56 protein-coding genes and 1 pseudogene (2 of these 57 running past the window's edge) are annotated in these 57,671 nt (G+C 45.1%); 44 read left to right on the plus strand and 13 right to left on the minus strand.

Annotation, left to right across the window (positions count from 1 at the left end; translation table 11 throughout):
- The 13 genes from AAHK14_RS10220 to AAHK14_RS10280 form a co-directional block, all read left to right on the plus strand.
- Positions 1-319, plus strand: partial view of a biopolymer transporter ExbD gene (locus AAHK14_RS10220; RefSeq protein WP_065255761.1) — the 3' portion only. It extends 83 nt beyond the left edge of the window; only the last 319 of its 402 coding nucleotides appear in the window; the start codon falls outside the window, past its left edge; the stop codon is at positions 317-319.
- A gap of 125 nt (positions 320-444) precedes the next feature.
- Entirely contained in the window at positions 445-1,041 is a 597-nt protein-coding gene (locus AAHK14_RS10225; protein ID WP_065255760.1) for a 6-carboxytetrahydropterin synthase, read from the plus strand.
- Positions 1,042-1,170: 129 nt separating this feature from the next.
- Entirely contained in the window at positions 1,171-1,623 is a 453-nt protein-coding gene (tsaE, locus tag AAHK14_RS10230) for a tRNA (adenosine(37)-N6)-threonylcarbamoyltransferase complex ATPase subunit type 1 TsaE (RefSeq protein WP_227712959.1), read from the plus strand.
- Positions 1,620-2,759: a tRNA (adenosine(37)-N6)-dimethylallyltransferase MiaA gene (gene miaA, locus AAHK14_RS10235; protein WP_065255758.1), complete on the plus strand. Its 1,140-nt coding sequence runs from the start codon at positions 1,620-1,622 to the stop codon at positions 2,757-2,759. Before tsaE ends, miaA begins: the two co-directional genes overlap by 4 nt.
- Positions 2,760-2,824: 65 nt before the next feature.
- Complete coding sequence (gene hfq / locus AAHK14_RS10240; RefSeq protein ID WP_065255757.1) at positions 2,825-3,427, plus strand: RNA chaperone Hfq; 603 nt, start codon at positions 2,825-2,827, stop codon at positions 3,425-3,427.
- Positions 3,428-3,591: 164 nt separating this feature from the next.
- Positions 3,592-4,581, plus strand: a complete 990-nt coding sequence (locus AAHK14_RS10245) for a KpsF/GutQ family sugar-phosphate isomerase (protein WP_065255756.1) — start codon at positions 3,592-3,594, stop codon at positions 4,579-4,581.
- 26 nt (positions 4,582-4,607) lie between these two features.
- Complete coding sequence (locus tag AAHK14_RS10250) at positions 4,608-5,129, plus strand: HAD hydrolase family protein (protein WP_065255755.1); 522 nt, start codon at positions 4,608-4,610, stop codon at positions 5,127-5,129.
- A gap of 57 nt (positions 5,130-5,186) precedes the next feature.
- Positions 5,187-5,762 (plus strand): LPS export ABC transporter periplasmic protein LptC, encoded by a 576-nt coding sequence (gene lptC / locus AAHK14_RS10255; RefSeq protein WP_194092576.1) that lies wholly within the window; start codon positions 5,187-5,189, stop codon positions 5,760-5,762.
- A 14-nt stretch (positions 5,763-5,776) separates the two neighbouring features.
- Positions 5,777-6,307 carry a lipopolysaccharide transport periplasmic protein LptA gene (gene lptA / locus AAHK14_RS10260; protein ID WP_065255753.1) on the plus strand — a complete coding sequence of 177 codons (531 nt, stop codon included), beginning with the start codon at positions 5,777-5,779 and terminating at the stop codon, positions 6,305-6,307.
- Entirely contained in the window at positions 6,304-7,029 is a 726-nt protein-coding gene (gene lptB, locus AAHK14_RS10265) for an LPS export ABC transporter ATP-binding protein (RefSeq protein WP_194092575.1), read from the plus strand. The genes lptA and lptB overlap by 4 nt, the downstream gene beginning before the upstream one ends.
- 219 nt (positions 7,030-7,248) lie before the next feature.
- Positions 7,249-8,022, plus strand: coding sequence for a 7-cyano-7-deazaguanine synthase QueC (queC, locus tag AAHK14_RS10270; RefSeq protein WP_227713183.1), 774 nt, complete (start codon positions 7,249-7,251; stop codon positions 8,020-8,022).
- Positions 8,023-8,107: 85 nt separating this feature from the next.
- Positions 8,108-8,449 (plus strand): SMR family transporter, encoded by a 342-nt coding sequence (locus tag AAHK14_RS10275; protein WP_066891050.1) that lies wholly within the window; start codon positions 8,108-8,110, stop codon positions 8,447-8,449.
- Positions 8,450-8,494: 45 nt separating this feature from the next.
- Positions 8,495-9,082 (plus strand): TetR/AcrR family transcriptional regulator, encoded by a 588-nt coding sequence (locus tag AAHK14_RS10280; protein WP_194092574.1) that lies wholly within the window; start codon positions 8,495-8,497, stop codon positions 9,080-9,082.
- Between the two features lie 151 nt (positions 9,083-9,233).
- Here AAHK14_RS10280 and AAHK14_RS10285 read toward each other — a convergent pair whose 3' ends face one another.
- From AAHK14_RS10285 to AAHK14_RS10295, 3 genes are all read right to left on the minus strand, one after another.
- Positions 9,234-9,794, minus strand: coding sequence for a hypothetical protein (locus AAHK14_RS10285; RefSeq protein ID WP_065255747.1), 561 nt, complete (start codon positions 9,792-9,794; stop codon positions 9,234-9,236).
- 145 nt (positions 9,795-9,939) lie between these two features.
- Positions 9,940-11,253 (minus strand): NCS2 family permease, encoded by a 1,314-nt coding sequence (locus AAHK14_RS10290; protein WP_065255746.1) that lies wholly within the window; start codon positions 11,251-11,253, stop codon positions 9,940-9,942.
- 176 nt (positions 11,254-11,429) lie between these two features.
- Positions 11,430-11,576 (minus strand): hypothetical protein, encoded by a 147-nt coding sequence (locus AAHK14_RS10295; RefSeq protein WP_194092573.1) that lies wholly within the window; start codon positions 11,574-11,576, stop codon positions 11,430-11,432.
- Positions 11,577-11,647: 71 nt separating this feature from the next.
- Between AAHK14_RS10295 and AAHK14_RS10300 the strand changes: the two genes are divergently transcribed.
- From AAHK14_RS10300 to AAHK14_RS10335, 8 genes are all read left to right on the plus strand, one after another.
- Entirely contained in the window at positions 11,648-12,148 is a 501-nt protein-coding gene (locus AAHK14_RS10300) for a peroxiredoxin (RefSeq protein ID WP_065255745.1), read from the plus strand.
- Positions 12,145-13,353, plus strand: coding sequence for a glycosyltransferase (locus AAHK14_RS10305; RefSeq protein WP_065255744.1), 1,209 nt, complete (start codon positions 12,145-12,147; stop codon positions 13,351-13,353). The genes AAHK14_RS10300 and AAHK14_RS10305 overlap by 4 nt, the downstream gene beginning before the upstream one ends.
- A gap of 132 nt (positions 13,354-13,485) precedes the next feature.
- The gene (locus tag AAHK14_RS10310) at positions 13,486-14,193 is read left to right on the plus strand and encodes a hypothetical protein (protein WP_065255743.1); all 708 of its coding nucleotides are present in this window, start codon (positions 13,486-13,488) and stop codon (positions 14,191-14,193) included.
- A 180-nt stretch (positions 14,194-14,373) separates the two neighbouring features.
- A complete protein-coding gene (locus AAHK14_RS10315) occupies positions 14,374-15,003 on the plus strand; it encodes a MarC family protein (protein WP_065255742.1) in 630 nt (209 codons plus the stop codon).
- A gap of 76 nt (positions 15,004-15,079) precedes the next feature.
- On the plus strand, positions 15,080-15,805 hold the full coding sequence (locus tag AAHK14_RS10320; protein ID WP_083141350.1) for a DUF1345 domain-containing protein: 726 nt from the start codon (positions 15,080-15,082) through the stop codon (positions 15,803-15,805).
- Positions 15,806-15,914: 109 nt separating this feature from the next.
- Positions 15,915-17,735: a SurA N-terminal domain-containing protein gene (locus tag AAHK14_RS10325; RefSeq protein WP_227712957.1), complete on the plus strand. Its 1,821-nt coding sequence runs from the start codon at positions 15,915-15,917 to the stop codon at positions 17,733-17,735.
- 63 nt (positions 17,736-17,798) lie between these two features.
- Entirely contained in the window at positions 17,799-21,467 is a 3,669-nt protein-coding gene (gene mfd / locus AAHK14_RS10330) for a transcription-repair coupling factor (RefSeq protein WP_227713182.1), read from the plus strand.
- A gap of 9 nt (positions 21,468-21,476) precedes the next feature.
- Complete coding sequence (locus AAHK14_RS10335) at positions 21,477-22,076, plus strand: manganese efflux pump MntP family protein (protein WP_065255740.1); 600 nt, start codon at positions 21,477-21,479, stop codon at positions 22,074-22,076.
- Here the strand turns inward: AAHK14_RS10335 and AAHK14_RS10340 are convergent.
- Positions 22,073-22,537: an Lrp/AsnC family transcriptional regulator gene (locus tag AAHK14_RS10340; protein WP_065255739.1), complete on the minus strand. Its 465-nt coding sequence runs from the start codon at positions 22,535-22,537 to the stop codon at positions 22,073-22,075. The two genes, AAHK14_RS10335 and AAHK14_RS10340, sit on opposite strands and share 4 nt — an antisense overlap.
- Positions 22,538-22,844: 307 nt before the next feature.
- Between AAHK14_RS10340 and AAHK14_RS10345 the strand changes: the two genes are divergently transcribed.
- Both AAHK14_RS10345 and leuA read left to right on the plus strand, forming a co-directional pair.
- Complete coding sequence (locus AAHK14_RS10345) at positions 22,845-23,873, plus strand: IS110 family transposase (RefSeq protein ID WP_346818200.1); 1,029 nt, start codon at positions 22,845-22,847, stop codon at positions 23,871-23,873.
- 157 nt (positions 23,874-24,030) lie between these two features.
- Entirely contained in the window at positions 24,031-25,761 is a 1,731-nt protein-coding gene (gene leuA, locus AAHK14_RS10350) for a 2-isopropylmalate synthase (RefSeq protein ID WP_065256349.1), read from the plus strand.
- 839 nt (positions 25,762-26,600) lie between these two features.
- On the opposite strand, the gene nudC is transcribed toward leuA, so the two are convergent.
- The 4 genes from nudC to aroQ form a co-directional block, all read right to left on the minus strand.
- A complete protein-coding gene (gene nudC / locus AAHK14_RS10355) occupies positions 26,601-27,494 on the minus strand; it encodes an NAD(+) diphosphatase (protein WP_065256348.1) in 894 nt (297 codons plus the stop codon).
- Positions 27,491-29,176: a hypothetical protein gene (locus AAHK14_RS10360; RefSeq protein WP_065256347.1), complete on the minus strand. Its 1,686-nt coding sequence runs from the start codon at positions 29,174-29,176 to the stop codon at positions 27,491-27,493. The genes nudC and AAHK14_RS10360 overlap by 4 nt, the downstream gene beginning before the upstream one ends.
- 109 nt (positions 29,177-29,285) lie before the next feature.
- On the minus strand, positions 29,286-30,896 hold the full coding sequence (dnaQ, locus tag AAHK14_RS10365; protein ID WP_065256346.1) for a DNA polymerase III subunit epsilon: 1,611 nt from the start codon (positions 30,894-30,896) through the stop codon (positions 29,286-29,288).
- A complete protein-coding gene (gene aroQ / locus AAHK14_RS10370) occupies positions 30,893-31,387 on the minus strand; it encodes a type II 3-dehydroquinate dehydratase (protein ID WP_065256345.1) in 495 nt (164 codons plus the stop codon). The genes dnaQ and aroQ overlap by 4 nt, the downstream gene beginning before the upstream one ends.
- 226 nt (positions 31,388-31,613) lie before the next feature.
- Between aroQ and AAHK14_RS10375 the strand changes: the two genes are divergently transcribed.
- The 8 genes from AAHK14_RS10375 (at position 31,614) to AAHK14_RS10410 (ending at position 41,330) form a co-directional block, all read left to right on the plus strand.
- Positions 31,614-31,826 (plus strand): cold shock domain-containing protein, encoded by a 213-nt coding sequence (locus AAHK14_RS10375; RefSeq protein WP_029102179.1) that lies wholly within the window; start codon positions 31,614-31,616, stop codon positions 31,824-31,826.
- 137 nt (positions 31,827-31,963) lie between these two features.
- The gene (locus tag AAHK14_RS10380) at positions 31,964-32,371 is read left to right on the plus strand and encodes a hypothetical protein (protein ID WP_065256344.1); all 408 of its coding nucleotides are present in this window, start codon (positions 31,964-31,966) and stop codon (positions 32,369-32,371) included.
- A 129-nt stretch (positions 32,372-32,500) separates the two neighbouring features.
- Entirely contained in the window at positions 32,501-33,676 is a 1,176-nt protein-coding gene (locus tag AAHK14_RS10385; RefSeq protein WP_065256343.1) for a DEAD/DEAH box helicase, read from the plus strand.
- Positions 33,677-33,820: 144 nt separating this feature from the next.
- Positions 33,821-35,002: a radical SAM family heme chaperone HemW gene (gene hemW, locus AAHK14_RS10390; protein WP_083108378.1), complete on the plus strand. Its 1,182-nt coding sequence runs from the start codon at positions 33,821-33,823 to the stop codon at positions 35,000-35,002.
- Between the two features lie 19 nt (positions 35,003-35,021).
- Positions 35,022-35,552, plus strand: a complete 531-nt coding sequence (locus AAHK14_RS10395) for a tRNA (cytidine(34)-2'-O)-methyltransferase (RefSeq protein ID WP_065256341.1) — start codon at positions 35,022-35,024, stop codon at positions 35,550-35,552.
- 244 nt (positions 35,553-35,796) lie between these two features.
- Complete coding sequence (locus AAHK14_RS10400; protein ID WP_065256340.1) at positions 35,797-36,327, plus strand: hypothetical protein; 531 nt, start codon at positions 35,797-35,799, stop codon at positions 36,325-36,327.
- Between the two features lie 507 nt (positions 36,328-36,834).
- On the plus strand, positions 36,835-39,666 hold the full coding sequence (gene aceE / locus AAHK14_RS10405) for a pyruvate dehydrogenase (acetyl-transferring), homodimeric type (RefSeq protein ID WP_065256339.1): 2,832 nt from the start codon (positions 36,835-36,837) through the stop codon (positions 39,664-39,666).
- 11 nt (positions 39,667-39,677) lie between these two features.
- Positions 39,678-41,330: a dihydrolipoyllysine-residue acetyltransferase gene (locus AAHK14_RS10410; protein ID WP_065256338.1), complete on the plus strand. Its 1,653-nt coding sequence runs from the start codon at positions 39,678-39,680 to the stop codon at positions 41,328-41,330.
- Between the two features lie 48 nt (positions 41,331-41,378).
- On the opposite strand, the gene AAHK14_RS10415 is transcribed toward AAHK14_RS10410, so the two are convergent.
- Positions 41,379-42,083: a hypothetical protein gene (locus AAHK14_RS10415; RefSeq protein WP_065256337.1), complete on the minus strand. Its 705-nt coding sequence runs from the start codon at positions 42,081-42,083 to the stop codon at positions 41,379-41,381.
- Positions 42,084-42,219: 136 nt separating this feature from the next.
- Here AAHK14_RS10415 and AAHK14_RS10420 point away from each other — a divergent pair, with 136 nt between their 5' ends.
- The 9 genes from AAHK14_RS10420 to AAHK14_RS10460 all read left to right on the plus strand — a co-directional run bounded on the left by AAHK14_RS10420 (position 42,220) and on the right by AAHK14_RS10460 (position 48,673).
- A complete protein-coding gene (locus tag AAHK14_RS10420) occupies positions 42,220-42,849 on the plus strand; it encodes a GDSL-type esterase/lipase family protein (protein ID WP_065256336.1) in 630 nt (209 codons plus the stop codon).
- Complete coding sequence (locus tag AAHK14_RS10425; protein WP_156065157.1) at positions 42,842-43,387, plus strand: hypothetical protein; 546 nt, start codon at positions 42,842-42,844, stop codon at positions 43,385-43,387. Before AAHK14_RS10420 ends, AAHK14_RS10425 begins: the two co-directional genes overlap by 8 nt.
- A 9-nt stretch (positions 43,388-43,396) precedes the next feature.
- A complete protein-coding gene (locus AAHK14_RS10430; protein WP_065256334.1) occupies positions 43,397-43,873 on the plus strand; it encodes a hypothetical protein in 477 nt (158 codons plus the stop codon).
- A 42-nt stretch (positions 43,874-43,915) separates the two neighbouring features.
- Positions 43,916-44,434: a hypothetical protein gene (locus AAHK14_RS10435; RefSeq protein ID WP_065256333.1), complete on the plus strand. Its 519-nt coding sequence runs from the start codon at positions 43,916-43,918 to the stop codon at positions 44,432-44,434.
- 14 nt (positions 44,435-44,448) lie between these two features.
- On the plus strand, positions 44,449-45,249 hold the full coding sequence (gene yghU / locus AAHK14_RS10440; RefSeq protein WP_065256332.1) for a glutathione-dependent disulfide-bond oxidoreductase: 801 nt from the start codon (positions 44,449-44,451) through the stop codon (positions 45,247-45,249).
- 150 nt (positions 45,250-45,399) lie between these two features.
- A complete protein-coding gene (locus AAHK14_RS10445) occupies positions 45,400-45,915 on the plus strand; it encodes a hypothetical protein (RefSeq protein WP_065256331.1) in 516 nt (171 codons plus the stop codon).
- 21 nt (positions 45,916-45,936) lie between these two features.
- Positions 45,937-46,242, plus strand: a complete 306-nt coding sequence (locus AAHK14_RS10450; RefSeq protein WP_062498046.1) for a hypothetical protein — start codon at positions 45,937-45,939, stop codon at positions 46,240-46,242.
- Between the two features lie 374 nt (positions 46,243-46,616).
- A complete protein-coding gene (gene glnA / locus AAHK14_RS10455) occupies positions 46,617-48,026 on the plus strand; it encodes a type I glutamate--ammonia ligase (RefSeq protein ID WP_065256330.1) in 1,410 nt (469 codons plus the stop codon).
- 119 nt (positions 48,027-48,145) lie between these two features.
- Positions 48,146-48,673, plus strand: coding sequence for a hypothetical protein (locus AAHK14_RS10460; RefSeq protein ID WP_062498036.1), 528 nt, complete (start codon positions 48,146-48,148; stop codon positions 48,671-48,673).
- Positions 48,674-48,859: 186 nt separating this feature from the next.
- On the opposite strand, the gene AAHK14_RS10465 is transcribed toward AAHK14_RS10460, so the two are convergent.
- Entirely contained in the window at positions 48,860-49,543 is a 684-nt protein-coding gene (locus tag AAHK14_RS10465) for a carboxylesterase (protein WP_062498034.1), read from the minus strand.
- Between the two features lie 156 nt (positions 49,544-49,699).
- On the opposite strand from AAHK14_RS10465, the pseudogene AAHK14_RS10470 reads away from it, so the two are divergent.
- From AAHK14_RS10470 to AAHK14_RS10480, 3 genes and pseudogenes are all read left to right on the plus strand, one after another.
- Positions 49,700-50,570: pseudogene (locus AAHK14_RS10470) on the plus strand (neutral zinc metallopeptidase).
- Between the two features lie 191 nt (positions 50,571-50,761).
- Positions 50,762-51,673, plus strand: coding sequence for a lysine exporter LysO family protein (locus AAHK14_RS10475; protein WP_065256329.1), 912 nt, complete (start codon positions 50,762-50,764; stop codon positions 51,671-51,673).
- Between the two features lie 547 nt (positions 51,674-52,220).
- Complete coding sequence (locus AAHK14_RS10480) at positions 52,221-53,108, plus strand: LysR family transcriptional regulator (protein WP_083108390.1); 888 nt, start codon at positions 52,221-52,223, stop codon at positions 53,106-53,108.
- Positions 53,109-53,122: 14 nt separating this feature from the next.
- Here the strand turns inward: AAHK14_RS10480 and AAHK14_RS10485 are convergent, their stop codons facing one another.
- The 3 genes from AAHK14_RS10485 to AAHK14_RS10495 form a co-directional block, all read right to left on the minus strand.
- On the minus strand, positions 53,123-54,493 hold the full coding sequence (locus tag AAHK14_RS10485) for an AarF/ABC1/UbiB kinase family protein (RefSeq protein WP_065254928.1): 1,371 nt from the start codon (positions 54,491-54,493) through the stop codon (positions 53,123-53,125).
- Positions 54,494-54,778: 285 nt separating this feature from the next.
- Positions 54,779-55,936, minus strand: a complete 1,158-nt coding sequence (locus tag AAHK14_RS10490; protein WP_065254929.1) for a cupin domain-containing protein — start codon at positions 55,934-55,936, stop codon at positions 54,779-54,781.
- 188 nt (positions 55,937-56,124) lie between these two features.
- A complete protein-coding gene (locus tag AAHK14_RS10495) occupies positions 56,125-57,153 on the minus strand; it encodes an IS110 family transposase (protein ID WP_083108321.1) in 1,029 nt (342 codons plus the stop codon).
- 331 nt (positions 57,154-57,484) lie between these two features.
- Between AAHK14_RS10495 and prmB the strand changes: the two genes are divergently transcribed.
- A protein-coding gene (prmB, locus tag AAHK14_RS10500) for a 50S ribosomal protein L3 N(5)-glutamine methyltransferase (protein WP_065256663.1) crosses the window boundary here: on the plus strand, positions 57,485-57,671 show its beginning. The gene runs 935 nt beyond the window's last position; the window shows 187 of its 1,122 coding nt (coding positions 1-187); it begins with the start codon at positions 57,485-57,487; its stop codon lies off the right edge, out of view.

The raw sequence follows: 57,671 nt of genomic DNA on the forward strand, positions 1-57,671 counted from the left end.
CATGATTATCTTTTTGGTTACGGCAACGGTGCTAAACCCGACCGTACCGCTTGATTTACCAAAGACATCGGCACAGGTCAATGACATGCCCCCCGATGTGATACAGGTGAGTATCAATGACAAGGGCGAGATTTTTTGGGACGAGACCAAACTGAGCCTAGATGAGCTTTCCGCTCGTTTTGGCGAAGAAGTGGCAAAAGGTAAAGACCCACAGGTTCATCTGCGTGCTGATAAAGAAGGCAAATATGACACAGTCGCCCAAGTGCTGGCAACGGCAAGTGGGGCAGGGCTGACTAAGATTGCTTTTGTCAATGAATAAATACTTTTCAATCAATAAAGCCCTGCATTATGTGGGGTTTTATTTATTTGGGCTAAAAATGCGTATCCGTCCAAAACCCAAATTTCATGATATAATACAAAAAATTAACTACACAACATTCAAAAATGCGTATCCGTAAACTCTTTAAATTTGAAAATGCCCACATCGTCCGTAACTGCACGTCCGACCGTTGTAGTCGTTCCATTCATGGGCATAGCTACCAAGTGGAGCTGATTTTAGAAGCCCACGCCCTTGACAATGGGCAAATGGTCTATGATTTTGGGCTATTAAAGTCGCACATCAAGGACTTGATTGACAGCTTTGACCATGCCATTACCTTTTGGGATAAGGACGATAGCGATTATATCCGTGCGTGCAAGGACTTTTCGGCTCGCTGGATAAGCCTGCCTGTGTCGCCGTCTGCCGAGCAGTTTAGCCGTGTGATTTTTTATTGGGCGGACAAAGTCATGCAAAATACCACCACCCAAAATGGCGAAACAGGCGTATCTGTCTATTCGGTCATCGTCCACGAGACCGCCACAGGCTATGCTCAGTGTTTTAAAGAAGATGTGGAAAACGAACGCATGGGCAAATTGTCGCTGGATATGTTTGATTTTAGCGAACAAGTCAAAGCCGAGTGGGGCGATAGCGAGCTGTTTGATAAGCTAAAACGTGGTGAGAAATTTGTCAATCCACAGCCGTTAAGACAGGTTAAAGTATGACGGATAAGGGTGTTTATTTAAATGAACAAGAATGGGAACGAATGTTGCAAATTCTACAAAATCCGCCCGAACCCAATGAAAAAATGAAAGCTCTTTTTGAACGTGGCAAAACATTATTTGCCAATTGTGATGATACTCTTAGCGATGATGAATACCATTATTTTAAACAATGAAACCGACACCGAGCGTCTTGCCAACGCCCTTGCCAAAATCAATCCCACAGGCAGTCTGTGGCTATCGGGCGATTTGGGGGCGGGCAAGACGACCTTTACCCGTTATCTTTTGCGTGCATTAGGGCATACAGGGGCGGTAAAAAGCCCAACTTATACCCTAGTTGAGCCGTATAACATCAACGGCAAGCCCGTGTACCATGCCGACCTATATCGCCTAAATGACCCAGAAGAGCTGGATTTTATTGGCTTTTTTGAATATTTTGATGAGTCAAATTCGCTGGTTGTCATCGAATGGGCAAGTCGTGCCGAGAGCATTTTACCAAAGCCTGATATAACGATAAACATTACAAGACAAGCCGATGAGAGTAGGGCGGTTCAGATTGTTGGGATTGAGCTAGAGTTGTCATGAATTTACATTATCAATCCCTGCCTGATAACACCGTCCTATCCCTTATCGCCCCGACTGCTAGCGGTAAGACCGATTTGGCGTGCCGTCTGTATGAGACGGGGCGGTTTGAGCTGATTTCGGTGGACAGTGCGTTGATTTATCAGGACATGAACATCGGCACAGCAAAACCGACCGATGATGAGCTTGCCCGTTTTCCGCATCATCTCGTTAATATCATCAAGCCAACCGAAACTTATAATGTGGCGACTTTTGTGGCGGACGTGGAGCGACTCATTGGCGACGTTCACACACGGGGTAAGATTCCGCTACTTGTGGGCGGTACGATGATGTATTATATGGCACTACTTGACGGCTTGTCCGCCGTGCCTGACACCGACCCCGTCATTCGTGGACAGGTCATGGCGTGGCTGTCTGACAAAGGCATTGGCGAGTTGTACGCTTATCTGCAAATGCACGACCCTAAGATTTGTCAGCGTCTAAAAATATCCGACACCCAGCGTATCACAAGGGCAGTAGAAGTGCATATGCAGACAGGCACGCCCATGAGTGTTTGGCAAGATACGCCCAAAGTCGCCCCGTGCCAAAATCCGCACCAATATTGGCTAACCCTATCGGTAGAGCCTGAGCGTGCGTGGTTACATGAGCGTATCGCCAAACGCCTTGATATCATGTGGGAGCAGGGTCTGGTAGATGAAGTGATTTATCTTTTGCAAAAATACCCCGACCTAACGCCTGATATGCCGTCCATGCGGTGCGTGGGCTATCGGCAGGTATTGGAATTTTTGGCGATAACCGACCATGAGATTATGCAAATTTCCCCCATTTGGCAAGCGTTTGCTCTAAATTTACAAAAAAACAACAAAATGACTGCCGAAAATGGCAAGAATTTTGTAACAAAAGGGCAAAATATGCATGATATGGCTTGCCAAGACATGAAAAATAAGGCATTATATGCAACAAGGCAACTGGCAAAACGCCAATCAACATGGCAAAAACAACTGACCAGTTTACCCCAATTTATAAACGCCAACGAAATGAATAAAACAAAGGCCAGCATAACAAGTGACCCCCAATCACAGCAACGGATTTTTTCATTTGCAAGCATGAAAGACGCACAAAATGAGCTTTTGGCGTGATTTTTTAACGTATTTTTCCAAGCACCGCTGGTTGCTTTTTCTTGTGTTAATTTTGGAGAACAACAATGTCAAAAGGGCAAAGCCTACAAGACCCCTTCCTAAACGCTCTGCGTAAAGACCGCATTCCTGTATCTATTTTTTTGGTGAATGGTATCAAGCTACAAGGTCAGATTGAGTCATTTGACCAGTATGTCGTATTGCTTAAAAATACCGTCAGCCAAATGGTCTATAAGCACGCCATTTCTACCGTTGTCCCCACTCGCAACCCACGCACAGATGGTGCAACCCCTAGCACAGGTACGGGTTATCCGTCATCGGTGGGCGTGATGAGTGGCAATAACTATCAAGGCACAGGCTATCCTAATGCAGGCTTTGACCGTCAAGGCTTTGGCGGTGGGGCGGGCACGACCCGTCCTGTGGGTGGCTTTACTCGCACTCCGCCAAACCAAGGTTTTAGCGGTCAAGGCTTTGAACGTGGTGGCTATCCACAAGGGGGCATGGGCTTTAATCAGGGCTTTGAGCGTTCAGGTTTTGAAGAGCGTGGTTTTGATGGTAAAGGCTTTGAGAAAAATGAACGTGGTTTTGATGGCAAGGGATTTGATAATAAAGCCTTTGACAACAGCACCTTTGACCGCCAAGGGTTTGACAAAACCAATGACGATGAATGACGTCACTCGTGGTAATTAACCATGCCAAAAAGCTCACATGATGTGGGCTTTTTTATCGTAAAAGTTTTTATGATAAAAGTTATCGCAGTTTGATAAAAATTTGCCATAAAACATCGTCAAATATGGTATCATACCTATTTTATTTTATAGACTATCTGCCACTCATGAATGACCAAACCCCGAACACAGCCGACCTTGATACTGACTTTATCAGCGTGGGCTTGACCGCCATTAATACCGAACAAGAAGCATTGGCACTACTTAAAAATGAGCTTGATGAGCGTTTTGTGCAGGCGTGTCAGGCGATTTTGGCGTGTCGGGGGCGTGTCGTGGTGACAGGCATGGGCAAAAGCGGGCATATCGGGCGTAAGATAGCGGCGACATTGGCAAGCACAGGCACGCCTGCGTTTTTTATGCACCCAGGGGAAGCAGGGCATGGCGATTTGGGCATGTTGGTACAGGGCGATGTACTGATTGCCATTTCTAATTCAGGGCAGTCTGATGAGATTAAAATGCTCATCCCTGTCGTCAAACAGTTGGGCATTCCCCTAATCAGTATCAGCCGTGACCGTCGTGGGTTTTTACCCAAATCTGCCAATATCGCTTTGACCCTTGGTAATTTTGAAGAAGCCTGTCCGCTCGGATTGGCACCGACATCAAGCACGACTGCCACACTGGCATTAGGCGATGCGTTGGCGGTGGCACTGTTGCATGCTCGGGGTTTTACCAGTAATGATTTTGCCTTGTCGCACCCAGCAGGGGCATTGGGGCGTAAACTATTGACCCGTGTCAAGGATGTCATGCACACTGAGAATCTGCCCGTGGTGCGAGCCGATACCAGTCTTGATAAGGCTCTGCTTGTGATGACGGGGGGGCGACTGGGCTTGGCGGTGGTGGCTGATGAACAAGATGATGTGGTGGGTATTTTTACCGATGGCGATTTACGGCGTAAACTGGCGGATAACGTGTCGCTATCCGCCCCCATGAGTACACTCATGACCAAGCACCCTAAGCACACCACAGGCGAGATGCGAGCGTCTGATGCCCTAACGCTGATGAATGAGCATGCCATTAGTCAGTTATTGGTACTGGATAATGGTAGGCTTGCGGGTGTGATTAGCATTCATGATTTGCTAAAAGCAGGCGTAAGCTAAATTTGCAAAACAACAAAAGGAAAAACATGAGCGACTTAACCAAACGATTGCGAGCAGTCAAACTTTTTGCCATGGATGTGGATGGGATTTTGTCAGACGGACAAATCATCTATGATGCCAATGGGGTGGAGACCAAAGCCTTTTATGTCCAAGATGGTGTGGGATTAAAGGCACTAAAAGAGCAGGGTATTATCCTTGCCATCATCACAGGTAGAAGCTCGCCCATGGTGGCACGTCGTGCTGATGAGCTGGGCATTGACCATGTGGTGCAGGGGCGAGATGATAAATTTACTGCTTTATCTGCCCTTGTCGATGAGCTTGGATTGTCTATGAGTGAGTGTATGTATATGGGCGATGATTTGCCCGACTTAAAAGCTGTGCGTGAAGCGGGTGTGGGTGTGTCTGTACCAAATGGCTGTGCCCAGATACAAGCGGTGGCGGATATTATAACCATCAAAACAGGTGGGCATGGTGCGGTGCGTGAAGTGTGTGAGCAGTTATTAAAAGCAAAAGGCGTTTATGATGCTTTTATCGCCCAATATACCTAGCCTAATACGCTTAGATTGATATCAATCAGAATTGGTAATAATAAGAGACAATCACTCATGAATCTAAAAATTATTAGCGTGCTGGGTGTGATGGCACTCATGGTTGGGGTGTGGTTTTTTTATAAAGAAGACGTCAAAATTGAACCTACCGTACCATCTGCTCCTACTGTCTCCTATGAGGTAACCGAAATTAAAGCGGTGCAGACCAATCCCAAAACAGGTGAGATTGAATACACGTTAATGGCAGACAGTTTGATAAAAAATAGTGCAGGCATGGATGAGATGAGAAATGCCAAAATGGACTGGACACCCCCAAATGGGCAAAGCCATTATTTAGAAGCCAATCTTGCCATTTTGGAGCAGACCACGGGCGATTTGTTATTGCAAGAGGGTTTTGTGTTGGTACGACAAGGCGATGATACCAAACCTAAGATGACCATCAAAGGCGACTTGCTAACAGCCAATACCAAACAGTATCAAGTGGCAAGCAACAAACCCATCAGTATCACCCAAGGTGCGGATAGTTTTATAGCACAGGGCTTTACTGGGGATTTGCAGACAGGTGAATATGAATTTTACCACATTCAGATGGAATTTACTCCGCCTAAGCGTGTAGATAAATCATTATTTTAACCATTGGACAGTTTATGAGAACATCACACTTAATATCACCCAAAATGTTGCTGGCTGTGGCAGGTATTGGCATGGCATCATCCGCCCATGCACTGCCATCGGATGCCAATCAGCCCATTCGTCTGCTTGCCGATAAAGCAACATATAGTGAGCGTACAGGTGTAACCAATTATTTGGGTAATGTCATCATTGAACAAGGCACGCTTAAAATCACCGCTGACAACATTACGCTAAACTTAGATGATAAGCGTAGCATTAAAACTGCTGTGGCAACAGGTCGCCCTGCAACCATGCAACAAATCGTTACCCAAGAAAAGGGGCTTGCCAAGGGGCGAGCAAATAGGATTGATTATAATGCACTGACGGGCATCATCACGCTTACAGGCAATGCCAAACTGACCCAAGCAGGGGCGAGCTTTTCAGGTAATACCATCCGTTATAGCCTAAAACTGGGCGATGTGGAGGCTAATGCTGGCGATGGTCGCCGTGTAGAGTTGGTGTTTCCGCCGAGCGAGTCCAACAGTCAAACAGGTGTTCGCCCATGACCACACTTGCCATGCACCATTTGGGCAAACGTTATGGACAGCGTTGGGTGGTCAAAGATGTCTCCTTTGAGATAGATGAAGGACAAGTGGTGGGTATTTTAGGGCCTAACGGAGCAGGCAAGACCACAAGTTTTTATATGGTCATTGGGCTTGTGCCGATGGATAAAGGACAAATCATGTTGGGTGATATTGATTTGTCCAAAAAAGCCATGCATGAACGTGCCAAAGCAGGTGTTGGTTATCTGCCCCAAGAAAGCTCTATTTTTCGTAAACTGACCATTGAGCAAAATATTTTGGCGATATTACAAACCCGTCAAGATTTGGATAAATATGCCCAGCTGACCGAACTTGAAAAGCTCATTGGTGAGTTTCATTTAGAGCATGTGCGTCATTCGCTGGGTATGAGTGTGTCAGGTGGTGAGCGTCGTCGCTGTGAGATTGCCAGAGCGTTGGCAGCTAACCCTAAATTTATCCTGCTAGATGAGCCGTTTGCAGGAGTTGACCCTATTTCGGTGGGTGACATTAAGGATGTCATTACTGCTTTAAAGCAGCGAGGTATTGGCGTACTCATTACCGACCATAATGTGCGTGAAACCTTATCCATCTGCCAGAAGGCTTATATCGTGTCCGAAGGCAATATCATCGCCCAAGGTTCGCCCAATGACATCTTACAAAATGAGTTGGTGAAAAAGGTTTATTTGGGCAAAGATTTTATGGTGTAGACTAGGATGTCTCTACCACTGATGAGTAAAAAGATGAGCGAGATGCAAAATACCAATAAAAATCTCGTTTTCTACAACCATTGTATTTATAAAACTTTCTAAATGATGTAAAGGTTGAATACATTCTAGACTTGTTAAAAATAAAACTGCCACAATTGAAGAATTTTTTGAATTTTGTGTTAAAATTGACCGTTTGATTATTTGCATGGTTTGTATTTTATGATGACATTTTGTCCCTATGACCCCAAGAATAATGACCCCAAGAATAATGACCTTAACATTCCCCATTCTGACGATTTTGCAAGTCAAAAGGCGGTCGTTTTGTTCTCAGGAGGGCTTGACTCCACTACTTGTCTGTATTGGGCAAAGGCTGTTTTTAAAGAGGTTACCGCCATCAGTTTTTGCTACGGACAACGTCATTTAAGCGAACTTGCTTTTTCATCCGCCATTGCCCAGATGCTTGGTGTGTCGCACCGCATCATTGATATTGACATCGCTCAGCTTGGTGGCTCGGCACTGACTGACAGTAGTATTGAGGTGCCTGACCATCAAGCAGACAGCGATGCTGTGCCTGTCACGTACGTCCCTGCACGTAATACCATTTTTCTGTCTTATGCCTTGGCTGTGGCAGAAGTAACCGAAGCCTGTGCCATCATCATCGGGGTAAGTTCGGTTGATTTTTCAGGCTATCCTGACTGCCGAGATGACTATATTCGTGCCTTTGAGACCATGGCAAATCTTGCCACCGTGGCAGGGCGAGCAGGCAGACGCTTATCCATCATCGCCCCTTTGCAATATTTATCCAAAGCCCAAACTCTAAAACTTGGATTGTCGTTGGGTGTGGACTATGCCCAAACCGTGTCATGCTACCGTGCCGACAGTGATGGGAGAGCCTGTGGCGAGTGTGACAGCTGTGTGTTACGCCATCAAGGCTTTGTGCAAGCAGGCATATCCGACCCCACTCGTTATCAAGATAAGACAGGGATAAATTAAAAAAACTTGCACTTAGCTATGATTTTTTGTAAAATATAAAACCGACCAGTCGGTTTTATTCATCATAGTTAACATTGAAATCATCATGCAACTACCCACCGCTTACGCCTTGCTCGCCCTTGCCATCATCAGCGAAGTAACAGGTTCGACTTTTTTAGTAAAATCAGACGGATTTAGCAGGTTCATTCCCACTTGTATTACGCTCATCTGTTTTGCCATCGCTTTTTACCTTCTGTCTCATGTCGTCAAGGTCATTCCCCTTGGCATGACCTATGCCATTTGGTCGGGCGTGGGCATTGTCTTGACCGCCTTGATTGGCGTGTTTATCCTAAAACAGCCCTTAGACACGCCTGCGATGATTGGCATTGGTTTTATCTTGGCGGGTGTGGTGATTATGAATGTCTTTTCATCCGCCGCTACTCATTAGCTTTCAAGATTATTTTTTAAATCATTTTAACCCCAAGAGATTCTTATGAATGACTTATTTACCGCCGACATCCCTACGCCCACATCGGATGATAAAACCAACAAACGCAAAAATAACCCCGAGCTGTTACGCCACACCATTCTAGTCTGTGCCAAAAATCTCATGCTTGATGCCCCCATTGGCAATTTATCCATGCAAAAAGTGGCAGACATGGCAGGTGTGAGCAAGGGTGGGCTGTTTCATCATTTCAAATCCAAAGATGAACTCATCACCAGCGTGGTGGAGCTGTTTATTGCTCAAATTAACACCGCCATCTTAGCCGACATGGACGCCCATTCTGATAAGATGGGGGCATTTACCAAAGCCTATGTTCGGGTGATGTTTGACAATCAAGAGATTGGACTAAAAAGCGACTGGGCAGGTCTTATTAGAGCCATGACCACCAATGTGCAGATGTATGGGCTATGGAGAACTTGGCTTGCCCAAAAAATCAAAACTCATGCAGGCACCGACAGCAACCCACGTTTATCCGCCATACGCTGTGCCGTAGATGGTGCATGGCTCAATGGCATCCCCCATGATGAATTGCCTGCCATGCGGACGTATTTGCTGGCATTGGCGGATGATGTTTAGCCAAATCTTTAAAATCATGACAAGCTCAATGATGTGTGAACATAAGGGCTAAAAATAACACCATTAAAAAAAGGGCGTGATGAGCACGCCCCTACAAGCCTGTGGCAAATATCAAATTCGTTAGCCATAAAGTTAAAATCAGACAGACCCATCAACCTGCTGATACCGTCACATCATAATTGGCAAAGGCTTCGGTGAGCTTTTTGATGTCGTCATCATTGTTATGTACCAGTAGAAAAAAGGCATTTTCATGCGAGCCAAGTTCCACCAATTTTAGCCCATGCCCTGCCAATTGCTCATTAAAATAGTTAAAAAACAGCTCACGCATGGCTTCAAATCGTGCTATCTGTTTTTGTATCATGGCATCAAACATCATGTTAATGTCAGCACCATCAAAATCATCATCTTCATCATCGTCATCGCCACATATTTGGGCATAATGCTCCAAAAACTCATCTTCAATGGCAATGTCACGCTGTTTGACCAAGGCAAATTTGTCAAAATCCAAATAAGGCTCTTTCCACTCCATGTATTCCATAAATTGCCCATCGGCAGGGGTTTGATAGTTATTATCGCTATCCCAACCCAGCACAGGAAACAGCACATCCGCCACCAAATCACATTTGCCATCATAACCAATGCCATCTAGTAGCGATGTTGGTACACTTGCACACTGCTGTAATACTTCTTTGATGTCGGTCAAGTCAGACATAAATTTACTCCCAGTTAATATTTAAAAACAATTCTCATTGTAGCATGGCAAATAAAGCTTGTAAATCCATCAATGTCATTAATAACACCAACAAAAAAACCATTCACCGCATGGCAAATGGTTTTTGTTGTTACCATACTCAAATCTAAATGGCATAGCCCAACGCATAAAACGCCACCAAGGCAATGGCAATGATGACCGTACCGACATTGAGCTTTTTAAACTCGCCAGAGATGACACGACCCAGCACGAGCGAGCCAAAGCCAAGCATGATACCTGTAACGATGTTGGCGGTCAAAACAATAAACACCGCACAAATAAGTCCGCTCATCGCTCCCACAAAGTCATCAAAATCAAGTTTAGAGACGTTACTTAGCATGAGCAGTCCCACATACATAAGTGCAGGAGCGGTGGCATAGTTTGGCACCAAAAATGCCAATGGCTGAAAGAACAGCATGAGCAAGAACAGACCGCCCACGACCACTGCCGTCAGTCCCGTTTTACCACCGACTGCCGTACCTGCCGCTGACTCGATATAGACCGCTGCAGGGGCAGTACCGAACACGCCCGACATGAGCGATGACACTGAGTCTGCCGTGAGAGCTTTACCGCCATTAACGATTTGCCCGTCTTTGTCAATCAAACCTGCCTGTCCCGCCACCGCACGAATCGTCCCTGTGGCATCAAACACCGCCGTCATGACAAGGGCAAACACCGCAGGCAACACCACCGCATTTAACGCTCCCATGACATCCATCGCCCCAAACAGCGACTCATTGCCAAAGCTTGGCAGTTTAAAAATAGAACCGCCAAATTTGACATTCGGGTCAAAAATCAGCCCGATGATGGTAATGGCGATAATCACCCACAGGATACCGCCCTTGACTTGGCGTTTTTCAAGACCGACAATCGCTGCCAGACCGATGAGCGACATGATGACCCCGAAGGATGTAAACTCGCCCATCTTGACAGGCAGTCCTGCATCATTTTTGATGACAAGCCCCACGCCATTGGCAGCGATGAGTAGCAAAAATAAGCCAATGCCAATCCCTGCCCCGTGAGCGATAGAACTGGGTAGATTCTTTAAAATCCACGCCCGAATGCCTGTGACCGATATCAGCGTAAACAGCACCCCCATTAAAAAAATCGCTCCTAAGGCGACAGGAATGCTAATGCCTTGACCCAGCACCAAGCTAAACGCGGTAAATGCTGTCAAGCTAATGGCACAGCCGATTGCCATTGGTACATTGGCAAACACGCCAATCAAAATAGAGCCAAGCCCCGCCACAAGACAGGTGGCAATAAATACCGACTCGGCAGGAAAGCCAGCATCAGCAAGCATCCCCGGAACGACAATCACCGAATACACCATCGCCAAAAACGTGGTCAAGCCTGCGATGATTTCTTGGCGTACCGTTGAGCCACGCTCATTGATGTTAAAAAAAGAAAGCAAAGACATAAATCGCCTTATCTTAAATTGCCCAAAAAATTAGCGGGTAATTTTACCGTATAATTACAATTTTTACAAATATTAACGAAAATTTTTTTCATTATGTATGCTTTTTTAACATTGGTAATTTAGGCGGTTTTTGGGTAAAATAGATAGGACGTGTTGAACATTGATAACATTATTTATTAAAATGATGAAAATTTAACGCTTTTATCAATTTTTGCATGAAAAATGGCTAAATCTTGTTTTTCATCGTCAAAAACTTGTCTGATAGAATGACTATCAGCCTGCGTTTTTTCCTTGAAAAACGGGCGATTTTTCTCATTTTTCATGGCAAATACCAATATTCAGCACGCCCTAGATTGTTTTTATCATCTTTTGCCCACTTAAATTACAAAACACCATCATGAAAAACTCCCAAGAAAATATCCGCCTACCCAACTTTAATGTTCATCTGGTTCGTCAGCATGATGATGACTTTATTAATGAAGACATTAATTTGGCAGAGTATATCAGCACCTATGGTCAAGGCTTGATTTTGTATTTTTATCCCAAAGACAACACCCAAGGATGTAGCGTGCAGGCGAGTGACTTTACCGCCTTGTCCGATGAGTTTGCCAAACTTGGCTATGTGGTGCTTGGCGTGTCTCGTGACAGCGTACGCTCACATCAGAATTTTATCAGCAAAAAAGAGCTGGGTATTGGGCTTATCAGCGACCCTGATGAGACGCTGTGCCAACATTTTGATGTCATCAAAGAAAAAATGATGTATGGCAAAACCCACCTAGGCGTGGTGCGTTCAACATTCGTGTTTGACAAAACAGGGGAGATGGTCGCAAGTTTTCGCAACGTCAAAGCCAAAGAACACGCCAACGCCCTATTGGACTTTTTAAAACCCCTATGAAAGTCATGCACTTATCATCATCGTTAAAGCACGATGAATCCGAACGGGGTATTTTTGCCATCACGCACGCCCTGTCCAAAGCGGGGCATGAATCCGTGGTCATCGGCTCTGCCACCACTGATGATGAGCTTGTGCTTCGCCTGCTTCGTGATGACACCGAGTATTATCGCATTCCCATGGCAAAAAAATCGTGGCTGTCATTGGTACACGTCCTAAAACTTAGACGACTCATCAGCGAACACGAACCCGACATCGTCCACGTCCATTCTCGCACGCCTGCATGGGTGCTACATTGGGCAATCCGTCCGCTACCTGACGACAAAAAACCCAAAATCGTGGCGACCATCTATGGCTTTTATCCGTTTAACAACTACGGCAAAGCCCTGTTTTTCTCTGATGTTATCATCAGTGCGTCTCGCAGTATTGATAAATATCTCAAAGAAAAGCTCGCCATCAAAAAAGAAGAATACAACATCCAAGAATTCCCCTTTAAAATCGTCTGCGTCCGCCGTGGCGTGGACACTCGTAAATACCCCTATCGCCATCATGCGTCCGTGCATTGGCTTCATGGCGTGTTTGCCGAATATCCCGAACTTGAACACAAAAAATGGCTCGTATTCCCCACGCCTGTCGGGCATGAATACGGTCAAGACTGGCTTGTGGACATTTTGGGCAACTTACAAGAGAAATTCCCCAACATCCACGCCATCATCATGGAAGATGATTTGGCAAACGTCACCGACCAAGACGTCGCCCACGAAGAGTTCGTCCAACGCCTGCATGCCTTAGGACTAAACAGCCGTGTGACGTTCATCGGACGGCGACCCCCCGACATGAAAGAATGGCTGTCATCTGCCAACGTGGTGCTTGCCCTTGCCGAACGCCCCGAGAGTATTGGCATTACCGCCATTCAAGCGATACATCTTGGCACGCCTGTCATCGGCTGGGCAAAGGGGGCTTTTGCCGACATCCTACAAACCACCTACCCTCAAGGACTGGTCAAAGAAGAGACCGCCCTTGTCCTGTGCAAAAACATCAAATTCCACCTACAAAACAAAACTCGCCCCCCAATGACGCACGAATACACCATCGAGCAGATGACCGCTGAGACTTTGGCGGTGTATCAGTCGCTCGTGCCAGACTGTCATTTGGTTGATAAAGATAAACATGATAATCTGGTCTGTGTCAAATCCGAAAGTGCCTAAAAATCATGGGTTTGCAAGTTATTTTTATGCGGAGCGTTTACAGGCGTTTTAAAATTATTTATAATCGGTTTTGTAGATTATTTGGTTTTATAAAAATAATCTACCTTTTTATTGGTTATATAAGGCTGTTTTATGAAAAAACTAAGCAAGCTTGGCAAAATCGCCCTAACATCCGCCCTATCAGCAACCCTACTATCAGGCTGTGCAACCAGTGCATTGTTAGAAAAGGACTCAGGCGGTACTTACACCACCACCCAAAAGAAAGTACTCACCAATGATGTCGTTGTGGCATTTGGTAAGCCGTCATTAAAGCTACCCAACATCCCATCGGATGCGATCGTGATTGTCGGTCAGCGTAACAGCTATGTGTTGGTTGAAGGCGGTACTCGCTTTAACAATCTCATCACTCGCCTTGACCCACGCCACATCAATCTCACCAAAGGCTTGGACTTTTATTCTGCCAATAATGACGGCAGTTTTACTGGTGAGCTTGCCTTTAAATACACCAAGCTAAAAGCCGAAGTGACCAACGAAGAACTAAACTTCTTTTTGCAAAATGGCGTCAAAGAATGCACCAGCCACAGCGAATCACAGCTTGGGGCTCAAAGCTACTGCTTCGACATCCCCCTAAAAGGTCACACCTATCCTGCCGTGAGCAATCAGTCTAGCCTAAAAGCACTGAGCAAAGCCTACCCTGTCACCATCTACACCAACGAGCAAACCACAGCTTACCGTGAAGGGCAAAGCAACCCTGTTGAAAAACTGGTGCTGTTTCCTTTCGCCGCCGCTTTTGACGTGGTCACCTTGCCACTGCAAATCATCGGGCAAATTTTTGACTGATATTAAAGTTTATGGTTGATACATAGGACGTATTTGGCTGCGTCCTATTTTTATGCCTATCTCATGTACCATAAGTTTTTGCGGATGATTGCCCTGTGATGGCGATGATTGTCATAGGAAAAACAAAGAAGTCATGATAAAATACGCTCTTTGCCATGACAACGACATCAAGGACATCTTGTGGACACCGAACTCATCAAAATCATTCTTGCCTTTGTGGTGTTGATAAACCCATTTAGTGCTTTGGGGCTTTTTTTAAATCTAACCAAAGGCTATCCTGCCAAAGACCGCCAAAAAGTCGCCCAAATCGCCTGTTTGACGGTGTTTGTGGGCATCACTTTTTTTACCATTTTAGGCGAGAGTTTGCTAAAAGTACTGGGCATCTCGGTGGGGTCGTTTCAGGTGGCAGGCGGGGTGTTGGTGTTTTTGATTGCCATTAATATGATGAATGGCGGTGGTAATCCTGTCAAGCCCAACGAAGAAGATGTGGAAGTCAGCTCGTCTTTGACAGCATCAGCGGTGGTGCCCCTAGCCATTCCCATGATGATAGGGCCGGGGGGTATCTCAACGGTCATCATTTATTCAAGTCAGGTCAAAGGCGTGTTTCAGGTGGGCATGATTTTGGCGGCAGGGCTGTGTATCAGTGTGTTTTGTTATGCATCGCTCATGGCGGCAGGTAAAATCAGTCGCTTTTTGGGCGATACAGGGCTCAATATCCTAAGTCGTATCATGGGCATGCTACTTGCGGCGGTGGCGATTGAGATTTTGATTAATGGATTGCGAACCTTGTTTCCACAGCTGATGAGCTAACCACACTACAAAAACCAAACATGCCAAGATGGGGCTTGTGTTATAATTTTTGCCTTTTTGTTTTTTGAACGCATCCATGTCAATATTTAATATCAAAACACCCAAAAAAGGCACCTTGCTTTATAAAATCTATGACTTTTTGCGGGACAACATCAATCTTGTTATCTCGGTCATCGTCGCCATTTGTGTGTATTTTTCTTTATCCGATGTGCGTTTTCTAAAGCGGTTTGTGCCAAGCATCAACATGGAGACGGTGTATTTGCTGGCGTGGGACAGCTTTTTGGTGGCATATTTGCTACTGGCACTTAGAATGTTCATCACAACGAACTCCGAAGATATCAAAAAACGAGCCCATGAGCAGTATGAACGCAAACGCACCATGCTCATTTTGATTCTTATCACGTCTTTTATTAGCATGATTGCCATCATCAATGAGATGCGTATCAGTGCTCAGTACGAAGGCTGGCTCTCTACTTTGCATGTTTGTATCACTTTTGGTACACTGATTGTCTCATGGCTGTTTATCCACACCTTATTTGCCTTGTATTATGCTCATGGCTATTATGACACCACACATGATGACAAGTATCCGCTTGATTTTCCTTATGAAAACAACCCTGATTATTGGGATTTTTTGTATTTTGCCTTGGGCATTGGGGCGACAGGGGGTGTGCCTGACGTCTCATTTACCAGCAAAAAACTGCGTCGTGTGGGAACGTTTCATAGCGTATTGTCCTTTTTCTTTAATACGGCAGTGCTGTCGCTGGTGATGGAGATGATGGGGTCGCTGGTTTCGCCATAAAATGATTTTATGTGGTCAAATGGGCGTGAAAAGTGGTGGAGAATTTTGCCAAAATGTTGTATCATAAAGAGTTTTTATGATTTTAAAAAAGTGATGTATTATGGAACAGATGCGTAATTTTATGCAGAGTTGGGTGGGTAAGGCGGTACTTGTCATCACGCTCATTCCCATGGCATTTTTGGGCGTGCAGTCATTTAGCGGTGGCGGACAGATTGCTCCCAACCAAATCGTCAAAGTGGGCGATACCGCCATTGATACCGCAACCTTTCAGTCAGAAGTCAATAACTATCGGGCTCGCCTGCTTGAACAAGTGGATGGCAGTCTGATTAATAACAAAGCTCTAAATGATGAAGTGCTAGACAGTATGATTGACAGAGCGTTGCTAGAAAACCAAGCTCAGTTTTTTGGCATGACTGTCTCTGATGATGCCATCACTCGCCTGCTACAAGCTGACCCGACTTTCCATGATGCTAATGGTAGATTTTCTAATGACATCTTTGCTCATTATCTACAAAGCCGTGGCATGAATAAGGACATGCTCTTTGCCATGTTCCGCACGCAGTTGTCGCTACGACAGCTGACAAACAGTATTTTGGGAACGGCTGTTTATCCTGACAGCCAAATCAGTCGCTTGATAGATTTGCAAACCCAAAGCCGTGAAGCGTGGGTGGTGCGTTACAACTGGCAGGATTTTGCCAACCAAGTAACGGTCAGCCCTGCCGAGATTGAGACCTATTATAACGCCAATAAGCAGGACATGATTCAGTCGCCAAGCGTGGATTTGGCTTATGTAACTCTAAGCGATGCTGACATTAAAGTGGATGCCGTGAGTGAAGATGAGATTCGTGTAGAATATCAAGCCAGCCTACAAGGTCAAGGCGATGGCAGACAGCTGTCGCACATCTTGCTAACAGGCGATGATGCTGAGAGTCGTGCCAAAGACATCAAGGCAAAACTCGATGCAGGCGAGTCTTTTGAAGCACTTGCCAAGGCACATTCAGATGACCCCACGGGCGAGAGCGGTGGCGACATCGGAAGCTATAACCCTGCCTTTTTTGGCGACAGTAGCAGTGCTGTGGAGAATGCCATCAGTGGGCTGACGGCAGGGGGTGTGAGTGAGCCTGTGCAGACAGGGTTTGGTTATCACATCTTTAAAGTCACCAAAATGGGTGACGCTCCAAGTCTTGATAGCATGCGTGATGAGCTGACCAAACGAGCGACCGAGCGTAAGCGTGCCAATGCCATGAACGAGATGATTACCAAAATCAACACCATGGCGACCGACAGCATGGGCATTAGCGACATCGCCCAAGAGACGGGACTGACCGCCCGTAGCATTAAGGGTTACACCGAGGACAATAACACCAGCGAGCTGTCCGCTCCTGTGGTGGTATCGGCGGCCTTTGATGACTTTGCCATCAGCGACCAGTCGGTCAGCCCCAACATCACGCTCGCTGACAAAACGGTGTGGGTACAGCCGACCAACTACCAAGATGCCAGAGAGCTGACATTGGCAGAAGCGAGTGAGCAAATCAAGGCGACCCTAACCAAGCAAAAAGCCATCAAACTTGCCTTAGACACAGCCAATGCCCGTGCCAAAGAAGACCCAGCGACCCTTACCAAGTCTGCCCAGCGTTTGGGTGTGGTTACTCGCCAAAGCCCAGAGCTACTGCCTGCCGAGCGTGCCAGCCTGTTTGTGCATAATAAAGACGGCATGAGTGCATGGGTGGTAGAGACGGACGCAGGGGCGAGTGTCATGGTGGGCGATAAAGCCCAAAGCACGGCAACCGCCCAAATCTCGGATGCAGAACGTCTGTCAGCATCACAAATCATCCGTGATAATGTCGGTCAAGACCAACTCCAAGACTATTTGCACTACTTGCGTGACACCAAAGAAGTACAAATCAACGAACAAGCCATGTCGCACTAAGACAAGCACAATACCAAAAACCCATATGCCAAATATGGGTTTTTCATTAGACGAGTCATGTTAATGATAAATATCAATATCAATACCCCTACTCATAAACCCAACTTCCACACCCACTTTACCACCCAAGCGGATGCAAGTTTCGCCCTGTGGCTTGCTACCCTTGCCAAAGACGGCACGGATTTGACCTTAGTCATTTGCCAATCCCAAAGCGAACTGCAACGCCTTGCCGATGAGCTACATTTTTTTGGGGTATCCGCTCATGTGTTTGCCGATTATGAGACGCTTGTTTATGACAATCTGTCGGTACACCAAGACATCATCTCCGAGCGGATTGACCTTTTGACGCATATGCCAACAAGGGGTGTGCTACTGGTGAGCGTACAGACACTCATGCAAAAAATCACACCGCCAAGCTATCTGTTGGGGCGGTTTTTTGATTTGAATGTGGGCGATAACTTTGATATAGAGCGTGAGCGTGAACGCCTTGCCAAGGCAGGCTACAAGGCGGTGGACAACGTCTATATGGCAGGCGAATTTGCCGTGCGTGGGAGCATTGTGGATATTTTTGCGGTGGGGCAAGCCTTGCCGTTTCGTTTGGAATTATTTGATGATGAGATAGAAACGATTAAATTTTTTAATCCTGATACTCAGCGAACCGTTACCGATGAAGAGCTTGATAAGCTCAAAAAAGACGGCGTATTTGACGACAAAACCGCCCCAACGTCGCCCAAAGTGGCAAGTTTTCGCCTGTTGCCTGCCCGTGAATTTGACCTAGACGACAAAGAGACGTTCCGCCAGAATTTTGCAAGCCTTTTTCCCAATGCGTCGGCTCGCAAGGTGGAATTTTATAATGACGTTATGAATGGCATACAGCCGTCTGGGGTGGAGTATTATGCACCGCTGTTTTTTGATTTGCATGAATGGCAGACGACAGGCACGCTGTTTCATTATCTACCCAAAAATACGCTGGTTGTCTGTGATGACAATTTGTCCGCTCATCATCACAACTTTTGGGAGCAGGTAAACGCACGCTATCATTCTCGGGCGTTTGATAAGGACGTGCCGATTTTACCGCCTGATTATTTGTATTTGCCAAGCAATGAATTTTTTCAAGCCTTAAAAACTTACCCAAGAGCAGTATTCCAACAACCGTTCGTGATGAGCCTGTCGAACCATGACGGTTTTCCGCCACCCGCAGGCATGGCTCAGGGCGAACGGAAAACAGCGAATGGCAACAAAGAAAATCCGCTTTCCTTATTTCGCCAATTTACCGCCCACACCGTCCCCAATTTGCCAATCAATCATCAAAAAGACAAACCATTGGGCGAATTTTTGGACTTTGTGGGGGCGTGCGATGAGCCGATTTTATTGGTGTGTGAAAGTGCTGGTCGCCGTGAGATTATTTTGGAATTATTAAAGGGCAAACTTGACAGCGACACGGTGGCGGATTTTGGTGAGTTTTTGGCAAATTTGGATAAATTTAACCCTAACAAAACCGTTCGCCCTGAGCCTGTCGAAGGGTACGGTTTTGGCAAAATTGCCCTAACCGTTGCTCCGATAGAGCGTGGATTATGGCTAAAAAATGAGCAAAATCAAGGCTTTTGTGTCATCAGTGAAACCCAAATTTTTGGGCGAGTGGTCGCAACCACCAAACGCAAACGCCAAAATGTCTTATCGCAAGCCTTTTTGATAAAATCGGTAAGCGAGATGACCGAGGGGTCGCTTGTCGTGCATTTGTCCTATGGTATTGGGCGGTATCAAGGGCTTGTTGTGCTTGACGTGGGCGAGGGCGAGCAGGAATTTATCCATATCAAATATGCCGATGATGCCAACGTCTATGTACCGATTACCAATCTTGCTTTGATTGGGCGGTATAGTGGTACCGATAGCGAGGCGGTGCAGTTGTCAAAACTTGGCTCGGGCAAGTGGGATAAGGCACGCCAAAAGAGCCTGACCGACATTTATGACGTGGCAGCAGAGCTGTTGAATGTGCAAGCAAGGCGAAATGCCAAACAGGGCATTCGTTTTGACATTGACATGGCAAGCTATGAGCTGTTTGCCAGTGGTTTTGCCTATGATGAAACCCCCGACCAACAAAGTGCCATAGAGGCGGTGATGTTTGACATGAAGCAGACCAAGCCCATGGATAGGCTTATCTGTGGTGATGTGGGTTTTGGCAAGACAGAGGTTGCCATGCGTGCAGCATTTATTGCGGTGCAGGCAGGTTATCAGGTGGCACTGCTTGTGCCAACCACACTACTGGCAGGACAACACGAGGACAGTTTTAAGGACAGATTTGCCGATTGGGCGATTAAGATTGAAAGTTTGTCTCGTTTTTCGTCTAAAAAAGCCCAAGATAAGGTGCTTGCCAGCTTAGCCGATGGCAAGGTGGATATCATCATTGGCACGCACCGACTGTTACAAGATGATGTTAGATTTAAAAATTTAGGCTTGATGATTATTGATGAAGAACATCGTTTTGGCGTACGCCACAAAGAAAAAATCAAAGCCATGCAAGCGGACGTGGATACGCTCACCATGACCGCCACGCCCATTCCACGCACGCTCAACATGGCTCTGTCGGGTATGCAGGATATTTCTATCATTGCCACACCGCCTGCTAGAAGGCTTGCCATTAAAACATTTGTCGCCGAAAAAAATGAGCAGACAACCAAAGATGCGATTTTGCGTGAGATTTTGCGTGGGGGGCAGGTGTATTATTTGCACAATGACGTGGCGAGCATTGACACGGTGGCAGAGAACTTGTCCGAGCTGATTCCTGAGGTGCGTGTGGGCGTGGCTCATGGGCAAATGGCACACAAAGAACTCCACGATGTCATGAGTGATTTTTATCATAAAAAAACCAATGTGCTTGTCGCCAGTACCATTATTGAAACAGGCATTGACGTGCCAAATGCCAATACGATTATCATCAACCGAGCCGATAAGTTTGGGCTTGCCCAGTTGCACCAACTGCGTGGGCGAGTGGGGCGGTCTCATCATCAGGCGTATTGTTATTTGTTTGTGCCGTCTATCAAGGGGCTGACGGCTGATGCCAAAAAACGCCTTGATGCCATTAGCCGAGCCAATACGCTTGGGGCAGGGTTTATGCTGGCGAGCGAGGATTTGGAGATTCGTGGGGCAGGCGAGATTTTGGGCAAAGAGCAGTCGGGCAATATGCAGACCATTGGCTTTGGGCTGTATATGGATATGCTAGAACGTGCCACCAAGGCGATAAAATCGGGCAATACGCCAAGTCTCGCCACACCGCTTGATTTGGTGAGTGATATTAACATTCATGCGTCTGCCTTGATACCGAGCGATTATTTGGCGGACGTGCATGAGAGGCTTTTGTGCTACAAGCGTATCGCCAATGCCGAGACGATGGACGAGCTAAACGAGATGCGTGCCGAGATGATTGACCGTTTTGGGGCGATGCCGACCGCCCTTGCCAATCTGTTTTTGGTACATAAAATGCGAGTGCAGAGCATACCGCTTGGCATTGGTAAAATTGACGTAACCGCTCATGGGCTTAGTATGGAATTTAAAGCGGACATGCCTGTGGACGGACTTGCAATTATCAAGCTCATTCAGTCTAATGACGGCTATCGCATGAACGGGGCGACAGGACTAAAATACACCTTTAAAGACGAAAAAGACGTGGTGGGGCGGACGAATGCGGTGTTTGAGCTGTTAAAATATTTGCATGGGCATATCATCAAAGAATAAGGATAAATCATGAACGCACTTACACTCACCACCCTATCTTTTGGCATGGCAATGGACGCTTTTGCGGTGGCGGTGGCAAAAGGGGCGAGCGAGCGACATCCACGCCTATGGCAAGCGGTGCAGGGCGGGCTATTCTTTGGGGTGGTGGAAGGACTTGCTCCGTTTGTCGGTTATTGCTTGGGTAAGGCTGCTGAAAGCTGGGTGCAAGCCTTTGACCATTGGGTTGCATTTGGGCTGCTTGGGGTGTTGGGTGTGCGGTTTATTTATGGGGCGGTGTGTCATGATGAACAAGTAGATAAGCAAACCAATGAACAACAAACCAAGCAAAAACAAGCAAACACTTCAAACATCGCCCTAATGCTCATTACCGCCATTGCCACAAGCGTTGATTCGGTGGTGGTGGGCGTGTCGCTGGCGTTTTTGGACGTGAACATCGTTTTGGCGTGCGTGCTGATAGGGCTTGCCACGACTGTTATGGCAACAGGCGGACTGTATCTTGGCAACCGTTTGGGAGCGAGTTTTGGGCGTTATGCCATGGGCGTGGGTGGGGCGATGCTAATTGGCATTGGCATGTTTATTTTAGGGACGCATTTGGTGGAGCATGGTTAAACCGCACTTCTCTCAAACACTTCCCGTAACTCAAAACTGGTATGAAGCTGGCTGACCCCGTCAATTTTGCTAAGTCTATGAAGCAAAAACTCTTCATAATGACTCATATCACGCACCACGACCTTTAACAGATAATCTTCCGACCGCCCTGTAACAAGGCTACACGACACCACTTCATCAAAGGTTTTGATGTGATTTTCAAATTCGCCAAAGCGTTCGGCAGTGTGCTTATCCATGCTAACCGCCACAAAGACGGATAGTGTGTTACCCAGCGAGCGTGCGGACGTATGAGCGTGATAGCCTGTGATAACGCCCATGTCTTCAAGCCGTTTAATCCTGCGAATGACAGGCGTGGCGGAGAGATTGACTTGCTCAGATATGTCGGCAACGGCAAGGCGAGCATTGCCCGTGAGTAGTTTTAGGATTTTATGGTCAATGGGGTCTAGGTTAATAGCGTTCATGTTGGGAAATTATCAAAATTTGGCGGATTTTACCATAAAATCATCATTTTTTGGTAAATATGGCTAAAATATGCCAAAAATTTTTGTAAAATTGGTAAAAATTAGTGCAAAATTTTGGTATGATAATACAATGATTTATTAAAGTTTTCCGTTCGCCCTTGTATCAACCCAACACCAAACCTAGATTATCTGCTAGAATGTTGTTGGGTTATACAAGCAAAGAGAACACGGGTTCGCCCTTAGTGTCTTAACACTGGTGCTCAGATGGTGTCCTTTGCTTGTCATCTTAACTCTGAATGGTATCTAAGTGCGTTTATTAAAACAGACACTGCATAAACAAGGCAAGAGACAGATGATACACTATATTGGCATAGACATCAGCAAAGCAAAGTTTGATGTTGCATTTATAAACCCAAGCACAAATAAAGTAAAAACCAAGGTTTTTAACAACAACAAAGCAGGCTTTGATTTACTGCTTGCTTGGTTAAAAACCAATGTCAGCAATCATCTTGATGAGCTACACATCATCCTAGAAGCAACAGGGGTTTATCATGAACACCTAAGTGAGTTTCTTGATGATAATAATATCAAGCAAAGCATTGTCAATCCTAACTATGTCCGCAAATTTGCAGACAGTTTGGGGGTAATCCATAAAACTGATAAAAAAGACAGCATTATTTTATCAAGGTATGGTTATAGCCACAAGCCTGAGGTTTGGGTAGCACCTAGCATTGAAGCCAAACAGCTAAAAGCTCTATTGGCTCGCTTAGAAGCACTCAAAGAAGATTTGCAACGAGAGCAAAACCGACAAGAGTTGCTCTTATCACCCAATCTGCCCGATTTGGTTAAAGCATCCATGCAAACAGTCATCAATGTCCTTCAAGAGGAAATTGCCAAACTCACCAAAGACATTGATGACTTTGTTGACAAACACCCAAGTTTAAAGCAAGACAAAACCTTACTTGAAACCATTGACGGTATTGGTTCTGTTATTGCCAAAGAAGTGGTATGCTTAATACATACCAAACAATTTAAAAAAGCCTCACAGATGGCTTCGTTTTTAGGCTTAATACCCAAACAAAGACAGTCAGGTGTCTTTAAGGGAGCAACCAAACTGTCCAAACAAGGGCAAGTCTCTTTGCGTGCTAAGCTGTATATGTCTGCAATGAGTGCCATTCGTTATAATAGCACCATTAAGGCATTTTATGAACGATTACAACAAAACGGTAAAACCAAAATGCAAGCCTTATGTGCTTGTATGCGTAAATTGGTACATATCTGTTTTGGTGTTATCAAAACCCAAACATCCTTTGAGCAACAAGTATCTTTAAGTTAGTTTGTAAGATACTAGATACCAGATACTTAAAAAACCATTGACTTAGGTGGGGTATCATGGTATCTGAGCTATGCCTGCGGGTGGCGGAAAACCGTTATGGGCAGGCATAGCTCACCACGAACGGTTTTAATTTAAAAAAAATATAGCGAGCCTAGCCATGCCAACACCCAAAATCACCCCCAAAAACCCCGCTTTTGACCATACCAAATACCGTCCTTTTGAATTTGCTCCCAAATTAGAAAATCGGACTTGGTGTGATAAAAGAATTGAAAAAGCCCCCATCTGGGCGAGCGTGGATTTGCGAGACGGCAACCAAGCCTTGATTGACCCCATGACCATTGAGCAAAAATTACGCTTTTTTAAATTGCTCGTAGCGGTTGGTTTCAAGGAGATTGAGATTGGCTTTCCGTCTGCCGCCCAAGTGGAATTTGACTTTACACGTCTTTTGATTGAAGGCGGTCATGTGCCTGATGACGTTACTTTGCAGGTGCTGGTGCAGGCTCGTGAGCATTTGATTGAACGCACCTTTGAGAGCCTAAAAGGGGCAAAACGTGCCATTGTTCACGTTTATAACAGCACGTCAAGGGTGCAACGTGATAAGGTCTATCAGCTTGATAAGGACGGCATTAAGGCGATTGCGGTCAATGGAGCGACCCTGCTTAGAGACATTGCCAAACGCCATCCTGAGACCGAGTGGATTTTTCAGTACAGTCCAGAGAGTTTTAGCCAGACCGAGACTGATTTTGCCGTAGAAGTCTGCCAAGCGGTGTGCGATGTGTGGCAACCCCAAGACGGACAAAAAGTGATTTTGAACCTACCTGCCACCGTAGAAGCGTCCACGCCCAACCTGTATGCCGACCAGATTGAGTATTTTTGTCGTCATTTGCCAAGCCGTAAAGACGTGATTGTGAGCCTACACACGCACAACGACCGTGGTTGTGGCGTGGCAGCAAGTGAGCTTGGTGTTATGGCAGGGGCTGACCGCGTGGAGGGTACGCTACTGGGTAATGGCGAGCGTACGGGCAACATGGATATTTTGACCATGGCAATGAACCTGTACACGCAAGGGGTAGACCCTGAGCTTGACTTGTCGCAAGTGAGTGAGATTGTGCAAGTAGCGACTGATTGCACCAATTTGCCCGTACACCCACGCCATGCCTATGTCGGCGAACTTGTGTTTACGGCTTTCTCAGGCTCGCACCAAGATGCCATTAAAAAGTCGCTTGATTATAATGAAAAACACCCCGAAACCGAACAGCATTGGGACGTGGCATACTTGCCCATTGACCCTGTGCATATCGGGCGAAGCTATCAAGACGTGGTGCGTATCAATAGCCAGTCGGGCAAGGGTGGGGCGGCGTATATTCTGCAACGTCATTATGGTTTTGATTTGCCACGTTGGACGCAGATTGATTTTGCCAAAGTGGTGCAAAACCAAGCCGAGAGTTTGGCTCGTGAGCTAAAAACGGACGAATTGCTTGACATTTTTACCAAGACTTATTTAACCCAAGAAACCTTTAAACTTAGTGATTATCAGATTAACAATAAGGGCGGAGATGTGTCATTCAACGGACAAATCGCCACGCCAACCGATGTGCTAGAAATCATCGGGCAGGGCAATGGTGCGTTGTCAGCATTTATTGACGGACTGGTCAAGGCGACAGGCAAGGACATTCACGTTACCAATTATTCAGAACACGCCATTAACGTCAAGGCGACCGAAAGCCTGCTTGATGACGAGCTGGGCGACAACCAAACCAACTCGGCGGCGGCGGCGTATGTTCAGCTTAATGTGGCAGGCAAGGTGTATTCTGGCATTGGCGTGTGCAACAGCACTGTATCGTCCATGCTAAAAGGCGTGCTGTCGGCATTGTCGCAGGCGTGGTAATTGTCGTAATGTAATGATAAAAAGGGCGAAAATATTCGCTCTTTTTTATTTTTACAAAAATTTATTTAACATAATCCTAATTGAATTTTTTGGGGTGGAATTGATAGGATGGGGGATTTAATCTATCGATAACATGTAGTGGGAAATTACATTCAATTTTGATGAATTAATTATTTGTACTTGATTAGGACGTGCCCACCATTGATAACATTTTTATAAAATACAGCCAACAAAATTGTATTTTACTACGGAAACCGTTCGCCCTGAGCTTGTCGAAGGGTCGGTTTCCGTCATGGTTCGACAGGCTCACCACGAACGGAAACCGTGGTACTTTTTCATTTTGTATAGTGTAAGATGAAAGTTTGACAATTTCAACCAATTTTTGCATGAAAAATGGCTATCCGACCACTTAATTTAAAAAAGCTAAGTTAAAATCTTAAAATTTACCCAGTTAAGTGGTCGGATTGTTTTTTATAATAGACTTCTTTCCAAACCCCGATTTTTGTGGATTTTTAAAAACTTCAACCCTAATACTTATAAAGGTTTATTTTTAGTTTGGAAAGAGATTTAATAAAAACTTGTCTGATAGAAAACTCACAGCCTTTGTTTTTTCCTTGAAAAACGGGCGATTCCCCTGCTTTTTTAAACAGGCATTTTTTATTGCAAATACCAAAGGTAGGCACGCCCTAGAGTGTGCCTACCTTTGATAATATTTTCATAAAATATGATGAAGACTTAACACTTCCATCAAACACCAAGGGTGGGCATGCCCTACTGACATAAAGTTGAGAGTAGAGTGTATTCTATAAAAATACCATCAATGGCAGGTGCTACTTACCCTAGCATTCATTTAAGCCCAATACTTGACTAATCAGCTCATAAGCAATCGTCCCTTGCTTGGGAATCAGTGGTAGGTCATCTTTGCCAAAGAACTGAGCGTGGGACAGTTCATCTTCATCGATGACGATGTTTCCCGACTTATAAGTGGCACAAAAGCCAAGCATAAGATTGGTCGGATATGGCCAGGCTTGGCTTTTGATGTAGCGGATGTTGTTCACATGAATGCCTGTCTCTTCTAGCACTTCACGATGAATGGTCATCTCGGCACTCTCGCCCACTTCCATAAATCCAGCGATGAGTCCATACATGCCTGTTGCCTGATGGCGATGATGTTGTGCTAATAGGATTTGGAGCTGACCTGTCACAGGACAGGGACGGGTGATGGCGATGATGACACAAGGCTGTATTTTAGGATAAAAATGCTGATGGCAGGCAGGACATGCCATGGTGTTTTCTTTGTGATGGCGCACTGTTTTGGTGCCACAATAACCGCAGAATTGATTGCCCTTTTGCCATAATAACAGCTGAATGCCTGCCGAGATTTCATGGGCGGTGTGGCTGTCGGTTACGGCAACGGTATGGCGATAGGCGATGAACTCGCCATTAAGATGGTCGAGATGATTTGGTTTGGTAGGGTGTGGCTCGACCATCTTTTGATAATCAATGGCAAACACCCGCCTGTCATCATATCTAAAATGAAGCAATTCAACCACGCCCAGTGTGTCATCTAAACCATCGTCCAAGCCGTCAATTAAACCATCTATGCCTATCTCGATATGGTCAAATGCATAAGGTTTGCCATCACGACAAAAAACACGCTCGCCATCAATGACCCATATTGTATGGGTAGTCGATGACGGAGTGCCTGTGAGAGTGATGTTCTGATGGCTCATGCCACAAGCTGATTTAAGCTATTTTGGCTGATGAGAATGCTTTGTTCATTGGTGGGTCGGTTTTCTTCGAAGTTTTCAAATTCAAAGTCCGCTGCAACCAAGACATCTGCCCAAGCATTGCTGATGCGTGCCAGCTCGCCATCAGGGGCGGTTTTGACTTTATCAAGCAGTCCATTTTCTAGGCGACGAGCCAGCAGATACAGCTGAGCCGATGTGGCAGATAGACGTAAGAATGCTGCCGCCCCTGCCACTTGGCGAATCATCTCGGGCGTGTTTTGTAGGTTCATGATGTCACGGTTACTATCTGCGATATAGTCAGTCAATGCCAAAGTTGCTGCGGTTAGATTGCTACGTGCTTCTTTAACTAGGGCTTCATAAGACGTGTCTAGCTGATGCAGGGAGATTTCACGGTTATGCAGGGGTAATTTAACCGCCCCTGGGGTGTGGCTCTTAGATAGGAAAATGGCAGCGTTCTCAGCGACCAATAGTTTGTCCAAGAAAGTATCCAAGTCTTCTAGGGTGGGATTTTGCCAGCTACCGATTTGAGATGATGCCGCTTTTAGTGCTTGGCTGGCATCGGTAAGTTCTAACAGTATCATGGTTCCAGACAGGGTGTCAAGCTCGGTTTTGATGTCATCGATACTGACCATGTCGCCAATCTCAGCCATGCCGTTAGATGCACGCACGAATTTATCCACTTTTTGTTTGATGGCTTCTAATTGCTCTTGAATCAAGTCATTGAGCGTATCGGTGATTTCACGGTTGGGCCCGAACAAGAAACGTTGCATTTCACTAAACTTGGTGTCACTCACTCGGTTTAGGGCGTACTTTTGATTGGCAAGGGTGGCAAAGTCTTTGTTTTTGTTGCAAGCAAAGCTAACCATCTCGGCAAAACGACGGTCTTCAATCGGCAGATAGTCAGAAAATTGCTGTTCTAGATAAACCAAGATGCGCTTTTTGGCATGGCTGAGTGGTAGGTCGTTGGCGATGTTCTGGGTGATGGTCTTTGCTGACTGCCAAAATAAGGTGTCAGAATGCTGGGCAATCACAGCACAGACTTTGGTCATGCCATCTAATTTTTGGCGTTCATCATCAGAGATGATACCATCTTTGTTTTCAAGAACGACAGACAGACCGGCACGATAGGCTTGGGTTAAGGCTCTGGCATTGAGCCCAAGCGTGCTAAGAGAAGTGTAGTTTGCTTGGGGGTCGGCGATGATAACGCTGTTAATGTTCTGGTTTAGGGTGGTGGATTCGATGGCAACATGCCCCAAATGCTCGCCCAGTTTATTAATGATGGGTAGTAGCAAGGCAGGTTCGGGTGTTTCTTTTAATAGGACAAATTCAACGTAGCGGTCTAGTAGCATGATGGCTTCTGAGATGTCTGTCATTAGAATCTCATTTTCGTCTTCGTCGCCATCGGCATTACCGTGCAGTAGAGTGTAGCTTGCTGATAGATTCTCGGCAAGCAGCCCTGCCCCGTTAAAGGCGATCAATTTAAAAATGGCAGATAACTGTGATAAGTTACTTGCCGAGTCTAGCAGTAAGGGGGCTTGGTCGGGGTCATCATAAAACTCACGCAAATGCGTCTCAGCATCTTTTAATACCGTACTGATTTCATTACGCAAAATATGAAGTGATGATAAGTCAAAATTGGTGGCGGTTTTGGCTGATTGAGTCATGATAATCCTGTTGTTTTACAGCACGCATTAATAATCGCTACATTTAACCATGTTTGGCGAAACTTGGCAAGTAAAATTATACTAAATAGGGCAAATATCGGATAAATTGTTATTTAAGTACGCTCTCACGCCATGCCCCATCGGCAGAGAAGTCATCTTTTGAGCGGATTAGTTGGGCGGACAATGCACTTAAATCACTAAAACTAATCTCGCCCCTGTTGTCATCTTGGTTCACCCCTTCTTCTTCCATGCTCATGGCAATCTGCCCACTGGTCATGGCAAGATAGACTTCAAGCAAAATCTGCGAGTCTTTTAATGCCCCGTGGTAGGAACGGTCAATGTCTTGACCGACGTCTAGGCGTTTGGCAAGGGCGTCCAAATTGTTTTTTTGCCCTGCGTACATTTTGCGGGCAAGCATGAGTGAGTCGGTGACTTCCACGACATCGGCAAAGTCGGTCATGCCCACTTTATCAAACTCGTGCGATAAAAATTTCATATCAAACTGGGCGTTATGAGCGATGATTTCCGCCCCTTTCATGAACTCATAGACATAAGGAGCAACATCGGCAAATCGGGGTTTGTCTACCAAAAATTCATTATGAATGCCGTGAACGCCAATGACTTCATCGTCCATCTCCCTGTCGGGATTTAGGTACACATGCAGTTGAACCCCAGTTGGCTTACGCTTGACCATCTCAACAATGCCAATCTCAACGATACGGTCGCCCGTGGCAGGGTCAATGCCCGTCGTCTCCGTATCCATAATCAGCTGACGCTCTGACGCCCCACGATGAATGGGGTCGGGCAGTACCGCCCAAAACGGCTCACGAATCTCATCGGTGCGTCCGTCATAGTCGGGGTTTTGGTGGTTGTGGCGAACCACTTGCATGGGGGCAGGTGGTGTTTTTTTCTTGGATTTTTTGGCGGGGGTTTTATTTTGCGTTTGGCTGACTGGCTCGCTGTCATTAATATCCGCTCCCACATCTACCATTGGGGTAGCAGGGTCAAATTCATCATCTGCCATCATGTTTGCCATGTCTGCATAGTAATCCATGTCCTCGCCCAAATCGCTCTCATAAACGGCATTTTCATGAATGGCATTGTCATGAAAATCATTGCCGTGAAAATTGCTGTCATCAAGGGCGTGGTTGGTGGTCTCATTCATCGTGGTTGTCTCGTCTGTCTCTTTTGATATGATGTTTGGCTCGGTATTGGTTTTGCTGTTTGTCTTGTCGCTTGCAGGGTTATTTGTTGGGGTGTGACTGATAAACAGCTCGCCACTGCCAGTAACGCCATCATTGGCAAGTTTGTCCGCCATCTCATTGCCGACATGTCCTGCATGTCCTTTTATCCATTGCCAATCAATGGTGCGACGTTGGCAGGCATTATCTAGGCGTATCCATAGGTCTTGGTTGAGCACTGCTTTGCCGTCTGCTTTTTTCCAGCCTTTGGCTTTCCATCCGTTAATCCACTGGGTAATGCCGTTTTTGACATAGCCCGAGTCCGTCCAAATCTGTATCGGCGTATCGGCAGGCGTGCGTTCTAAGGCAGTGATTGCCCCCATAAGCTCCATGCGGTTGTTGGTGGTGTCGCTCTCACCACCCCAAATGTTTAGCACGTCGCCTGTGGGGTAGATGATGTGCGTGCCAAATCCGCCAGCGGATGCCCCTGCCTTGCCGTTGCCTTTGCACGCCCCGTCAGTATAAGCGATGATGGTCATGAGTGTACGCCATTTGTTTTATATAAATTTTTTAAAAACCATGCTAATGCCATGTCATAACCCATGTCGCCAAGCCCACAAATCACGCCCACTGCCTTGTCCGAAAAATACGAATGACTGCGAAACGGTTCACGAGCGTGGATATTGGATAAATGCACTTCAATAAAGGGTTTGCCACTGGCAAGCAGGGCGTCACGAATGGCAACGGATGTATGGGTAAAGGCGGCTGGATTGATGATGACCCCATCAAATTTGTCGTGGTCGTCCGCCAATACGCCTTGGTTGCCGATGATGTCCACGATGTCGCCTTCGTGGTTGGATTGAAAATGGTCAAGTTGGATACCGTGCTGATGAGCGGTGGTGGATAGGCGGTGAACGATGTCTTGTAAGGTGGTCGTACCATAAATGTGCGGTTCACGCTTGCCCAGTAAGTGCAGATTGGCACCGTTTAGCACTAATAATTTACGGTTTAGGGGTGTGGTTTGGTTCATGGGTGCTGATGTCTGTGTGTTTTATGTTAAATGCTGATTATTTTAACAAATTTTTAAAGGTAGTGGGGCGTAAATTTTTTGTTAATGTTTGGTTACATACGTTTACAGCTCTTTAAAAGTGTGCTATATTTAGGCACGAGTTTATGGTAACTGCGTAGTGCGTAGACTTATTTGGTTATTTGTATCATTGTAAGTGTTACAATGTGGTATTTTTTAAGGAAGTGTTATGTCTGCTCGTGAACAAGGTCAGGTTAAATGGTTTAACAATGCCAAAGGTTTTGGCTTTATCCAGCGTGCCACTGGCGAAGATGTGTTTGTGCATTTTCGTTCTATTGTCGGTGACGGCTATCGCTCGCTCAGAGAAGGTGAAATGGTGGAATTTGTCGTGACCGAAGGCGATAAAGGATTGCAAGCCGAAGAAGTCACCAAATTAATGTGATATTTACGTCACGCAAAACCTGCCCTTGGGGTGGGTTTTTTTGTGGGGGTTTTAAAATTGGGCTTTTAAATTGGGTTTTGCCTGTCATGATAAGTTATGATAGAATATAGGATTGATTCTTTTATAAAGGCGTGATTATGCAAAAGCCAAACAAACTTATCTGCACACTCGGTACCCTAGCGTTGTTCGGTATCAGTGGCACGGCTCATTCGGCAGTGACTTTGTCAGCGGACGAATCAGCCAGAATCGAAGAGATAGCAGGGATTTGCATGGTTGCCAGTAAAGGTGTTTATGACATCGCCATCGACCATCAAAATGGGGTCAGCAAAGATAAAGCTAAGAAAAACCTTGACAAAGCCCTAAAAAGAGTGGAAAAAAGTTTTTCCAAAAAAGACATGGTGTCATTTATTGATGAGACATGGCACAACGGCTTGAATATCATTTATAAAATGCCTGTTTATGATGACAAAGCTGACAAAGAGCGGTTTGTTCAACAAGCCGTGGAAGGCTCACTTAATGCCTGTTTTGATGATTTGGATGGATGATTTAAAATTATCAAAAGATAAAAACGTAAATGTTGCCAATCACTTTTAATTTTATCATTTTTAAAAGTATCATTGGCAAGCATTTGGTAAAAATACCAAACAATATTCGCCCATTTAGCTTAAAAGGACATGCCCTTGACCGAGCAATTTAGCACGTTTCGTGACTTACCCCTAGCAGAGCCCATCCAAAAGGCAGTATCGGCTTTGGGTTTTGAGACTCTCACGCCCATTCAAGCCCAAATCTTGCCCCACACCCTAGCAGGACAAGACGCCATTGGGCAGGCACAGACAGGCACGGGCAAGACTGCCACGTTTTTGATTACCATCATCCAAAGCCTGCTGTCTCGCCCGTTTGGCGATGATGAGACACGCTATTTGGGTGAGCCACGGGCGTTAATCCTGGCACCGACCCGAGAGCTGGCACAGCAGATTTATAGCGACTGCCGAGAGCTGGTCAAAGAGAGTGGTTTGTATGCTTTGTGTATGACTGGTGGGGCGGATTATGACAAGCAGGCAAATGAGATAAACCGTCGCCCGATGGATATTTTGATTGGCACACCAGGGCGGATTATTGATTGGGTGCAAAAGGGCGTGCTGTTTCTTGACCGTGTGGAAGTGTTGGTGTTGGATGAAGCCGACCGCATGCTTGACATGGGATTCATCCCTGATGTCAAGCGACTCATCAGCAAAATGCCTGCCAATACGCACCGCCAAAGTTTGCTGTTCTCGGCGACTTTCAACACCGATGTTATGAATTTGGCGTATCGCTGGCTATATCAGCCGACCTTTGTGGAAATCGCCCCCGAGAGTCGTACCAATAAGAACATTGAACAGCGTTTTTATCTATTAACCGACCGCCAAAAACTGACGGCATTAAAGCAGTTGCTTGGCAGTGATGATGTCAAAAAAGCCATTGTTTTTGCCAATCGCAAAGACCAAGTCAAACGCCTGTATGACAATCTACGTAAGCATGTGGATGTGACCATGCTTTCAGGCGATGTCGCCCAAGCCAAGCGAGAACGTTACCTAAAACGCTTTAAAGATGGCGAAGTTAATGTGTTGGTGGCGACCGACGTGGCAGGGCGTGGTATTCATGTGGATGACGTGACTCATGTCATTAACTACACACTGCCTGATTTGCCCGATGATTATGTTCATCGTATCGGACGCACAGGACGAGCAGGGCAATCGGGCGTGTCTATTAGCTTGGTGGGCGAAGATGACGCCTTTAACCTGCCTGCCTTAGAGAAGCATTTGGGCATGAAGTTTGGTTTGTTGCAGTTTGATGATTTGGTGCAAGACTAGGTCTAAACTGGCATGATGGCTAAATATCATGCCAAATGGTATCGCAACCTAGGTGCGATTTAATACAGAAATAAACACAAAAATCATAACAACCAATCATTAAAAACAATAAAAGGCATGGCATGTGTCACGCCATATAAACCAATGAACGAACATAGTCTAATCCTTGACCCTGCTAATATCCCATTGTCTTTGTACATTCACATTCCGTGGTGTGTCAAAAAATGTCCATATTGTGATTTTAACTCGCACGCCTTGCCCGAGTCTGCCCCTTTTGCTGATTATGTCACAGCACTTTTGGCTGACGCTCGCTCGCAAGTCGCCTTAGCAGGGGGGCGTGCGATACAAAGTATCTTTATCGGCGGGGGAACGCCGTCGCTGTTGCCGATAGAGCAGTATCGGATGCTGTTTTTGGGGTTACGTGAGATGATCCCTTTTGCCGATGATATTGAGATTACCTTAGAAGCCAACCCCGGTACGCTAGAACATGCCCCCTTTGCCGACTATTTGGCACTGGGTATCAACCGTTTGTCGGTGGGTGTGCAGTCCTTTGATGATGGGGCATTGACGACATTGGGGCGAATACATCGCCATGATGAAGCAGTCAATGCCATCAAAAATGCCAAACAAGCAGGCTTTACCCGTATCAATGCCGACCTGATGCATGGCTTGCCTAGTCAGACCGCCACGCTTGCCGTGCGTGACATTGACATGGCATTATCGGCAGGGGCAACGCACATCTCATGGTATCAGCTGACCATTGAGCCAAACACCGCCTTTTATCGCAGTCCGCCTGACTTGCCCGATGATGACGAGCTAGAACGCATAGAGAATGCAGGGCGAGAGCGACTTTTGCAAGCAGGTTTTGCCAATTATGAAGTGTCGGCATGGGTCGGGCGTGATGATGAGCCGTGTCGTCATAATGTCAACTATTGGCAATTTGGCGACTATCTTGCCATTGGGGCAGGTGGGCATGGCAAAGTAACACTGCGTGAGCATACCGATTATCCAGATGGTATTTATCGTTATGCCAAATCTCGCCTGCCCAAAGACTATCTAAATTATAATAATGCTCCAAAGATGGTAGGCTTTGAGCGGGTGGCGGATGAGAGTCTGCCCTTTGAATTTATGATGAATGCCCTGCGTTTGGCAGATGGCACGACAACTCGCACCTTTGAAGAGCGGACGGGGCTACTTGTTAGCACCATTGATAATGAGCTTTTGCCCTTGCAACATCAAGGGCTGATGGTGTTTCACCCTGACATCATCGCCCCGACCAAGATGGGCTTTAAATACGTCAATCATTTGGTGCGGGCTTTTTTATAAAAACCATGAAATAACAACCATGAAACAAATCCATATCGTTCTCTATACTCCCAAAATCCCCAATAACACCGGCAACGCCATTCGTCTGTGTGCCAATACAGGGGCAAAACTGCACCTTATCAAGCCCTTAGCTTTTGAGCTTGATGATAAAAAGCTAAGACGGGCGGGACTGGATTATCATGAATACGCCAACATGCAAGTACATGATGACTGGCAGGCGTGCCGTGCCTATTTGACAAGTGTGGGCGTGGATACGGTCGTGGCGATGACGACCAAGTTTAGCCGTCCGTTTTATGATTATGATTTTAAAGTTGGTAACAGCTCGGTGGCACTGGTGTTCGGCTCGGAGACAGACGGACTACCGTCTGATGTGCGTGATGACATCGGGGCGGGTAACTGGCTAAGACTGCCCATGCTCCCCGACTCTCGCAGTCTTAACCTATCTAACAGCGTGGCAATTTGTCTGTATGAAGTGTGGCGACAGCTTGGGTTTGTCGGCGATGTTGGAGAGAGCGTGGGTTATCATCGTCTGTCTAGCCGTCCCGAGTGAGCTAGACGTATTGGGGTAATTTATTTGCCCAAAAATCAACACTTTATCAAAGGGTAAATTGCAATTTGCCCCTACAAGTCCGTCCAAAAGTATTATCGATGGAAAATACCAAAATTTACCCTTTGATAAATTCAACTTTTCAATTTATGCCAGCAATTGATGATTTTGCTTTTAAAATTAATAAAATCATCTAAAATCAAAAACCAACACAAACCAATTTAACTTAACCTTTATTAGTCACACCATGTCTATCAAATCTTATTCTTGTATCCTATCCATTCTCTTTGCCCTTGGCTTAACCGCCTGCAACCAATCAGCCCCAACCGATAACGCCCCGACTGCCAAAGCAGATGGGCAGGCAGGGACATTTGTCGGCTGTTATAGCGTTGAGAAAAACAGCCCTGCTCAAATAAAAGTGAGCAAGCAAGCAGGCAGTTTTGTCATGCAAATGAAAGAGCCTGACGGGGCAAAAACGCTGTGGGATAACCCCGAACCTTTGGATGAGATAAGCGTGGATAAGGCGTGGGATTATTTTGGCGTGAATGCCTTATCGCTTGATAAATCTGATGTCGAGCGTGTACTGGCACGCCCTGATGAGATGATGGTATTGGCAAAGGTCAAGGACGCCAGTCAAAACATCAATCCACTGCTTGACAGTGCTTATGTGGTCTATATTTTTAAAGGGGCGAACACCATTTATCAAGTGCCGTGCGATGAGACGCCTGTGGACATCATCAAAGATGGCGAGAAAAAAGTACAGGCGTTTTATCAGTAATCCGTTCTGTTCGGTCATCCTTTGGTGGTAGGCGATACGGTGTTTGGCTAGTGGGCTTGGGGTGAGATATCTGTTATGATTTCACCCAAAATTTATTTTCACTATTTATTTAAAAAATAGTCCAATGATAAACATTTACCAAAAGACATAACAAATTTTAGGCAAAGTCTTTTATAATATATGGCTAGGGCGTGTTGAACATTGATAACATTCTTATAAAATAAGATGAAAGTTTAACAATTTCAATCAATTTTTGCATGAAAAATGGCTAAATCTTGTTTTTCATCGTCAAAAACTTGTCTGATAGAATAACTATCAGCCTACGTTTTTTCCTTGAAAAACGTGCGATTTTTCTCATTTTTCATTGCAAATACCAAAGTTCAACACGCCCTAAAATTAGCTTTTATGACAGCTTTTCACAAAAGTGACACAGTTTTCTGTCAAGCTATCTGTGTTTGACATTCATCGCTAAGTTCATCTTAGCATTCACAACAGTAGGAAAATTTTATGACGACCTATTACAACGATTCCGACCATGTAGAAACCCAAGAGTGGCTTGATGCATTTGAGTCGGTCATCAAAAACGCCGACAAAGAGCGGGCTCAATTCTTATTAAAAGCCTTATATAACAAAGCAGTACAAGAAGGCTTGCCATTTAACCGCCTAGAAACGGCTTATATCAATACCATTCCTGTTGAAGATGAGCCTGCCTACCCAGGGGATTTGCACCTAGAGCGTAAAATCCGCTCAATCATGCGTTATAACGCCCTAGCGATGGTCATGCGTGCCAACCTAAACGATGATGATTTGGGTGGGCATTTGGCGACATTCGCGTCATCGGCGACCCTGTATGAGACAGGTTTTAACCACTTTTGGCGAGCTCCGAGCGAGAACCACGGTGGCGACATGATTTATTATCAAGGTCATGGAGCCCCTGGTATGTACGCCCGTTCGTTCATGGAAGGTCGTCTGTCCGAAGAACAGCTCAAAAATTTCCGCCGTGAAGTGGACGGCAAAGGCTTGTCAAGCTATCCACACCCCTATCTCATGCCCGACTACTGGCAATTCCCCACCGTATCTATGGGTCTTGGACCTTTGATGAGTATTTATCAAGCCCGTGCCCAAAAGTACCTAACCAACCGTAGCCTTATCAAAGACGAAGACCGCAAAGTGTGGGCGTTCTTGGGCGACGGTGAGACGGACGAGCCTGAGAGCTTGGGTGCCATCTCAATGGCAGGTCGTGAAAAACTTGATAACCTGATTTGGGTCATCAACTGTAACCTACAACGCCTTGACGGGCCTGTGCGTGGTAATGGCAAAATCATCCAAGAGTTAGAATCTGTGTTCCGTGGGGCAGGCTGGCGTGTGATTAAAGTCATCTGGGGCGACCATTGGGATAGCCTGCTTGCCAAAGACACATCAGGTGCCTTAAAACAACGCATGGAAGAAGTGGTGGATGGCGAGTATCAGCTTTATACCGCTCGTGATGGTGCTTTTGTCCGCAAAGAATTCTTTGGTAAATATCCAGAGCTTGCGGATATGGCGTCTGCCCTGTCTGATGATGAAATCATGCGTCTAAACCGTGGCGGACACGACCCTAAAAAGGTCTATGCTGCTTATGCTGAAGCCATGAAAACCAAGGGTCAGCCAACCGTAATCCTTGTCAAAACTGTCAAAGGCTATGGTCTATCCAAGCAAATCCAAGCGGTAAACAAAGCTCACCAACTTAAAAAACTAGACGAGAGCGGTCTAAAATACTTCCGTGACAGATTTGACCTACCAATCAGCGATGATGAATTGCAAAACCTGCCATTTTATCGCCCAAGCGAAGACAGTCCTGAATACAAATACCTAATGGGTCGCCGTGAATCTTTGGGCGGACACTTGCCTGCTCGTCGCAGTGGTCATACTCCACTCACCATTCCAGAGTTGTCTGTATTTGATGGGGTACTCCAAGGCAGTAAGGGCAAAGAGCAGTCCACAACCATGGTATTTGTGCGTCTGTTGTCTGCCCTATTAAAAGATAAAGGGCTTAATAAATACGTCGTACCGATAGTTCCTGATGAAGCTCGTACCTTTGGATTGGAGGGCATGTTCCGTCAGCTTGGCATCTATTCATCGGTCGGTCAAAACTATGTTGCCGAAGATGCTGAGGCCTTGATGGGTTACAAAGAAGCCAAAGATGGGCATATGCTAGAAGAAGGCATTAACGAAGCAGGTGCGATGAGTTCGTGGATTAGTCTTGCCACAAGCTATTCAACCAACGCATTGCCGATGATTCCAATGTACATTTATTACTCTATGTTTGGCTTTCAGCGTATTGGTGATTTGGCATGGGCAGCAGGCGACATGCAAGCCCAAGGTTTTTTATTTGGGGCAACCGCAGGACGTACCACACTAAACGGCGAAGGTTTACAACACCAAGATGGACATAGCCACATTCTCTTTGGTACTGTGCCAAATTGTGTCAGCTATGACCCATGCTTTGGTTATGAGCTTGCTGTTATCATGCACGACGGTCTACAACGCATGTATGGCAATGGCGAACGTGTGTACTATTACATCACGCTCATGAATGAAAACTATGAACATCCTGCCATTGGCGATGACAGACAAGCCATTGAAGAGGGCATTAAGCGTGGTATGTACCTATTAGAAGACAACGGTTCAACCCAAGTTCAACTGTTAGGTTCTGGCGTGATTCTAAGAGAAGTTCAAAAAGCGGCTCGTATTTTGGCAGAAGAATTTAACATCAAAGCTAACGTATGGAGTGTAACGAGCTTTAATGAGCTTACCCGTGATGGTATGGCGTGCGATGACTACAACCGCTTGCACCCAACGGACGAGCCAAAACTGCCTTGGGTTACCAAACAACTTGCCCCGCACAAAGGCATCGTGGTTGCTGCTACCGATTATGTGCGTAACTTCCCAGAGCAGGTGCGTGGTTGGTTGCCTGACAGCCGTCCTTATACCACATTAGGTACAGATGGCTTTGGACGTTCGGACACTCGTGCCAACTTGCGTAGTTTCTTTAATGTGGATGCAGCCCACATCGTGGTTGCCACATTGAAAAAATTGGCGGACGAGGGTGAGATTGACGTGCGTTTGGTCAAAGATGCCATTTCTAGCTTTGGCATTGACGTTGACCAAGCCCCTGCATGGCAGCCACAGCCACATCATGACTACTATCCAGATGCCCCAGCACCTGCACGTCCGACACCAAAAGAAGTGCCTGAACTAAAAGATGAGCCAGACAGTGCCATTAGTACCGAAGGGCGTAGCGAGGACAAAGCAGATGCCAAACTGCTTAACGACAGCAACATTACCGAACCCAAATAAGGAGACAAATCATGCAAATTAAAGCCCCCGATTTGGGTGTAGACAGTGCCGAAGTGGCAGAAGTGCTTGTTAAAGTTGGAGATGTTATCTCTGAAAATGACAGCCTAATTTTGGCAGAATCTGATAAAGCATCCGTAGAAGTGCCGTCCCCTGTGGGCGGTACCGTAACCGCTGTTTTGGTAAAAGTTGGCGATAGCATTTCTGAGGGTACAGCCCTTTTTGAGGTAGAAGCAGGTCAATCTGACTCTACTTCAAAAGCCGAAGTTCAAGAAGCCCCACAAGAACCAAAAGAAGAGCCACAAGCTCCAAAAGCCGAAGAGTCAAAATCCGAGCCAGTCCCAAGTGCCGTTTCAGGCGGTGCAAGCCAAACGCATAACCTACCTGACTTGGGTGTGGATAGTGCCGAAGTTGCCGAAGTGCTTGTCAAGGTTGGCGACAGCGTAACAGAAGGTCAATCTTTGTTACTTGTTGAGTCTGACAAAGCATCTGTGGAAGTGCCAGCCCCACTTGACGGCGTGGTCGAGGCAATTTTGGTAAATGCTGGCGACACCGTAACCAACGGTCAAGCCTTTATTACCATTAAAGGCGGTTCTGCCCCTGCCGCGTCCGCTCCAAGCGAAACCAAAGCAGAAGTTAAAGCTGATACGCCTAAGACAGAAGCACCAAAAGCCCAAGCTCCTGCCCAAACGTCCACCCCTGCAAATAGTGCCAAACTGCCAGAAGCGGAAGTCAACGCTCGTGCCAAAGACGCTCACGCAGGACCTGCCGTGCGTAAGTTGGCTCGTGAATTGGGTGTGGATATTAGCCTTGTTAAGGGGACTGCCCCACACGGTCGTATCCTAAAAGAAGACTTGTTTGGCTATGTCAAGTCGGTCATCAGCACCGCCAGCACCAAGCCTACTGCCAACATGGCAAGCGGTTCGGCGATTAGCCTGCCACTACTGCCTGACATGGGGAACCTTGAGATTTGGGGTGAGATTGAAGTCCAAGACCTATCCCGCCTGCAAAAAGTCTCTATCCCACAGCTTAACCTAAACACGCTACTGCCACAGGTTACGCAGTTTGATTTGGCGGACATTACCGACACCGAAGCCATGCGTAACGAGCTAAAAGCCGAGTTTAAGGCACAAGGCGTGGGCTTGACCATTTTGGCGTTTATTGTTAAGGCGGTTGCGTATGCTCTGACTCAGCACCCCAAATTCAACAGCCATGTGTCGGATGACAACACCCAAATGATTATCCGTAAATCGGTGAATATGGGTATTGCGGTTGCGACCGATGACGGCTTGATTGTGCCTGTGATTCGTGATGCCCAAGCCAAAGGCATTCGCCAGCTTGCCATTGAGATTGGCGAGCTTGCCAAAAAAGCCCGTGACAAGAAACTGTCTGCCAAAGACTTGCAAGGTGCGTCATTCACCATTTCAAGCCAAGGCAACATGGGCGGTACTTACTTCACACCGCTTGTCAATCACCCACAAGTGGCGATTTTGGGGATTTCTGAATCTACCTATCAGCCACGTTGGAACGGCAAAGAGTTTGAACCACGTCTTATGCTACCGCTATCGTTGTCATACGACCACCGTACGATTAACGGAGCAGATGCGGCGGTGTTTACTCGCTATATTGCCAAACTTTTGGCTGATCCAAGAAAGATTTTACTTTGATTGGGTGAAGTTTTAATACAAAAAGGACGGAAATTTTCGTCCTTTTTGTTACTTTAAAATGCCATCAACTAAATATTCTTTGGCAACAATAGAAATACAGTCTTGAAAAGTATCATCACGCCCACCGCCACTATTGGCACAATATGTTAAGGTTAAATCCGCATTTAAAAAACCTGTTTGGTAAATGTCGTTAATGTTTTTATCATTTAGCCATAATTCTAATTCGTTATTATTTTTTGGTAATCCGTGCCAATCGCTAGCACCTTCCAAATTTTGATAGCCAATAATTTTTTCTTTAAATTGTTCTTTGATTTGGATTTTAATGGCGGGTTCATAGTTTGGATTGATAAGTTCTGTCGTCTTAACTTCTTGTTGTGTGATGTGATTTAATAGGGTTGTGGATTGTGATGAAATATCTGATGAAAAACGATATTCGCTTTTGGTATGGATAAAAGTTAAACTGCCGAGCGTTTGCTCTTTGACTTCAAAGGTGCTGACAATACGAAAATCATCAGATAAAAATACCTTTTTTAATGCGTTACGCCGATATTTTGATAGCCAACCATCATTATAAAAATAGGATTGACAACTTTGACTGTTCTCTATTTTTAAAGTAATGATATTGTCATCAATATTTTGGCAAAAAGTTCTGACAATGACCTTTTCTGGATTATAATAATAAGCATAGCCAATGATTGATGACGTTATTAAAGCAATCATTGCAATAATGGAAGTTTTTGTTTTTAATTTCATTGATTTGTTCCTTTTTTATTATTTTAGCATTTGTTTTTATAAATTGCTACAAAATTACACTTGAAAATTATGACTGCATTTGCAATACTGTTTATTTTTAGTTAAGTAAAAATTATTTTTAGTTAAGTAAAAACTTATGACCAATCGCCGATTATTTTTAAAGATCCTTGTCATTTCGCCCATCGTTCTAGCGATGGCGTGTAGTGAGACGCCCAAAGTCGCCAAACTTGCCCAAGGCAGTAGGGTGGTGGCATTGGGCGACAGTCTTACCTTTGGCTATGGGGCGGACAAATCCCAAAGCTATCCTGTTATCCTTGCCCAAAAAACAGGCTGGAACATCATCAATATGGGGGTCAATGGCGATACGACCAAAGACGTGTTAAACCGCATGGACAGCGTGATTAGCGAAAATCCCAAATTGGTACTACTAGGCATTGGCGGTAATGACGTGCTAAGGCGAGTAAATGCGAGCGAAACCCGTGCCAATTTGGTAAGCATTATCAAGACTCTACAAGACAAAAATATCCCTGTGGTGCTGATTGCAGAGCCACATTTGTCCGCCAGTGCGTTGTTTGGTAAGGCAAGCGACAACCCTGTTTATAAAGACGTGGCGGACGAGATGAATGTGCCGTTACTTGAAAAAGCATGGTCAAATATCCTATCGGACGACAAGCTCAAATCCGACCAAATCCACGCCAATGGGGCAGGGTATGCCAAATTTGCCGATGAATTATATCAGTTTTTAAAGGAAATTGGCTATGTCTAGATGCATGATGAGTGCCAGTCTAAGTCTGTGCATGATACTGCCGATGATGAGTGTTGCCAATCCGTCATACAGCCCCCATGCCGACAGTGATAAAGCCCTAATTGGCAAATGGCAATGCCATGTCAAACACGCCAATCCACTCATCAAACAAGAAAGTCAGTTGCAATTTTTTAAAAACCACACCATGCACGAGCATATTCGCATTTATTATGGACAGCCCAGCGATTATGCCTATCAAATAGAATCCGCCATTGCCAAATCATCATGGACATTGGCACAAGAGACCCTGCATTACGGCAATCATCAATTTCATAATTATGCCGTCAGAATGCCAAATGCTAATAAAGATGATTTGGAGCAGGCAAATATCGCCTTACAAAAATCCTTGCCAATGGTGCAGGACATGATGAATAATGGCATTAATAAACGAGCATTTGATATTCATTTTATCAATAAAAAATCTTTTATCATGAATGATGTGGACAGTCAGATATTTACCACGTGTCATAAACAAGGTTTATTTGGTTTTATTTTATAAGGAACAATTATGCAAAAATTTCTTTTGGTATGGGCGATGATATTACCCATGACAGCCTTAGCAAATAGTGGTATATCTGCCCCCGATGTGGTGGGTGATTGGCATTGCGTGGCAGATAGTGAATATCATTCGGTAAAAGCACTCATGCGTTATCATGCCGATGGCACGGCAACGGAGTTTATGGAAATCAAAGAAAAAGTAAATCATTTGCCTGAATTAGAATTTAGTATCATGAATTATCAATGGCAACTCAAAGATAATAAGCTATTGATGAGAAATCCAGACATCACTTATTATCAATATTATTTTATTTTACCTGATGGTGGTTTTTATAAATTTGACGATGAAGTAAATGCAGAAGGTAGGGCATTGATGATTGAGAGTTTTGAAGAAAATAATTGGCATTATATTGAATTTGATGGCAAAGATAAGCACCGTTATTATTTTGAAGATGGTTATGAAGGGCATTGCCAACGCTTAAAATAAGTTTGGTTTTAATGATTGATTGTATATTAATTGGAGATAATAATGCTTAAAAATTTTCTTGCATGTATTTTGTTTTCACCAACATTAGCAATGGCAAATCTTGAGCAGAGTTTGGTGGGCAAATGGGAATGTAAGGGCTTGGAAAATGAGTATCTTCGCCATACTAGTGATATTGAATATCGTGATGACGGTATATTCACTGAACACTCGGTTATGCACAACTGGGCGGTTGATGATGATTTTTATCAAATTGATAGTTTCAGCACATCTTACAAATATCGTGTGATGGGAGATAAGGTTGTTTATTATGACGGTGTCGTTCAGTCTTATACGGTAGATATGCCCAATCTTGATGAGAGTGTTTATTATTTGGGTGAAAGAGATGAATTGATAAATTCCATAGTTGTGATGAAACGGTCTGAAGTCGAGCAGATGATATCAGAAGATATGATAAGTCGCATTCGTTTTCTTGATAAAGATACATATATTACCGCCTTTGAAAGCATTGATGAAGATTTTCCAACCGATATTGAAAATAATCATTGTAAACGTAAAATTTAATTTGGAGTAAAGTTATGAGCTACACACCCCCAAAAGTTTGGGCACCCAATGACATGGGTGGAAAATTTGGCGGTATCAACCGACCGACCGCAGGAGCAAGACACGAACAAACCTTGCTAAAAGGCGATAAGCCTTATCAGTTATACAGCCTAAACACGCCCAACGGCATTAAGGTCAATATCATCTTAGAAGAGTTAAAGGCGTTGGGGCTACTTGACTATGACGCCTTTAAAATCAATATCATGAATGGCGAGCAGTTTGGCACAGGCTTCGTGGAAATCAACCCCAATTCAAAAATTCCTGCACTCGTGGATTATAGTGCCGACACGCCCATATCGGTGTTTGAAAGTGGGGCGATACTGCTTTATCTTGCTCAAAAGTTTGACAAATTTTTACCAAAAAATCCCACCGACTACGCCCAAATGCTGTCGTGGCTCATGTGGCAAATGGGGTCAGCTCCCTTTGTTGGCGGTGGTTTTGGGCATTTTTATGCGTACGCTCCCGAGCCGATTGAGTACGCCATTAACCGCTATGCCATGGAAACCAAACGCCAGCTTGATGTGCTAGACAAGCATTTGGCGGATCATGACTATATGGCGGGCGAGTACAGCATTGCTGACATGGCGATTTATCCGTGGTATGGGGCGTTGGTGCTAGGCAATTTGTACATTGGCGAGAATGACTATGCCAAGTACGATGCGTCTGAGTTTTTGAGTGTACATGAATACCAAAACGTCATACGCTGGGCAACGACCATAAAAAATCGCAAGGCGGTAGAGCAGGGCGAGAAGTTGGAATTATTGCCGTTGGCATAATAAAGCCAATGTCAATTTAAAAGATTGATTGATGATTGGTTAATTGTTTTTGATATGGGGTGAATTAATTTGCCCTATATCAAATTAAAAATTATCGCTTAATTTATATTAGTCATTTTAATATTAAAAACATAGGAATAAATATTAACCATGCAAAAATTATTTATCACCAGTATCATAAGTCTCATGGCAACCATGACTTATGCCAATACGACTTTTCATAAAGATGATTTGGTGGGAACATGGCAATGCGATTTATTGATAGAGCAAGTGGACGGCAATGTTACCAAAAGTCAAAATATGACACATTTCTTTGCCGATGGGCGTTCGGTGGGTTATGGCGAAACTCGGCAGATTTATCAAGGGGTAGATATTCAATCCGTCTTTATGAGTACGCAAGATAATTGGGATTTTGATGGTAAGAATTTGACAGTAAATGTGGGGAATATTAATCATGTGATGATTTATAATGCCATATCAAAACAGCGAGAATATGAGAAAGAACCAGAAATGCAGGCTTTATTTACAGAGATGTTTAGAGAAAATAGCCCAATCATACAAGCGGTAACGATGATTGATAAAGATAATTTTAGTTATGAGCTGGGGGCGATTAATTATGGCGAGATAAAACAAAAAACGGCTCATTGCAAACGGTTGGGCGGATAAGGTGAATTAAGGTAAATAGAGATGGGTTTTCTTGGTTATTTGATATTAGGTAGTGCGGTATACGTCATCGGATTTATGATAAATTTAAAAATCCTAAATCCCAAACGCAAAGCGGGCACAAATTACACACTCACGCACCCGACCATGATACAGCTATTATTGGCGTGTTTTGTGGTGATGCTTGCGGTATCGGCACTGCTTGGGCGGTTTGTGATGGGGCATGAGAGCTTGGATTTGGCATTTATTTTGGCAAATAGTGTGGTGGCGACTTTTGTGTTTTATTTTGGGCTAAATCCTGACCAGTCGCAGATGAATTTACCAGATTAATTTTGTGAATTAATCTAGGGCGTGCCTGCCTTTTGTATTTGCAATGAAAAATAGGGGAAATCGCCCGTTTTTCAAGGAAAAACGTAGGCTGATTATCATTTTATCCAAGCAAGTTTTTTATTATGAAAAACAATCCGACCACTTAATTTTAAAAATTAAGTAAAAAATCTTAAAATCACACAGTTAAGTGGTCGGATAGCCATTTTTCATGCAAAAACGGTTGATTTATTTCTAAATTATGTCTAAATTGTAAATAGTGTTATAAAGGGCAGGCACGCCCTAATTTATCATAAAATACCATTTGCATAAACCGCCTAACGGTGGTAAATTATGACAGTTTAACCGATTAACTAAGTTACAAATTTGGAGCGAGCATGGCGAATAAGTTACTTGACTTGATTGAATCATCAGGGGCGAAATGGGTGGATTTTCGCTTTACCGACACGCACGGCAAAGAAATGCACCTAACCTTTCCTGCATACAGCGTGGACGAAGACACCCTAGAAGACGGTAAGATGTTTGACGCATCAAGCGTGGCAGGGTGGAAAGGTGTGGAAAGCTCGGACATGATATTATTGCCGGACGCTGATACCGCCTATCTTGACCCATTTTTTGAAGTGCCAACGGTGGTGGTGGCGTGCGACATCATCGAGCCTGACACCATGCAAGGCTATGCCAAAGACCCACGCTCTATCGCTCGCCGTGCCGAAGTGTACCTAAAATCAACAGGTCTAGGCGATAAAGCCTTGATAGGGCCAGAGCCTGAATTTTTTGTCTTTGATGAAGTCAAATGGGACATTGATATGTCAGGGGCTAGACACACCGTCATCAGTGAAGCGGCGGCGTGGAGTACCAACAAAGACTATGCATGGGGCAACAGCGGTCAGCGTCCTGCCGTCAAAGGGGCGTATGCGGTCGTACCGCCCATTGACCATTATCATGACATGCGTGCGGTGATGTGCGACCGCATTGATGAAGTCATGGGCGAAGGTCGCATTGAAGTACATCATCATGAAGTGGCGAGCAGTCAGCTAGAAATCGGTATCTCGTTTAATACGCTGGTCAAAAAAGCGGACGAAGTACAGCAGTTTAAATACATCGTGCAAAATGTCGCCAACCAATTTGGTAAAACCGCCACCTTTATGCCGAAGCCCTTGGTTGGCGACAACGGGTCGGGTATGCATGTGAATATGTCTATCTCAAAAGACGGTGTAAATACGTTCTCTGGCGATGAATATGCAGGACTATCCAAGACCGCTTTGTACTTTATCGGTGGGGTCATCAAGCACGCCCGTGCCTTAAATGCCATTACCAACCCTAGCACCAACAGCTATAAACGCTTAGTGCCACATTATGAAGCCCCGATTAAACTGGCGTATTCAGCGTCCAACCGCTCGGCGTCCATTCGTATCCCCCACGTCAATAGCCCCAAAGCGGTGCGTGTGGAAGTACGTTTCCCCGACCCGTCTGCTAACCCTTATTTGGCGTTTTCGGCACTGCTCATGGCAGGGCTTGACGGCATTGAAAATAAAATCGACCCTGGTGAAGCATCTGATAAGAACTTATATGACCTACCCCCCGAAGAAGAAATGCTTATCCCAACCGTTGCCGAAAACCTAGAAGTGGCACTAAATGCCCTGCGTGATGACCATGACTTTTTGTTAAAAGGTGGAGTCTTTACTAAAGAGATGATTAACGACTATATCGCTCTAAAAATGAAAGAAGTACAGCGTATCAATGAAGCGGTACACCCCTTAGAATTTGATATGTATTATCGTTGCTAATCGCTGGGGTACGCCCTAAAAAGACAGACGGCATGAATTTGGGTTCATGCCGTTTTGTTTTGCGTGCATTTTCGGTGATTTTTGGGTAAAATAAGATTATTTGTAACATTGGAATTCAGATGACTCATTTTTCAAAATCAGCCTTTTTCAAATCAGCAATGTGCATGGCACTCTCTGCCCTGCCGACATTGAGTTTTGCTTATCACATCCAAATCACCGAGCCTGCCGAAGACCGTGCCTATCATCGCCCTGCCCAGAGCATTGATGTGCAGGCAACTGTGTCGCCAACATTGGAGATGGGCTATACCACAGCTGTGCTATTAAATGGCAAAGTGGTGGGTGATGGGCTAACCGCCAGTGTGCCAACCCTTGATTTGGTGGCAGGCGAGTACACGCTAGAAGCCATCGTGATGGATAAAAATGCCCAAACGGTGGCGAGCGATACTCGCACAGTCTATGTCATTCAAAACAACCAAATCCAACGCAAAAAGAAAGCCGCCATTGCTGAGCGGGAAGCATATGATAATTCGTCAATTTGGCATAAGATTGCGGTGGGTCTAAACCCCAAAGTCCAAGCCCCGCCAAAGGTCTATGAATCCACACCAACATGGGAGCTTAGGGATTTGCCAAACAAACCAAATAAATAAGTCTTACTCATAAATAAAAGCCCTGTATGAACAGGGCTTTGTTAGAGTGTGTCTATCATTGATAACATTTTTGTAAAATAAGACCCCATTCTCAACTTTATATTAAGTGGTTGATTTATCAAGGGCGAATATGATTCGCCCCCACAACCCGAAAAATAGCTATCAGATAATCAATAAGTTGCCATTTTAAGTTGAAAGTGAAGTAAGTACTTTATTCATCCATTTGCCAATGTCTTTAATCTGCTCCATGCATACTTGATGAGCCATGCCGTAGCGTTTAAATTCAGGCGACAGACCCAAAGCGGTGAGTTTTTCGCTTGCCTTGACCCCAAGCACTGATGGCACGACGTCATCATAGTCGCCATGGTCGATTTTAACAGGCAGGGACGCATTAATATCAAGCTCGCCAATCTCCTGCTCGGTGGCAAGATAAGTGGATAAGGCAAGCAGTCCTGCCAATGGTCGGCTGTTGGTCAGGGCGTTGTGATAAGCAACAGCACCGCCTTGGGAAAACCCTGCGATGATGATGTTCTGACTGGGTATGCCGAGACGCACCTGCTCATCAATCAAGTCATTGATACGTTCGCTGGATGCCTTGATTTGGGCGGTATCCACCTTTCTGTCTAGGCTCATCTCCAAGATGTCATACCATGCAGGCATGACATAACCGCCATTGACGGTCACAGGAATGGATGGGGCGTGCGGAAAAATGAATCGCACGCCAAGCTCATCAGACAGCCCAAGCTCAGGCACGACAGGCACGAAATCATGACCGTTCGCCCCTAAGCCATGAAGCCATATCACGGCGTGTTCGATGGGTTTGTCTTTGGGGTTGTGAATGACTGTTTCAAAAGGAAGTAGCGAAACCATGTCAGCTCCTAACAATGCTCAATGTTTGACATACCCTAATTATACATAATTTTTAAAAATTCTTACAGATTTTTTGCAATTTTGCCTTATAATAGGCTAATTTTTTATGATAATAGGTGAGCTATGCAGTGGCGTGGTCGCAGATAGAGTAATAACATCGAAGACCGTCGTGGCGGTGGTGGCATGTAAGGCAGGCGGGCTAAGTATCGGCAGTATCATTCTTGCCCTTGTCCCATGGAAAGTGTTTGGGGTTAGCCCTGAGACCACGCTGGGGGTCACTCAGCAGATAGGGCAGGCGACTCAACAGCAATCCGCCCCTGCTAATGAGACTGCCGACCAAGCCGAGAGCCGTGAGTTCGTGGCGACTGTGCTTGCCGATACCGAAGACGTATGGACGCCCATTTTTACAAAACTCGGTGGTACTTATCAGCCACCAAAACTGGTGATGTTCACAGGTTCGGTCAAGTCAGCGTGTGGGGCGGCGACATCTGCCAGCGGTCCTTTTTATTGCCCTGCCGACCAAAAAGTGTATCTGGACACGCAGTTTTTTGTGGACATGAGACGGCACATGGGTATCGGCAGTGAGCGTCATGGCAGTACCGAGCTGTCTCGCCAAGACCAAGTGGGCGACTTTGCCCAAGCCTATGTCATCGCTCATGAAGTGGGACATCACGTTCAGACACTGCTTGGAATATCTCAAGAAGTGCGAAAAGCCCAAATGCAAGGCAATGAGCGACAGGCAAATGAGCTGTCCGTCCGCCAAGAGTTGCAAGCCGACTGCTTTGCAGGCATGTGGGCAAAGAAAAACCATGAACGCACCGGCTTTTTACAACAGGGCGACATCGAAGAAGCCCTAGACGCTGCCGAGAAGATTGGCGATGATTATCTGCAACACAAATCGCACGGACACGTCGTGCCTGACAGTTTTACTCATGGCACGAGTGCCCAGCGTCAGCGTTGGTTCTATCGAGGGTTTGAGACGGGCGATATCCAAGCCTGCGACACCTTTGGCACCAATCAACTCTAAGTGCTTGATTTGCAAAATACACAAGGACGGTTTTTGCCGTCCTTTTTATTGCATGGTCTGGACTTGTATTGAACGCCAATCATTCATTTTGAATAAATTTTAATCAAAATCTTGTCTATTTATCAAAAAATGTTATAATCTTACGCTCATATTCTTTAATATTTCAAAAATCATTCACCAACCGTCACGCCATGCAAGGTATCATCACACTCCTGCTTATCTTAACCCCGATGTTTGTTGGTTTTGCCCTGCCAAACAGCAAAAAAAGCACGCATTTGGCGGAGCGTGGGCTTAACTATCTGGTGTTCATCATCTTGGTGGTGATTGGCATGGAGTTGGGATTGGTTGATGATTTACAGCATAAACTTGCCAATATCGCCCTGTATCTGTCGGTGCTCATGGCGTTGACCATCGGCTCAGGATTGATGGCTTTGGTGGTTTTTGACCGCTTATCGCCTTGCCAGTATCGCTCACAGCCAAGCCCGACCGCCAAGCCTAATGTCAGCATTCATGGCAGTCTGACCCAAATCCTGTGTTTGGCGATGGGCTTTATTATTGCTAAGTTTTTACCTACCACGTGGCACCCACCAGAGAAGACCACGACGGTGCTACTCATGCTACTGTTGTTTTTGGTGGGTGTTTCACTCAAAGGCTCAGGCGTCAGTCTCAAACAAGCACTGCTAAATAAGCGGGGCTTGCAAATCAGCTTGATTTTTATGGGGGTGACACTGCTCTCGGGCGTTCTTTTTGCCCTGCTTTTTGATGATGTATCAGTGGCTCAGGGCTTGGCGTTGTCATCGGGTTTTGGTTGGTATTCGCTCTCAGGCACGATCATGACGGACGCTTATGGGGCGGTATGGGGGAGTGTGGCACTGCTAAATGACTTGGGGCGAGAAGTGCTGGCACTCATCTTTATCCCATGGGTCATGCGACATTCATCATCGGCAGCGATAGGGCTTGGGGGTGTGACCAGCCTTGACTTTACTCTGCCAACACTCACGCAGGCAGGTGGGGCTTCTATCATTCCGCTAGTCATCAGCTTTGGCTTTATTACCAATCTTCTCTCTCCCATTTTGATGGTGTTTTTTGCCAGTTTGTCTTAGGTATTTTTATTAAGATTTTATTAAAAAACTATTAATATAAATTTAATAAACAATCATCTTATCATAATATAAAATCAAAGAAAGTTTATTAAAGAAATCAATGATTATTTTTACAATTTTTAATAAATTATCACTTGATTTTTATGATGGTTTTTTATAAAAAATATTGAAAATTAATTTTGCTATTATATGCTATTTTTAGGTATTAATCCAGCAATATTTTTTATAAGATAAATGATAAAATTTTTTATAAAAAATAACAATATTTAAATGTTAGATATTTGATTTATAAAAAAATTCTTGTTATAATGATTGCCAGCTTGCCAGCTTGCCAGCTTGCCAGCTTGCCAGCTTGCCAGCTAATAATTATTTTCTCATGAAAAAGTTAAAGCGTGATAAAAAGTTAAAGCGTGATCAAATATTAAAAGGTGCTTGCAAAGGTTGCTAACGGGTCTGATTAAACATTTGGTTTGTCCTTGTTTTACAAGTTTGTCAGATAAATGATGATAGGTGGTTAATTGCAGTAGGGGTAAATAAGGGGCTAGGTATGATGTTAGATAATTTGCGAGCGATGGCGGTTTTTGTGGCGGTGGCAAAGCATGGTTCATTTAGTGGTGCCGCCAGAGAGCTTGATATTACCACGAGTGCGGTCAGTCAGCAGATTCGTTCATTAGAAAATGAGCTTGGGGCGGTGTTACTGCAACGCTCGACACGCAGAGTTAGTCTCACCGAAGTGGGCGAGTTATTTTACCAGTCAGCCTTAAAAATGGTAACGGCAGCCGAGATGGGTTGGCATCAAGCAAGTCGTTTGCGTGATGAAGTCATGGGCAACCTAACCATTGCGACCACGCCACAGGTGGCTTGCCAGTATCTCATGCCTGCTTTGGCAGATTGGTTGGCACAAAATGAATCGTTGTCGCTCAACTTCATGGTGCGTGGCGAAGAGCTTGACATGACTCACGACCGTGTGGATATCTGTGTGGGCTTTGTGGACATCAAAGACGTGGGCGAGCACGGCAAAAATGACGTACTACTTGCCCATGTGCCACAATTGCTATTGGCATCAGGCGACTACCTAGATAGGCATACACCCATCCACAGCATTGATGATTTGGCTGAGCAGGATTTTATTTTGTTAGACGGCAATCGCACGATAGCTTTTGCCACAGGCGAGACAGTCGCCATAAAAAGTCGTCTTAGCACCAACAGCTCCAAAATCGCCCTAAACCTTGCCATGTCGCACCAAGGCATCATCAAGGTCAATGCCTTGGACGCTAAGCCATTTGTCCAAAGTGGCGAGCTTAAAAACGTATTGGCAGGGCATGAACTACCGCCCTTGGCATTGGTGGCAAGACTACCCGATAAAGAATTTCAACCCATCAAAGTGCAACGCTGTTTGGATATTTTGGTAAAGCATTTTGCTAATCTTGAATAAAAACAAAACGCTCATCATTGAGCGTTTTTTGCAACATGGCGTTTGACCAATCCATCAGCGTCCGTACGGCTGTCTAATGCCGAGAGTAGGGCGTATGCCCCGATAAATTTGCGACTGATAAACATCAGCTCTTTGGGCGGTAGGCTAAATTCTAGCGACTGCATGCCTGATTTGGCGGTGGTCATGACACGCTGATACAGGTCGCTCTTTGCCCAGATATATTTGTCATCATCGAGATATTCGCTGTCCACGGTGTCACTGTTGGCAAATGGCTCACACGCCATGAGTAGCACGTCCGCCACGTCATCTTGGGGTTTGCCCGTTAATTTGTCAAAAAAATCATAGCCGGTCATGGCGTTTTTCATCATCGTTTTGTCTTGATGATGACCTGCGATGAGTAGGTTTTTGGCAATGGTTAATAGTTTGTCATCAAATTGTTTAATCGCCCCAAAGTCTAAGAGCACCAATTTGTCTTGTTGGGTGGTATCATCAAGCCTGACCAAATAATTACCAAAATTGGGGTCGGTTTGCATCTCGCCCCACTCAAAAATCTCTCGTATGACAATGTCAATGGCGGATTGCCCTAAGTGATTACGGCGTGTTTGATTTAATGATTGTAGGGTAGGGTCATTTAAATGAATGCCTGCTTCATAACTCATACAAATCAGGCGGGGCGTGGAATAATTGTCATAAATGGTCGGTACGATATACCGCTCGTCGTCTTTGAGATAATCGGCAAATCGCTTGGTGGTGCTTGCTTCCATGACATAATCCACTTCCCGATGTAATAACTGCCTAATCTCGCCAAACCAGTCATCTAGGGCTTTGGTTTGGGGGACGGCATTGGTTACTTTTAATAAATGCTTAAATAACGACAAATCCGAATCAATGGCTTGGGCGACATTGGGGTATTGGACTTTTAGGACGACTTCTCGCCCTGAATATTTGTGCGTGGCTTTGTGGACTTGGGCGAGGCTTGCCGTGCCGATGGGTGTCCGCTCAATCTCAAAATCGTCAATCCGCTCGCCCAGCTCCGCCCGTATCGTCTGATACATGATGTGCCACGCCAGTGGGGCGGTCTGAGCGTCTAGGGTGTGCAAGGCATTGACGACTTCACGGGGGAGCATATGCTCGCCATATAACGCCAGCATTTGCCCAACCTTGACAACTGATCCCTTTAATTTACCAAGCTCTGCCACCAAATAATCCGCCTGCTCTTGCATGAGCGTGTGCTTTTGGAGTTCTCGCTGTTCTTTGGATAAAAAAAGCCCTGTAACACCACTTTTCGCCCAGTTTTTGCCGATGTTTAGGGAAGTTTTGGCAATGCTTAACTGGCGAGAAAAGGTGGACGTTTTGACGGTATCTAGGGGCTTTTTGTCGGTCATTGGGGTGCTAAATCATTTAAAATTGGGCAGGATTATAGCAGAAAATGGGGGTTTTGGCTATGCTCTTTTGGGGGTAGGGCGTGATTGGGGTGGGTGTTGGTGGTATAAAAATGCCAAGTTTGTTGCTTGGTATTTAAATGGGCTAAGTTAAATGAATTGGCATTGTTGCTTAATTATACTTTTTGGATATTTTGTAGGGGTAAATTGCAATTTGCCCTGTATAAAGTATTGAATTTTGGGCGAATGTGATTCGCCCAATATATTTAATGAGATAATACCAATGAATCAAATCAAAATCAGCCACTTATCATTTAACCAATCTGCACAATTTGCCAATAATTCATCGTCCAAATCACAAGATAAGTCATCAAATGTAATCACGTCATTATCGGTAAAGCGGTCAATCAGTGCCAATTCATTGTCATTAAAACACACGCATTCGCCATTGATGTACCAATCGTCATTTTGTCGGACAAATCGGCAGGCAGGATTTATCATCAGGCATTCGCCATTTTGTAAGCGTTCGGCTAGCTCATCGGGGGCAAGCTCATCATCAAAGGCGACTAAATCATACTGGCGTTTGCTAACCAACTCACTCAATGCTTGGGTTAAAATGGCGTTGCCTTTATCAGAATTTAGCAAATTGATAAGCTCATTTTTTATGGCAGAAATGCTCTCGTTCGTGAGTTCATAAGCATTGTCTTGCAAGGTTTGGGGCAGGATAAGCGGAGAGAATAGGGCATGTTCGCCTGTGGCAACGTCTGCCACTTCGTCTAGGATTTGCACCATGTTGGGACGGCGAAACCCAAAGCTAAACGTCAAGCAGTCGTCTTGGGCAACCCCATAATGGCTAAGGCGTGGCGGTACATACAAAACATCCCCTGCTTCTAGGATTTCATCAAAAATAATCTGCCCCATGTCGTCAAGCAGGCGAATGGGCTGACCTTCGATAAATGGCGTGTCGCTATCGCATATTTTGCCAAGCGTCCAACGGCGAGAGCCATAGCCTTGTGCCAAAAATACGTCATATTCGTCATAATGCTCACCCACCGAACCACCCGCCCCAGCGACCGACACCATGATGTCGTCTTGTTGCCATTTTGGAATAAAATCAAAGGCTTGCCACAGCTCGCCAAGCTCGGGCGACCATTGTTCTAGGTTTTGCACCAATACCGTCCACAGGCGTGGCGTGTCTTGCAAGTCTTGCTCGGTCAAAGGCGAATTTTTAAGCGTCCATTGGTTTGGATTGTCGTCTTTTTGGGCGATAAGCCGTGCTGACACGCCGTCTTCTATCGCCAAATCCAGCACGTCTGTCGGCTCAAACATACCCACAAGGGCAGGTAAGCCGTTTTTGATAAGTAGGGGCTTTTTTTGCCAATATTCTTTTAAGAAAATCTCGGGCGTGATGTCGGCAGGTAAGCAAAAGGGCAGTTTGTCGGTCATGGGTGTCTCTTTTTGATAAAAATAAATTTAGTTGTGGTTTAAAAAGTACGTTATTAAGAAAACCGTTCGTGGTGAGCTAAGTCGAACCATGAAAAGGTTTTCTTTCACCCTTCGACTTAGCTCAGATACCATGATACCCCACCTAAGTCAATGGTTTTTTAAGTATCTGGTATCTAGTATCTTACAAACTAACTTAAAGATACTTGTTGCTCAAAGGATGTTTGGGTTTTGATAACACCAAAACAGATATGTACCAATTTACGCATACAAGCACATAAGGCTTGCATTTTGGTTTTACCGTTTTGTTGTAATCGTTCATAAAATGCCTTAATGGTGCTATTATAACGAATGGCACTCATTGCAGACATATACAGCTTAGCACGCAAAGAGACTTGCCCTTGTTTGGACAGTTTGGTTGCTCCCTTAAAGACACCTGACTGTCTTTGTTTGGGTATTAAGCCTAAAAACGAAGCCATCTGTGAGGCTTTTTTAAATTGTTTGGTATGTATTAAGCATACCACTTCTTTGGCAATAACAGAACCAATACCGTCAATGGTTTCAAGTAAGGTTTTGTCTTGCTTTAAACTTGGTTGTTTGTCAACAAAGTCATCAATGTCTTTGGTGAGTTTGGCAATTTCCTCTTGAAGGACACTGATGACTGTTTGCATGGATGCTTTAACCAAATCGGGCAGATTGGGTGATAAGAGCAACTCTTGTCGGTTTTGCTCTCGTTGCAAATCTTCTTTGAGTGCTTCTAAGCGAGCCAATAGAGCTTTTAGCTGTTTGGCTTCAATGCTAGGTGCTACCCAAACCTCAGGCTTGTGGCTATAACCATACCTTGATAAAATAATGCTGTCTTTTTTATCAGTTTTATGGATTACCCCCAAACTGTCTGCAAATTTGCGGACATAGTTAGGATTGACAATGCTTTGCTTGATATTATTATCATCAAGAAACTCACTTAGGTGTTCATGATAAACCCCTGTTGCTTCTAGGATGATGTGTAGCTCATCAAGATGATTGCTGACATTGGTTTTTAACCAAGCAAGCAGTAAATCAAAGCCTGCTTTGTTGTTGTTAAAAACCTTGGTTTTTACTTTATTTGTGCTTGGGTTTATAAATGCAACATCAAACTTTGCTTTGCTGATGTCTATGCCAATATAGTGTATCATCTGTCTCTTGCCTTGTTTATGCAGTGTCTGTTTTAATAAACGCACTTAGATACCATTCAGAGTTAAGATGACAAGCAAAGGACACCATCTGAGCACCAGTGTTAAGACACTAAGGGCGAACCCGTGTTCTCTTTGCTTGTATAACCCAACAACATTCTAGCAGATAATCTAGGTTTGGTGTTGGGTTGATACAAGGGCGAACGGAAAACCTAGTTAAATATACTTTTCAGAACATTGCTATAAATCTTATCTATTTTATCAATTTTTCCCCAAAAAAACCATTTTTGCCATAAAATTTAATGGCTGATTTAAAAAGCGGTTTAAAAATGGGCGATTTTTCTTTATAATGGCAATTTTATCCAATTAAGAGAATACCATGCCAGATACCCATTTAGATGACCAGTTTAGCGATGATACTCAGCAAGAATTTGACGGCTCGGACAATTTAGACGAGCTAGAAAATGGCAAATTAAGCCCTGCCCAAATTGATGAGCTACATATTCAGCTTGATGAAGCAGGTCGCAATTTGCGTACCATTCGGGATTTTATTCGTTTTTGTGTGA

The organism is Moraxella sp. K1664 (assembly GCF_039693965.1).
Classification (GTDB): Bacteria; Pseudomonadota; Gammaproteobacteria; order Pseudomonadales; family Moraxellaceae; genus Moraxella.

Bases quoted from the DNA above. Each gene is read 5' to 3' on its own strand.
- AAHK14_RS10225 (WP_065255760.1), top strand. From the start codon at position 445: ATGCGTATCCGTAAACTCTTTAAATTTGAAAATGCCCACATCGTCCGT.
- tsaE (WP_227712959.1), top strand. From the start codon at position 1,171: ATGATACTCTTAGCGATGATGAATACCATTATTTTAAACAATGAAACC.
- miaA (WP_065255758.1), top strand. From the start codon at position 1,620: ATGAATTTACATTATCAATCCCTGCCTGATAACACCGTCCTATCCCTT.
- hfq (WP_065255757.1), top strand. From the start codon at position 2,825: ATGTCAAAAGGGCAAAGCCTACAAGACCCCTTCCTAAACGCTCTGCGT.
- AAHK14_RS10245 (WP_065255756.1), top strand. From the start codon at position 3,592: ATGAATGACCAAACCCCGAACACAGCCGACCTTGATACTGACTTTATC.
- AAHK14_RS10250 (WP_065255755.1), top strand. From the start codon at position 4,608: ATGAGCGACTTAACCAAACGATTGCGAGCAGTCAAACTTTTTGCCATG.
- lptC (WP_194092576.1), top strand. From the start codon at position 5,187: ATGAATCTAAAAATTATTAGCGTGCTGGGTGTGATGGCACTCATGGTT.
- lptA (WP_065255753.1), top strand. From the start codon at position 5,777: ATGAGAACATCACACTTAATATCACCCAAAATGTTGCTGGCTGTGGCA.
- lptB (WP_194092575.1), top strand. From the start codon at position 6,304: ATGACCACACTTGCCATGCACCATTTGGGCAAACGTTATGGACAGCGT.
- queC (WP_227713183.1), top strand. From the start codon at position 7,249: ATGATGACATTTTGTCCCTATGACCCCAAGAATAATGACCCCAAGAAT.
- AAHK14_RS10275 (WP_066891050.1), top strand. From the start codon at position 8,108: ATGCAACTACCCACCGCTTACGCCTTGCTCGCCCTTGCCATCATCAGC.
- AAHK14_RS10280 (WP_194092574.1), top strand. From the start codon at position 8,495: ATGAATGACTTATTTACCGCCGACATCCCTACGCCCACATCGGATGAT.
- AAHK14_RS10285 (WP_065255747.1), bottom strand. From the start codon at position 9,794: ATGTCTGACTTGACCGACATCAAAGAAGTATTACAGCAGTGTGCAAGT.
- AAHK14_RS10290 (WP_065255746.1), bottom strand. From the start codon at position 11,253: ATGTCTTTGCTTTCTTTTTTTAACATCAATGAGCGTGGCTCAACGGTA.
- AAHK14_RS10295 (WP_194092573.1), bottom strand. From the start codon at position 11,576: ATGAAAAATGAGAAAAATCGCCCGTTTTTCAAGGAAAAAACGCAGGCT.
- AAHK14_RS10305 (WP_065255744.1), top strand. From the start codon at position 12,145: ATGAAAGTCATGCACTTATCATCATCGTTAAAGCACGATGAATCCGAA.
- AAHK14_RS10310 (WP_065255743.1), top strand. From the start codon at position 13,486: ATGAAAAAACTAAGCAAGCTTGGCAAAATCGCCCTAACATCCGCCCTA.
- AAHK14_RS10320 (WP_083141350.1), top strand. From the start codon at position 15,080: ATGTCAATATTTAATATCAAAACACCCAAAAAAGGCACCTTGCTTTAT.
- AAHK14_RS10325 (WP_227712957.1), top strand. From the start codon at position 15,915: ATGCGTAATTTTATGCAGAGTTGGGTGGGTAAGGCGGTACTTGTCATC.
- mfd (WP_227713182.1), top strand. From the start codon at position 17,799: ATGATAAATATCAATATCAATACCCCTACTCATAAACCCAACTTCCAC.
- AAHK14_RS10335 (WP_065255740.1), top strand. From the start codon at position 21,477: ATGAACGCACTTACACTCACCACCCTATCTTTTGGCATGGCAATGGAC.
- AAHK14_RS10340 (WP_065255739.1), bottom strand. From the start codon at position 22,537: ATGAACGCTATTAACCTAGACCCCATTGACCATAAAATCCTAAAACTA.
- leuA (WP_065256349.1), top strand. From the start codon at position 24,031: ATGCCAACACCCAAAATCACCCCCAAAAACCCCGCTTTTGACCATACC.
- nudC (WP_065256348.1), bottom strand. From the start codon at position 27,494: ATGAGCCATCAGAACATCACTCTCACAGGCACTCCGTCATCGACTACC.
- AAHK14_RS10360 (WP_065256347.1), bottom strand. From the start codon at position 29,176: ATGACTCAATCAGCCAAAACCGCCACCAATTTTGACTTATCATCACTT.
- dnaQ (WP_065256346.1), bottom strand. From the start codon at position 30,896: ATGACCATCATCGCTTATACTGACGGGGCGTGCAAAGGCAACGGCAAG.
- aroQ (WP_065256345.1), bottom strand. From the start codon at position 31,387: ATGAACCAAACCACACCCCTAAACCGTAAATTATTAGTGCTAAACGGT.
- AAHK14_RS10375 (WP_029102179.1), top strand. From the start codon at position 31,614: ATGTCTGCTCGTGAACAAGGTCAGGTTAAATGGTTTAACAATGCCAAA.
- AAHK14_RS10380 (WP_065256344.1), top strand. From the start codon at position 31,964: ATGCAAAAGCCAAACAAACTTATCTGCACACTCGGTACCCTAGCGTTG.
- AAHK14_RS10385 (WP_065256343.1), top strand. From the start codon at position 32,501: ATGCCCTTGACCGAGCAATTTAGCACGTTTCGTGACTTACCCCTAGCA.
- hemW (WP_083108378.1), top strand. From the start codon at position 33,821: ATGAACGAACATAGTCTAATCCTTGACCCTGCTAATATCCCATTGTCT.
- AAHK14_RS10395 (WP_065256341.1), top strand. From the start codon at position 35,022: ATGAAACAAATCCATATCGTTCTCTATACTCCCAAAATCCCCAATAAC.
- AAHK14_RS10400 (WP_065256340.1), top strand. From the start codon at position 35,797: ATGTCTATCAAATCTTATTCTTGTATCCTATCCATTCTCTTTGCCCTT.
- aceE (WP_065256339.1), top strand. From the start codon at position 36,835: ATGACGACCTATTACAACGATTCCGACCATGTAGAAACCCAAGAGTGG.
- AAHK14_RS10410 (WP_065256338.1), top strand. From the start codon at position 39,678: ATGCAAATTAAAGCCCCCGATTTGGGTGTAGACAGTGCCGAAGTGGCA.
- AAHK14_RS10415 (WP_065256337.1), bottom strand. From the start codon at position 42,083: ATGAAATTAAAAACAAAAACTTCCATTATTGCAATGATTGCTTTAATA.
- AAHK14_RS10420 (WP_065256336.1), top strand. From the start codon at position 42,220: ATGACCAATCGCCGATTATTTTTAAAGATCCTTGTCATTTCGCCCATC.
- AAHK14_RS10425 (WP_156065157.1), top strand. From the start codon at position 42,842: ATGTCTAGATGCATGATGAGTGCCAGTCTAAGTCTGTGCATGATACTG.
- AAHK14_RS10430 (WP_065256334.1), top strand. From the start codon at position 43,397: ATGCAAAAATTTCTTTTGGTATGGGCGATGATATTACCCATGACAGCC.
- AAHK14_RS10435 (WP_065256333.1), top strand. From the start codon at position 43,916: ATGCTTAAAAATTTTCTTGCATGTATTTTGTTTTCACCAACATTAGCA.
- yghU (WP_065256332.1), top strand. From the start codon at position 44,449: ATGAGCTACACACCCCCAAAAGTTTGGGCACCCAATGACATGGGTGGA.
- AAHK14_RS10445 (WP_065256331.1), top strand. From the start codon at position 45,400: ATGCAAAAATTATTTATCACCAGTATCATAAGTCTCATGGCAACCATG.
- AAHK14_RS10450 (WP_062498046.1), top strand. From the start codon at position 45,937: ATGGGTTTTCTTGGTTATTTGATATTAGGTAGTGCGGTATACGTCATC.
- glnA (WP_065256330.1), top strand. From the start codon at position 46,617: ATGGCGAATAAGTTACTTGACTTGATTGAATCATCAGGGGCGAAATGG.
- AAHK14_RS10460 (WP_062498036.1), top strand. From the start codon at position 48,146: ATGACTCATTTTTCAAAATCAGCCTTTTTCAAATCAGCAATGTGCATG.
- AAHK14_RS10465 (WP_062498034.1), bottom strand. From the start codon at position 49,543: ATGGTTTCGCTACTTCCTTTTGAAACAGTCATTCACAACCCCAAAGAC.
- AAHK14_RS10475 (WP_065256329.1), top strand. From the start codon at position 50,762: ATGCAAGGTATCATCACACTCCTGCTTATCTTAACCCCGATGTTTGTT.
- AAHK14_RS10480 (WP_083108390.1), top strand. From the start codon at position 52,221: ATGATGTTAGATAATTTGCGAGCGATGGCGGTTTTTGTGGCGGTGGCA.
- AAHK14_RS10485 (WP_065254928.1), bottom strand. From the start codon at position 54,493: ATGACCGACAAAAAGCCCCTAGATACCGTCAAAACGTCCACCTTTTCT.
- AAHK14_RS10490 (WP_065254929.1), bottom strand. From the start codon at position 55,936: ATGACCGACAAACTGCCCTTTTGCTTACCTGCCGACATCACGCCCGAG.